At 69.4% G+C, this 54,093-nt stretch carries 65 protein-coding genes and 1 pseudogene (2 of these 66 cut by a window edge); 8 read left to right on the top strand and 58 right to left on the bottom strand.

Annotation, left to right across the window (positions count from 1 at the left end; translation table 11 throughout):
• Positions 1-679: the 5' portion of a polysaccharide deacetylase family protein gene (locus tag OG730_RS17060; RefSeq protein WP_327305064.1), read on the bottom strand. Its footprint begins 206 nt before the window's first position; only the first 679 of its 885 coding nucleotides appear in the window; it begins with the start codon at positions 677-679; its stop codon lies beyond the left edge, outside the window.
• Positions 680-769: 90 nt separating this feature from the next.
• On the opposite strand from OG730_RS17060, the pseudogene OG730_RS17065 reads away from it, so the two are divergent.
• A pseudogene (locus OG730_RS17065) lies at positions 770-2,000 on the top strand (RNA-guided endonuclease InsQ/TnpB family protein).
• Positions 2,001-2,063: 63 nt separating this feature from the next.
• Here the strand turns inward: OG730_RS17065 and OG730_RS17070 are convergent.
• Complete coding sequence (locus tag OG730_RS17070) at positions 2,064-3,029, bottom strand: polysaccharide deacetylase family protein (protein ID WP_442814942.1); 966 nt, start codon at positions 3,027-3,029, stop codon at positions 2,064-2,066.
• A gap of 100 nt (positions 3,030-3,129) precedes the next feature.
• On the opposite strand from OG730_RS17070, the gene OG730_RS17075 reads away from it, so the two are divergent.
• A complete protein-coding gene (locus OG730_RS17075; protein WP_327305066.1) occupies positions 3,130-4,308 on the top strand; it encodes a class I SAM-dependent methyltransferase in 1,179 nt (392 codons plus the stop codon).
• On the opposite strand, the gene OG730_RS17080 is transcribed toward OG730_RS17075, so the two are convergent.
• The 5 genes from OG730_RS17080 to tsaB are packed head-to-tail and all read right to left on the bottom strand — an operon-like array spanning position 4,288 to position 7,786.
• Positions 4,288-5,001 (bottom strand): hypothetical protein, encoded by a 714-nt coding sequence (locus OG730_RS17080; protein WP_327305067.1) that lies wholly within the window; start codon positions 4,999-5,001, stop codon positions 4,288-4,290. The genes OG730_RS17075 and OG730_RS17080 overlap by 21 nt on opposite strands.
• A gap of 53 nt (positions 5,002-5,054) precedes the next feature.
• Positions 5,055-5,318 carry a hypothetical protein gene (locus OG730_RS17085; protein WP_327309301.1) on the bottom strand — a complete coding sequence of 88 codons (264 nt, stop codon included), beginning with the start codon at positions 5,316-5,318 and terminating at the stop codon, positions 5,055-5,057.
• Between the two features lie 14 nt (positions 5,319-5,332).
• Positions 5,333-6,520, bottom strand: a complete 1,188-nt coding sequence (gene tsaD, locus OG730_RS17090) for a tRNA (adenosine(37)-N6)-threonylcarbamoyltransferase complex transferase subunit TsaD (protein ID WP_327305068.1) — start codon at positions 6,518-6,520, stop codon at positions 5,333-5,335.
• The gene (gene rimI, locus OG730_RS17095; RefSeq protein ID WP_327309302.1) at positions 6,513-7,079 is read right to left on the bottom strand and encodes a ribosomal protein S18-alanine N-acetyltransferase; all 567 of its coding nucleotides are present in this window, start codon (positions 7,077-7,079) and stop codon (positions 6,513-6,515) included. Before rimI ends, tsaD begins: the two co-directional genes overlap by 8 nt.
• A gap of 29 nt (positions 7,080-7,108) precedes the next feature.
• On the bottom strand, positions 7,109-7,786 hold the full coding sequence (gene tsaB, locus OG730_RS17100) for a tRNA (adenosine(37)-N6)-threonylcarbamoyltransferase complex dimerization subunit type 1 TsaB (RefSeq protein WP_327305069.1): 678 nt from the start codon (positions 7,784-7,786) through the stop codon (positions 7,109-7,111).
• 164 nt (positions 7,787-7,950) lie between these two features.
• Between tsaB and OG730_RS17105 the strand changes: the two genes are divergently transcribed.
• Positions 7,951-8,508 (top strand): hypothetical protein, encoded by a 558-nt coding sequence (locus OG730_RS17105; protein WP_327305070.1) that lies wholly within the window; start codon positions 7,951-7,953, stop codon positions 8,506-8,508.
• A 93-nt stretch (positions 8,509-8,601) separates the two neighbouring features.
• Here the strand turns inward: OG730_RS17105 and OG730_RS17110 are convergent, their stop codons facing one another.
• The 8 genes from OG730_RS17110 to OG730_RS17145 all read right to left on the bottom strand — a co-directional run bounded on the left by OG730_RS17110 (position 8,602) and on the right by OG730_RS17145 (position 16,568).
• Positions 8,602-8,841 carry a hypothetical protein gene (locus OG730_RS17110; protein ID WP_327305071.1) on the bottom strand — a complete coding sequence of 80 codons (240 nt, stop codon included), beginning with the start codon at positions 8,839-8,841 and terminating at the stop codon, positions 8,602-8,604.
• Positions 8,842-8,993: 152 nt separating this feature from the next.
• Positions 8,994-9,524, bottom strand: coding sequence for a tRNA (adenosine(37)-N6)-threonylcarbamoyltransferase complex ATPase subunit type 1 TsaE (gene tsaE / locus OG730_RS17115; protein WP_327305072.1), 531 nt, complete (start codon positions 9,522-9,524; stop codon positions 8,994-8,996).
• Positions 9,508-10,653, bottom strand: coding sequence for an alpha/beta fold hydrolase (locus tag OG730_RS17120; RefSeq protein WP_327305073.1), 1,146 nt, complete (start codon positions 10,651-10,653; stop codon positions 9,508-9,510). Before OG730_RS17120 ends, tsaE begins: the two co-directional genes overlap by 17 nt.
• An 18-nt stretch (positions 10,654-10,671) precedes the next feature.
• The gene (gene alr, locus OG730_RS17125) at positions 10,672-11,808 is read right to left on the bottom strand and encodes an alanine racemase (RefSeq protein ID WP_327305074.1); all 1,137 of its coding nucleotides are present in this window, start codon (positions 11,806-11,808) and stop codon (positions 10,672-10,674) included.
• A 182-nt stretch (positions 11,809-11,990) separates the two neighbouring features.
• Complete coding sequence (locus tag OG730_RS17130; protein ID WP_327305075.1) at positions 11,991-13,388, bottom strand: NAD(P)H-hydrate dehydratase; 1,398 nt, start codon at positions 13,386-13,388, stop codon at positions 11,991-11,993.
• A 26-nt stretch (positions 13,389-13,414) separates the two neighbouring features.
• Positions 13,415-13,783, bottom strand: coding sequence for a holo-ACP synthase (locus OG730_RS17135; RefSeq protein WP_327305076.1), 369 nt, complete (start codon positions 13,781-13,783; stop codon positions 13,415-13,417).
• Positions 13,784-13,861: 78 nt separating this feature from the next.
• Entirely contained in the window at positions 13,862-15,712 is a 1,851-nt protein-coding gene (gene glmS, locus OG730_RS17140; protein ID WP_327305077.1) for a glutamine--fructose-6-phosphate transaminase (isomerizing), read from the bottom strand.
• 112 nt (positions 15,713-15,824) lie between these two features.
• On the bottom strand, positions 15,825-16,568 hold the full coding sequence (locus OG730_RS17145; RefSeq protein ID WP_327305078.1) for a hypothetical protein: 744 nt from the start codon (positions 16,566-16,568) through the stop codon (positions 15,825-15,827).
• A 448-nt stretch (positions 16,569-17,016) separates the two neighbouring features.
• Here OG730_RS17145 and coaA point away from each other — a divergent pair, with 448 nt between their 5' ends.
• Together coaA and OG730_RS17155 are read left to right on the top strand one after the other, a co-directional pair.
• A complete protein-coding gene (gene coaA / locus OG730_RS17150) occupies positions 17,017-17,952 on the top strand; it encodes a type I pantothenate kinase (protein ID WP_327309303.1) in 936 nt (311 codons plus the stop codon).
• 43 nt (positions 17,953-17,995) lie between these two features.
• Positions 17,996-18,949 (top strand): DUF389 domain-containing protein, encoded by a 954-nt coding sequence (locus tag OG730_RS17155; protein WP_327305079.1) that lies wholly within the window; start codon positions 17,996-17,998, stop codon positions 18,947-18,949.
• Positions 18,950-19,031: 82 nt separating this feature from the next.
• Here the strand turns inward: OG730_RS17155 and glmM are convergent, their stop codons facing one another.
• From glmM to OG730_RS17340, 37 genes are all read right to left on the bottom strand, one after another.
• Positions 19,032-20,390: a phosphoglucosamine mutase gene (glmM, locus tag OG730_RS17160; RefSeq protein ID WP_327305080.1), complete on the bottom strand. Its 1,359-nt coding sequence runs from the start codon at positions 20,388-20,390 to the stop codon at positions 19,032-19,034.
• A gap of 132 nt (positions 20,391-20,522) precedes the next feature.
• A complete protein-coding gene (gene rpsI, locus OG730_RS17165) occupies positions 20,523-21,044 on the bottom strand; it encodes a 30S ribosomal protein S9 (protein ID WP_327305081.1) in 522 nt (173 codons plus the stop codon).
• Positions 21,045-21,090: 46 nt separating this feature from the next.
• Positions 21,091-21,534 (bottom strand): 50S ribosomal protein L13, encoded by a 444-nt coding sequence (gene rplM / locus OG730_RS17170; protein WP_112447734.1) that lies wholly within the window; start codon positions 21,532-21,534, stop codon positions 21,091-21,093.
• 234 nt (positions 21,535-21,768) lie between these two features.
• Positions 21,769-23,028, bottom strand: a complete 1,260-nt coding sequence (locus OG730_RS17175) for a glycosyltransferase family 87 protein (RefSeq protein ID WP_327305082.1) — start codon at positions 23,026-23,028, stop codon at positions 21,769-21,771.
• A gap of 66 nt (positions 23,029-23,094) precedes the next feature.
• Positions 23,095-24,714 carry an ABC-F family ATP-binding cassette domain-containing protein gene (locus tag OG730_RS17180; protein WP_327305083.1) on the bottom strand — a complete coding sequence of 540 codons (1,620 nt, stop codon included), beginning with the start codon at positions 24,712-24,714 and terminating at the stop codon, positions 23,095-23,097.
• 53 nt (positions 24,715-24,767) lie between these two features.
• The gene (gene truA / locus OG730_RS17185; RefSeq protein ID WP_327305084.1) at positions 24,768-25,619 is read right to left on the bottom strand and encodes a tRNA pseudouridine(38-40) synthase TruA; all 852 of its coding nucleotides are present in this window, start codon (positions 25,617-25,619) and stop codon (positions 24,768-24,770) included.
• A gap of 106 nt (positions 25,620-25,725) precedes the next feature.
• Positions 25,726-26,190, bottom strand: a complete 465-nt coding sequence (rplQ, locus tag OG730_RS17190) for a 50S ribosomal protein L17 (protein WP_281204238.1) — start codon at positions 26,188-26,190, stop codon at positions 25,726-25,728.
• Between the two features lie 90 nt (positions 26,191-26,280).
• Complete coding sequence (locus OG730_RS17195) at positions 26,281-27,303, bottom strand: DNA-directed RNA polymerase subunit alpha (protein ID WP_008739666.1); 1,023 nt, start codon at positions 27,301-27,303, stop codon at positions 26,281-26,283.
• 168 nt (positions 27,304-27,471) lie between these two features.
• Entirely contained in the window at positions 27,472-27,876 is a 405-nt protein-coding gene (rpsK, locus tag OG730_RS17200; RefSeq protein WP_006376016.1) for a 30S ribosomal protein S11, read from the bottom strand.
• Between the two features lie 54 nt (positions 27,877-27,930).
• Positions 27,931-28,311: a 30S ribosomal protein S13 gene (gene rpsM / locus OG730_RS17205; protein WP_053682609.1), complete on the bottom strand. Its 381-nt coding sequence runs from the start codon at positions 28,309-28,311 to the stop codon at positions 27,931-27,933.
• 200 nt (positions 28,312-28,511) lie between these two features.
• Positions 28,512-28,625, bottom strand: coding sequence for a 50S ribosomal protein L36 (gene rpmJ, locus OG730_RS17210; RefSeq protein WP_003956441.1), 114 nt, complete (start codon positions 28,623-28,625; stop codon positions 28,512-28,514).
• Between the two features lie 74 nt (positions 28,626-28,699).
• Positions 28,700-28,921 (bottom strand): translation initiation factor IF-1, encoded by a 222-nt coding sequence (infA, locus tag OG730_RS17215; RefSeq protein ID WP_003956442.1) that lies wholly within the window; start codon positions 28,919-28,921, stop codon positions 28,700-28,702.
• A gap of 180 nt (positions 28,922-29,101) precedes the next feature.
• Complete coding sequence (gene map / locus OG730_RS17220) at positions 29,102-29,953, bottom strand: type I methionyl aminopeptidase (protein ID WP_327305085.1); 852 nt, start codon at positions 29,951-29,953, stop codon at positions 29,102-29,104.
• Between the two features lie 101 nt (positions 29,954-30,054).
• Positions 30,055-30,702 carry an adenylate kinase gene (locus tag OG730_RS17225; protein WP_327305086.1) on the bottom strand — a complete coding sequence of 216 codons (648 nt, stop codon included), beginning with the start codon at positions 30,700-30,702 and terminating at the stop codon, positions 30,055-30,057.
• Positions 30,702-32,018, bottom strand: a complete 1,317-nt coding sequence (gene secY, locus OG730_RS17230; protein ID WP_327305087.1) for a preprotein translocase subunit SecY — start codon at positions 32,016-32,018, stop codon at positions 30,702-30,704. The genes OG730_RS17225 and secY overlap by 1 nt, the downstream gene beginning before the upstream one ends.
• Positions 32,019-32,203: 185 nt before the next feature.
• On the bottom strand, positions 32,204-32,659 hold the full coding sequence (gene rplO, locus OG730_RS17235; RefSeq protein ID WP_243333371.1) for a 50S ribosomal protein L15: 456 nt from the start codon (positions 32,657-32,659) through the stop codon (positions 32,204-32,206).
• Between the two features lies 1 nt (position 32,660).
• Positions 32,661-32,843 carry a 50S ribosomal protein L30 gene (gene rpmD / locus OG730_RS17240; protein ID WP_112447741.1) on the bottom strand — a complete coding sequence of 61 codons (183 nt, stop codon included), beginning with the start codon at positions 32,841-32,843 and terminating at the stop codon, positions 32,661-32,663.
• Positions 32,843-33,445, bottom strand: a complete 603-nt coding sequence (gene rpsE, locus OG730_RS17245) for a 30S ribosomal protein S5 (RefSeq protein WP_008739695.1) — start codon at positions 33,443-33,445, stop codon at positions 32,843-32,845. The genes rpmD and rpsE overlap by 1 nt, the downstream gene beginning before the upstream one ends.
• A gap of 46 nt (positions 33,446-33,491) precedes the next feature.
• Positions 33,492-33,875, bottom strand: a complete 384-nt coding sequence (gene rplR / locus OG730_RS17250; protein ID WP_008739696.1) for a 50S ribosomal protein L18 — start codon at positions 33,873-33,875, stop codon at positions 33,492-33,494.
• A gap of 2 nt (positions 33,876-33,877) precedes the next feature.
• Positions 33,878-34,417 carry a 50S ribosomal protein L6 gene (gene rplF / locus OG730_RS17255; RefSeq protein ID WP_243333369.1) on the bottom strand — a complete coding sequence of 180 codons (540 nt, stop codon included), beginning with the start codon at positions 34,415-34,417 and terminating at the stop codon, positions 33,878-33,880.
• A gap of 20 nt (positions 34,418-34,437) precedes the next feature.
• A complete protein-coding gene (gene rpsH / locus OG730_RS17260; protein WP_008739698.1) occupies positions 34,438-34,836 on the bottom strand; it encodes a 30S ribosomal protein S8 in 399 nt (132 codons plus the stop codon).
• Between the two features lie 223 nt (positions 34,837-35,059).
• A complete protein-coding gene (locus tag OG730_RS17265; RefSeq protein ID WP_003956452.1) occupies positions 35,060-35,245 on the bottom strand; it encodes a type Z 30S ribosomal protein S14 in 186 nt (61 codons plus the stop codon).
• Between the two features lie 5 nt (positions 35,246-35,250).
• Complete coding sequence (gene rplE / locus OG730_RS17270; protein WP_030388859.1) at positions 35,251-35,802, bottom strand: 50S ribosomal protein L5; 552 nt, start codon at positions 35,800-35,802, stop codon at positions 35,251-35,253.
• Positions 35,802-36,125: a 50S ribosomal protein L24 gene (gene rplX, locus OG730_RS17275; RefSeq protein ID WP_215023444.1), complete on the bottom strand. Its 324-nt coding sequence runs from the start codon at positions 36,123-36,125 to the stop codon at positions 35,802-35,804. The genes rplE and rplX overlap by 1 nt, the downstream gene beginning before the upstream one ends.
• A gap of 2 nt (positions 36,126-36,127) precedes the next feature.
• Entirely contained in the window at positions 36,128-36,496 is a 369-nt protein-coding gene (rplN, locus tag OG730_RS17280) for a 50S ribosomal protein L14 (RefSeq protein ID WP_003956455.1), read from the bottom strand.
• Between the two features lie 124 nt (positions 36,497-36,620).
• Positions 36,621-36,902, bottom strand: coding sequence for a 30S ribosomal protein S17 (rpsQ, locus tag OG730_RS17285; protein ID WP_243333368.1), 282 nt, complete (start codon positions 36,900-36,902; stop codon positions 36,621-36,623).
• Entirely contained in the window at positions 36,902-37,126 is a 225-nt protein-coding gene (rpmC, locus tag OG730_RS17290) for a 50S ribosomal protein L29 (protein WP_008739703.1), read from the bottom strand. Before rpmC ends, rpsQ begins: the two co-directional genes overlap by 1 nt.
• Positions 37,126-37,545: a 50S ribosomal protein L16 gene (rplP, locus tag OG730_RS17295; RefSeq protein WP_030026326.1), complete on the bottom strand. Its 420-nt coding sequence runs from the start codon at positions 37,543-37,545 to the stop codon at positions 37,126-37,128. The genes rpmC and rplP overlap by 1 nt, the downstream gene beginning before the upstream one ends.
• A 5-nt stretch (positions 37,546-37,550) precedes the next feature.
• Entirely contained in the window at positions 37,551-38,393 is an 843-nt protein-coding gene (rpsC, locus tag OG730_RS17300; protein WP_112447746.1) for a 30S ribosomal protein S3, read from the bottom strand.
• Positions 38,393-38,740 carry a 50S ribosomal protein L22 gene (gene rplV, locus OG730_RS17305; RefSeq protein WP_007265904.1) on the bottom strand — a complete coding sequence of 116 codons (348 nt, stop codon included), beginning with the start codon at positions 38,738-38,740 and terminating at the stop codon, positions 38,393-38,395. The genes rpsC and rplV overlap by 1 nt, the downstream gene beginning before the upstream one ends.
• A 43-nt stretch (positions 38,741-38,783) precedes the next feature.
• Positions 38,784-39,065, bottom strand: a complete 282-nt coding sequence (rpsS, locus tag OG730_RS17310) for a 30S ribosomal protein S19 (RefSeq protein ID WP_023539342.1) — start codon at positions 39,063-39,065, stop codon at positions 38,784-38,786.
• Positions 39,066-39,077: 12 nt separating this feature from the next.
• Complete coding sequence (gene rplB, locus OG730_RS17315) at positions 39,078-39,914, bottom strand: 50S ribosomal protein L2 (protein WP_254387362.1); 837 nt, start codon at positions 39,912-39,914, stop codon at positions 39,078-39,080.
• Positions 39,915-39,953: 39 nt separating this feature from the next.
• Entirely contained in the window at positions 39,954-40,277 is a 324-nt protein-coding gene (rplW, locus tag OG730_RS17320; RefSeq protein WP_266934873.1) for a 50S ribosomal protein L23, read from the bottom strand.
• Positions 40,277-40,927, bottom strand: coding sequence for a 50S ribosomal protein L4 (rplD, locus tag OG730_RS17325; protein ID WP_030008466.1), 651 nt, complete (start codon positions 40,925-40,927; stop codon positions 40,277-40,279). Before rplD ends, rplW begins: the two co-directional genes overlap by 1 nt.
• 4 nt (positions 40,928-40,931) lie before the next feature.
• Positions 40,932-41,576, bottom strand: coding sequence for a 50S ribosomal protein L3 (rplC, locus tag OG730_RS17330; protein ID WP_266880616.1), 645 nt, complete (start codon positions 41,574-41,576; stop codon positions 40,932-40,934).
• Positions 41,577-41,590: 14 nt separating this feature from the next.
• The gene (gene rpsJ / locus OG730_RS17335; RefSeq protein WP_003948644.1) at positions 41,591-41,899 is read right to left on the bottom strand and encodes a 30S ribosomal protein S10; all 309 of its coding nucleotides are present in this window, start codon (positions 41,897-41,899) and stop codon (positions 41,591-41,593) included.
• Between the two features lie 483 nt (positions 41,900-42,382).
• Complete coding sequence (locus OG730_RS17340; RefSeq protein WP_327305088.1) at positions 42,383-44,176, bottom strand: glycosyltransferase family protein; 1,794 nt, start codon at positions 44,174-44,176, stop codon at positions 42,383-42,385.
• 172 nt (positions 44,177-44,348) lie between these two features.
• Here OG730_RS17340 and OG730_RS17345 point away from each other — a divergent pair, with 172 nt between their 5' ends.
• Positions 44,349-46,010 carry a hypothetical protein gene (locus OG730_RS17345; protein ID WP_327305089.1) on the top strand — a complete coding sequence of 554 codons (1,662 nt, stop codon included), beginning with the start codon at positions 44,349-44,351 and terminating at the stop codon, positions 46,008-46,010.
• A gap of 74 nt (positions 46,011-46,084) precedes the next feature.
• On the opposite strand, the gene OG730_RS17350 is transcribed toward OG730_RS17345, so the two are convergent.
• From OG730_RS17350 to rfbD, 4 genes are all read right to left on the bottom strand, one after another.
• Entirely contained in the window at positions 46,085-46,984 is a 900-nt protein-coding gene (locus tag OG730_RS17350) for a glycosyltransferase family 2 protein (RefSeq protein ID WP_327305090.1), read from the bottom strand.
• 6 nt (positions 46,985-46,990) lie between these two features.
• Positions 46,991-47,422: a DUF2304 domain-containing protein gene (locus OG730_RS17355; protein ID WP_327305091.1), complete on the bottom strand. Its 432-nt coding sequence runs from the start codon at positions 47,420-47,422 to the stop codon at positions 46,991-46,993.
• Complete coding sequence (locus tag OG730_RS17360) at positions 47,419-48,108, bottom strand: glycosyltransferase family 2 protein (protein ID WP_327305092.1); 690 nt, start codon at positions 48,106-48,108, stop codon at positions 47,419-47,421. Before OG730_RS17360 ends, OG730_RS17355 begins: the two co-directional genes overlap by 4 nt.
• Positions 48,109-48,319: 211 nt before the next feature.
• Entirely contained in the window at positions 48,320-49,240 is a 921-nt protein-coding gene (rfbD, locus tag OG730_RS17365; RefSeq protein WP_442814944.1) for a dTDP-4-dehydrorhamnose reductase, read from the bottom strand.
• A 217-nt stretch (positions 49,241-49,457) separates the two neighbouring features.
• Between rfbD and rfbA the strand changes: the two genes are divergently transcribed.
• Together rfbA and rfbC are read left to right on the top strand one after the other, a co-directional pair.
• Entirely contained in the window at positions 49,458-50,333 is an 876-nt protein-coding gene (gene rfbA, locus OG730_RS17370; protein ID WP_327305093.1) for a glucose-1-phosphate thymidylyltransferase RfbA, read from the top strand.
• Positions 50,330-50,929, top strand: a complete 600-nt coding sequence (gene rfbC, locus OG730_RS17375; RefSeq protein WP_327305094.1) for a dTDP-4-dehydrorhamnose 3,5-epimerase — start codon at positions 50,330-50,332, stop codon at positions 50,927-50,929. The genes rfbA and rfbC overlap by 4 nt, the downstream gene beginning before the upstream one ends.
• 184 nt (positions 50,930-51,113) lie before the next feature.
• On the opposite strand, the gene tuf is transcribed toward rfbC, so the two are convergent.
• Positions 51,114-52,307 (bottom strand): elongation factor Tu, encoded by a 1,194-nt coding sequence (gene tuf / locus OG730_RS17380; RefSeq protein WP_327309305.1) that lies wholly within the window; start codon positions 52,305-52,307, stop codon positions 51,114-51,116.
• A gap of 149 nt (positions 52,308-52,456) precedes the next feature.
• Positions 52,457-54,093 carry the 3' portion of an elongation factor G gene (gene fusA / locus OG730_RS17385; RefSeq protein WP_327305095.1) on the bottom strand. The gene runs 493 nt beyond the window's last position, so 1,637 of the gene's 2,130 nt are visible here — the last part of the coding sequence; its start codon lies off the right edge, out of view; the stop codon is at positions 52,457-52,459.

Genomic DNA, 54,093 nt, shown 5'->3' on the forward strand with positions numbered 1-54,093 from the left:
GGGAGATCCCGCACTCGTGCGCGGCCCTGAGGGTGTCGTCGTTGTGGTTGCCGTACGGCGGCCGGAAGAGCGCCGGCCGCTTGCCGAAGCGCTTCTCCAGGCGTTCCTGCTGCCCGCATATCTCCTTCTTCTGCGCCTCGAAGGACAGGGTGCGCAGATTCGGGTGCGTCAGGGTGTGGTTGTTTATCGTGCTGCCGGAGCCGTTGTCGCGGAGCTTTTCGAAGTGGCCGTAATCCGACGAGGCGATGTTGTCCGTGAGGAACATGCTGATCGGCAGCTTCAGATCGGCGGCCATCGTCAGGAACTCGGGGTTCTTCTCCGCGCCGTCGTCGAACGTCAGGAAGACGACCTTGTCGTCCGCCGGGACGGGTATTCGGTCGATGACCTGGACCCGCCCCGCCTTGGCGGGTGCGATCTGCGGTTTGGCGGCCGGCTTGGGCGCGTACTGGAGGGGGCCGCTGAGGCCCCACTTCTTGTACGCCTCGTCCGCCGCGGCCGCCGTTCCGCGGCCCGCGGCGGAGGGGGAGGCCGCCCCCGAGGGCGACGGCGTCGCCCTGGCCTCCGTGGTCTTGCGCCCCAGTCTCTCGATGGGGTCCACGCTGTCCCCGCACCCCGTCAGGGACAGCGCGAGCGCGCCGGCCGCCAGCGTTCCGGCTACGAACCGGCGCGCGTACTTCACTTGTTTTCTCCCACGACGCCGGAGGTCGGTTCGCATCTGGTCTGGCCTGCTCTTTCGGTTGTTGTCAGTTGCCGAGGCTAGGTTGTCGGCATGGCGACGACAGCGTCGGCGGGGGATACCGGGCATGCCCGGTATGCCTTCCGCATGCGCGTGTCGTCCACCGCGCTCGCCGCTTTGACGGCGGAGTGGGACCGGTGCCGGTGGATCTGGAACGAGTGCTGCGCGAAGTCGAAGCAGACGCACCTGTGGAACAAGGACCGGCCCGGGGGGACGGGCAAGCGGACCTGCGGCCCGGCGCAGCTCGACAAGATGCTGACCGAAGCCCGCACCCGGAACGCCTGGCTGCGGGACGGGTCCTCGGTTGTGCAGCAGCAGGTGATCCGGGATTTTCGGAAAGTCCCGCGCCAAGGCGCAGAAGGACATCAACGACCGGCTGCCGGTGCGGCGGCGGGCCGGTATGCCGAGGTGGAAGAGGAAGCGGGAAGCGCTGCCGTCCCTCAACTACACCAAGCGCGGTTTCCGGTTGAAGGATGGCCGCCTGTACCTGGCGGGCGGGATCGCCCTGACGGTGGTGTGGTCGCGGAACCTTCCGGCCGATCCGTCCAGCGTGCGCGTGTATCAGGATGGTCTCGGGCACTGGTACTGCTCGTTCGTGGTCCCCGCCGAGGTCGAGCCGCTGCCTGAGACCGGTCGTGTGATCGGTATCGACTGGGGCGTGAAGGAGACCGCGACCACCACCAGTGACGACCACGACCTGCCGCATGCCGAGCACGGCAAGAAGGCCGCCACCGGCCTCGCGCGCTATCAGCGGATGATGGCCCGCCGGAAACCGGCGAAGGGCAAGCCCGGGTCGAAGGGGTATCAGCGGGCGAAGAAACTGACGGCGAAGCTGCACAAGAAGGTGGCCCGGCAACGCCAGGACACCGGCCGCAAGTGGGCCAAAGCTGTCGTCCGCGACCACGATGCTCTGGCCGTGGAGGATTTCCGCCCGAAGTTCCTCGCCAAGTCCACCATGGCCCGCAAGGCGGCTGATGCGGCGATCTCCGCGACGAAGGCGGCCCTTGTCCAGATGGGCCGCAAGCACGGCCGCGCCGTGTTCCTGGTCAACCCCGCGCACACCACCATGGACTGCGCGCGGTGCGGAGCGAGAACCAAGCACGCACTACCTCTCTCGGAACGAATTTACGCCTGCACCGCGTGCGGAGCCGTGTCCCCCAGGGACAAGAACTCCGCCCGCGTGATGCTGGTCCGGGCTGGTCTCAACCCGGCTGGCGCTGAGGGCACAAGACCACCCGGGGCGCTGCCTCAAGTGGCCGCCTGAGCCAGAAATCCCCGATCAGCCCTGGAGAGTGAGGGATCCCCTGCTCTCCAGGGAGGGGAGGAATCAAAAGTAATCCTCCAGGCGAGCCACGGCATAACCCTTGTCCGTGACGGTCTTCATGACGTGACGGATCATGTCAGTCATGCTTCCCTTCCAGTCTTCCTTGCCCCGGAAGTGGGTCAGGATGATGTCACCGGGGTGCAGGTCCTTGTCCCATTCCCGCCAGTCCATCCGGTTCGGGAAGGCCTCCTCGTTCCACAGTGGAACGGCCTTGATGCCACAGGACTTGGCCGCGCGCAGCGTGTCCTCGTTGTAGTTCCCGTACGGCGGGCGGAAGAGCGTGGGGCGCTTGCCGAACGTCTTCTCGATGGTGTCCTGCTGACCGCAGATCTCCTGGCGCTGCTTCTCGTACGAGAGCGCCGGCATGTAGCGGTGGTTGAGCGTGTGGTTGTTGAGCGTGACGCCCGCCGCCTGCATCTCCTTGAAGTACGGGTAGTTGTCCCGGACCAGGTAGTCGCTCAGGAAGGCGGTGTACGGGAGCTTCAGCTCCTGCATCATCTTCAGGAACTCGGGGTCCTTCTCGGCCCCGTCGTCGATCGTCAGGAAGACGACCTTCTCCTCCGTGGGGACGGTGGTGAAGACCGGGGGCAGCTCGTCCTGGCCCTCGACCTCGAAGCCCTCGCGGGTGGGGATCTCCGGCTTCTCCTTGGGCGCCTGCGGAGCGACGAGCGGGGGCTTGGCCAGCCCCCACTTCTTCGCGGCGACGATCCGCGCCTGCTGGAGGGCCTTCAGCTTCTCGGCGTAGTTGCCGAGCGCGCCGGCCGCGCCGGCCTGCTCGCCCGCGGCGCCCGCGGCGGCCTTCGCCTTCGCCGCCTTGTCCGGCGCGTCGGACCCGCCGGCCCCGCAACCCGTGCCGAGTGCGGCGAGGAGCAGTGCGGCCATCGCGGCCGTACCCAACCGGCCGCGCGCGACTGCCGCGATCCGGTGACCGTGTTGCGTCTTATGTTCCGTTTGTCGGACTAGCTGCATAGTTCGGGATCTTTACACCCTTCACGCACGCGTTCCGGGCGACACCGCGAGGGGAATCCGACCTTCCTCCGAGTGGCCCACCGTGGCCGACAATGGACCCGTGACCCCCGAAGACTTCGCCGCGCTCCTCGCCCCCGAGGGCCACGCCCTCCTCGACTCGCTCCGGGACTACGACCCCGCCCAGGAGCTCGCCGTCGCCACCCGGCTGCGCCGCGAACACCCCGCCCCGCTGGTGTCCGCCGCCCTCGGTCAGGCCCGGCTGCGGCAGCGCGCCGTGGCGAAGTTCGGGGCCGAGGACGCCCACCGGATGTACTTCACCCCCGGCGGCGGGGAGATGGCCACCCGCGCCTCCGTGGCCTCGTACCGGGCCGAGCGGCTCGCCGCCCTGGGCGTACGGAGCCTCGCGGACCTCTGCTGCGGGATCGGCGGCGACGCGCTGGCCCTGGCCCGGCTCGGCATCCGCGTCCTGGCGGTGGACCACGACCCGCTGACCGTCGCCGTGGCGCGCGCCAATGCCGAGGCGCTCGGGCTGGCGGACCTGATCGAGGTCAGGGAGGCCGACGTGACGGAGGTCGACACCGCGGGCTACGACGCCGTCTTCATCGACCCGGCCCGCCGCGGCGGACGCGGCAGGATCTTCGACCCCGAGTCCTACTCCCCTCCCCTGTCCTGGGCCATCGCCACCGCCCGCGCCGCCAAGGTCGCCGCCATCAAGATCGCCCCCGGGATCCCCCACGAGGCGGTGCCCGCCGAGGCCCAGGCCGAGTGGATCTCCGACCAGGGGGACGTGAAGGAGGCCGTGCTGTGGTTCGGGACCGCCCCGGGCGAGATCCGCGCCACCCTGCTGCCCGGCCCGCGCGCCCTGGCCACCGCCGATCCGCTGCCCGACCCCGAGGCCGGTCCCGTCGGGCGCTACCTCTACGAGCCCGACGGCGCCGTGATCCGCGCCCACCTCGTCGCCGAGGTCGCCGAGCGGCTGGGCGGCCGGCTGATCGACCCGACCATCGCGTACATCACCGCCGACGAGCTGCGCGAGACCCCGTACGCGACCTCGTACGAGATCACCGACGTCCTGCCGTTCGGGCTGAAGAAGCTCAAGGCGCTGCTGCGCGAGCGCGGGGTGGGCATCCTCACGGTGAAGAAGCGCGGCTCCGCGATCGAGCCCGAGGAGCTGCGCAGGAAGGTGAAGCCGCAGGGCCCGAACTCCGCGACGGTCTTCCTGACCCGCGTCGCCGGCGCCCCCTCCATGCTGATCGGCTCACCGACCGCCCGTCCCTGACGGCTCGCCGGATCCGCCGGCCGCTCCCCCCGCCGCTCCGCCGGCCGCTCCCCCCGCCGCTCCCCCCGCCGCTCCGCCGGCCGCTCCGCCGAAGACCCGCAGCGCCCAGCGGTAGTGCGCGCCCGCCTTGCCGAGGCCCAGCAGGGCGGTGATCCACAGGATCATGCCGAGGCCCATGGTGTAGGCGACCTCCCCGTAGGTGTCGCCTCCGGGGCGGGCCGCCGCCGCCGAGCCGAAGGTCACCCAGAGCCCGAGCCCGCCCAGGGCGAAGGAGGCCAGCAGCCAGACCAGGCTGCGCCCGGGCGCGCGTACGGCGGCGTCCACGGGCGGGTCCCGGTCCAGCTCCGCCCAGGCGCACAGCAGCCGGCGGACCTGCCGGTCCCGCTTCGCGCCCCAGGCGAACCAGAACCCGGCCGGTATCAGCACGCCCACGCCGAGCACGGCGAAGATCAGGCCGAAGAGGTACGCGAACGGGTCGTGCGTCTCGATGGCCATCAGGGCCATGCCGACGAAGGACCAGCCCAGGGCGAAGACCGCCGAGACCGCCCAGAGGAGCAGGAGCCGGCCGAAGCCCAGACTGCGCCGCCCGAGCTCCCCCAGGAACCGGGCGCGGTCGGCCCGTACGGCGCTCACGTCGAGCCAGGCGCGCAGGTGCGCGGGAGGGGGCGGCGGCGGCAGGTCACGGCGGGGCATGTGCATGACCATATCCGCACGCCGCGGGGTCCGGAGGGCCGCCGAGCGGAGGCTCAGCCTCCGCCGGTCCCCCCGACCTCCACCGATTCGAAGCGCCAGCGGTGGACCGCCCGCGTGATCAAATCGGCTGCGGGCTCCGGCAGTTCGGGCAGATCGGCACCGATCCCCTCGGTCGCCTCCCACCAGGTGATGACGAGCACCCGGTCCTGCGGGGCGCTGAACACCTCGCGCCGCACCGGGTCTTGGGCCAGGATCCGCGAACGGGCCCACTCCAGCAGCTCGTTGGCCCGACCGGGCACGGCCCGGGCCTCCCACATCAGCGCGACGGTGCTCACGAGTACAGGTTGTCCTTGCTCAGCTCGTGCACGTGGTCGTGATCGTGCGCGTGGCCGGTTCCGTGACTGTGACCGTGACCGTCATCGTGTCCGTGGCCGTCGCCGCCCCCGTCGCCGTCCCCGTGGGAATGGCCGTGGGAATGGCCGGGAACATGCGGGTCGGTCACCGGCAGCGAGGAGTCCGCCGACAGGTCCCAGTCCGAGGGGGCCCTGTTCCGCTTGACCATCTCCGCGCCCAGCGCCGCCACCATCGCGCCGTTGTCCGTGCACAGCCCCGGCCGCGGCACCCGCAGGATGATCCCCGCGGCGTCGCACCGCTCCTGGGCCAGCGAGCGCAGCCGGGAGTTGGCCGCGACGCCGCCGCCGATCATCAGGTGGTCGACGCCCTCGTCCTTGCACGCGCGGATGGCCTTGCGCGTCAGCACGTCCACCACGGCCTCCTGGAAGGAGGCCGCCACGTCGCGCACCGGCACGTCCTCGCCCGCCTTGCGCTTCGCCTCGATCCAGCGGGCGACCGAGGTCTTGAGCCCGGAGAAGGAGAAGTCGTACGGGGCGTCGCGCGGCCCCGTCAGCCCGCGCGGGAAGGCGATCGCCTTCGGGTCCCCCTCGCGTGCGAGCCGGTCGATGACCGGGCCGCCGGGGAAGCCCAGCTGCAGGACGCGGGCGATCTTGTCGAAGGCCTCGCCCGCCGCGTCGTCGATGGTCGCGCCGAGCGGCCGTACGTCGGAGGTGATGTCGGGGGCCAGCAGCAGCGAGGAGTGCCCGCCGGAGACCAGCAGCGCCATCGTCGGCTCGGGCAGCGGCCCGTGCTCCAGCTGGTCCACGCAGATGTGCGAGGCCAGGTGGTTCACCCCGTAGAGCGGCTTGCCCAGCGCGTACGCGTAGGCCTTCGCGGCGGAGACGCCCACCAGCAGGGCGCCGGCGAGGCCGGGACCGGCGGTGACGGCGATGCCGTCGAGGTCGCGGGCGCTGACCCCGGCCTCCTTCAGGGCGCGCTCGATGGTGGGGACCATCGCCTCCAGGTGCGCGCGGGAGGCCACCTCGGGCACGACCCCGCCGAAACGGGCGTGCTCGTCGACGCTCGACGCGATGGCGTCCGCGAGCAGCGTGGTGCCGCGGACGATGCCGACGCCGGTCTCGTCGCAGGAGGTCTCGATGCCGAGGACGAGCGGTTCGTCAGCCATGGGTCGTCTCACCTTGCAGGGGTACGGAGCGTGCGGAGTCGGGGAGTGCGGAGGCGGGGTCCGCGGGGTCGGCGGGATCTGTGTGGTCGGCGGGGTCTGTGTGGTCCACGGGAACCGCCGGATCGGACAAGCGCCGCATCACGAGGGCGTCCACGTTGCCGGGCTGGTAGTAACCGCGCCGGAAGCCGATCGGCTCGAAGCCGAAGCGCGCGTAGAGCTTCTGCGCGCGCACGTTGTCGACCCGCACCTCCAGCAGTACCTCGGCGCACTCGAAGTCGGTGGCGGCGCGCAGCAGCTCGGTCAGCAGCCGGGCGCCGAGCCCGGTGCCCCACTGGTCGCGGGCCGCGGCGATGGTCTGTACGTCGGCCAGGTCACCGGCGGCGGCCAGCCCGGCATAGCCGACCAGCCGGCCCGCCTCCTCCGCGACGAGGTAGCGGCGCGTGGCGCCGGGGCCGCGGGCGTGGGCGAGCTCGGACCAGAACATCCCGGCGGACCAGGCGTCCTCGGGGAACAGCTCGTGCTCCAGTTCCAGCACGGGCCCGATGTCCCACCAGCGCATCTCGCGCAGGACGACCGCTGAGGTGGCTGTCACTGCGGGGTGACCACCTTGTAGTTCTTGGGCACCTCGGCGTCGGGCCGGCGCAGGTAGAGCGGGGTCGGCGGCATGCCGTCGGCGTTCTCGAACGCCTCCCCCGCCGCCAGCCGCCGCGCGGCCAGGGCGGCCAGGGCGGCGGCGCTCTGGTGCTCGGGGGCCCGGGCGTCGGTGAAGACCTCGGGGTAGAGCCGCGCTCCCTGCCCGACGGCGGGCAGTCCGGCGACGCGCTCGGCGATATCGGCCGGCCGGTCCACCGAGGGCCCGCCGGCCCGGGTGCGGGGGTCCTCGTAGCGCGCCCAGTAGACCTCCTTGCGCCGGGCGTCGGTGGCCACGACGAAGGGGCCCTCGATCCCGGCCTCGCCGGCCGCGTGGGCCAGGCCGTCCAGGGTGCAGAGCCCGTGGACGGGCACGCCGAGGACGGAGGCGAAGGTGGAGGCGGTCACGAGGCCGACGCGCAGTCCCGTGTAGGGGCCGGGGCCGACGCCGACGACGATGCCGGTGACGGCTTCGAGCGTGACCCCCGCCTCGGCGAGGACCTTGTCGACGGAGGGCAGCAGGAGCTCCCCGTGGCGGCGGGCGTCGACCTGGTTCGACTCGGCGAGGACGGACTCGCCGTCGTGCAGGGCGACGGTGACGGCGGGCGTGGCGGTATCTACAGCGAGCAAGAGCACGCGAACAGCCTACGACTCCGGGGCCCCGGGCCCTTGCGGCCGGTCTGCGGGCACCCCGGCTGCTACCTTCGGACCAGGTGTCAGGGTGTGATCGTTCGACTGAACATTTCGACCGCCATTTCGACTGACCCCTATCGACTGACCATGCGGAGAGGTGGAGCAAGGTGGCACGCAGCAGCTCGGGAATCGTGGCCGGGCTCACCGTCGGGGCGCTCGCCGTCGTCGGTTTCCTCGGCTACCAGGCCTCCGCCTCCGCTCCCGCGCTCCCGCCGAAGGCCGTCGCGCAGAGCCCGGTGCCCGCTCCGAGCGACTCGGGACCGGCCAAGACCGACCCGGCGAAGCCGGTGGCCCTCCCGGCCGGCTCCGGTACCGGAGTGCGCGTGGTCTACTCGCTCGGCGCCAAGCGCGTGTGGCTGGTGGGACCCACCGGGGCGCCGAAGTCCTTCGCGGTCGTGCCGAGCACGGTGCACCCGGCGACCGGCAGTTACACGGTGGGCGGCCGCACGGGCAAGGTGACCGGCTCGGACGGGGTGCCGATCGAGCACGTCGTCCGGTTCGCCAGTCCGCAGGGGGTCACGGTCGGCTTCAGCGCCCGCGTGGACAACACCCTGCCGACGCCCGATCCGGCGAAGAAGACCGGCGGTGTCCGCATGCTGCGCGCGGACGGTGACGCGATGTGGGCCTTCGCGACGATCGGCTCGAAGGTCGTCGTCGTTCCCTGACCCGGCCGCGACGCGCCAAGTTCACTCGTAAGAGACCCCGCCGACAGCGCGACGGGTCTCCGCTTCAGGCAGCTACAGCAGCTACAGCCACCTTCAGGCCGCTTCGGACTCCGGAGCGGCCTGTGCGCTGCTGTCCGTACGCTCCGCGCCCTCCGCGCCTTCGGTGCCGCCCTCCGCCCCTTCCCGTACGGGGCAGGGGCTGGGACCGGGCTCCGGTGCGCGTTCGCGCGCGGGCGGCGTCGACACGGCGCTGGCGGCCGCGCCCGCGGCGAGCAGCGCCCCCATGGACACGGCGGACGGGCGGGGGACGCCCGCTGCTCCTCTTGCCGACATGGCTGCCTCCTGGCCGGGGCAAGCCCGTACTTAGGTACGCCTAACCAGCCCTCCGTACCATGTGACCACGCGCCCCACCGCCCGCGCAATATCTTCCCGACGACCTGTCGGAACGTTTCTCGCGGCGCGGCCCCGCGCCGCCCCGCGCCGCGCTACGCCTGCTCCGGCGACAGGACGCCCGCGAGGGTCTCCAGACCCGCCCCGGCCGACCAGCGGCGGCCGATCCCGCGGACGATGACCTCGCGCACGTCGTCGAGGACCTCCTCGTGGCCGACCGCACGGCGGATCAGCACGTGCAGCCGGTCGTCGGACAGCTCCTCGACCTTGCCGTCGCCCCACTCCACGACGACGACGGACTCGGGCAGCGAGACGTCGAGGTCCAGGTCCTCCATCTCGTCCAGGCCGCCGCCCAGCCGGTACGCGTCCACGTGCACCAGCGCCGGACCGCCGGTCAGCGAGGGGTGGACCCGGGCGATCACGAAGGTCGGCGAGGTCACGGCCCCGCGCACGCCCAGGCCCTCGCCGAGTCCGCGGGTCAGGGTGGTCTTCCCGGCGCCGAGCTCCCCCGTCAGCAGGACGAGGTCGCCGGGGCGCAGCAGGGCGGCGATCCGGCGCCCGAGGTCCTGCATGGCGTCGGGCGAGCCGACGGTGACGTGCGTTTCCGTGTCAGGTACTTCTTCCATGCCCGCCAACGTTAGCCGCTGCGGGCACCGTCCCGGTGCGCGCGAGGAGCTCGGTGAGCAGCCCGTTCACGGTGTCCGGCCGCTCCAGCATCATCAGGTGCCCGGCGCCCTCCAGGACGACCAGCTCCGCGGAGGGCAGCGCCTCCTTGATGGCCTCGCTGTGATCGGGCGGGGTGACCATGTCGCCGGCCCCGGCGATGATCGTGACGGGGATGTCCGCGAACCGCTGGAGCACGGCCGTCTTGTCGTGCGCCTGGAAGGCCGGGTAGAACTCGGCGACCACGTCGATGGGCGTGGCCTCGATGAGCCGCTCGGCGAAGCGGGAGACGGCCGGATCGACGTCGCGCGAGGCGAAGGAGTACATCTTGACCATGCCGGCGAACAGGTCGGCGGTGGCCCGTCGGCCCTTCTCCACCAGCTCCACCTGGGAGCCGAGCGCCTTGAGCACCCCGGGCAGCAGGCGCCGTACCGCCCCGAAGCCCAGGGCGGGCAGCCCGTAGGTGACCTGGTCCAGCCGGCCGCTGGAGGTGCCGACCAGCGCCACCCCGACCACGCGGTCCCGGATGAGGTCGGGGCACTCCTGGGCCAGTCCCATGATGGTCATCCCGCCCATCGAGTGACCGACCAGGACCAGCGGGCCCTCGGGGGCGGCGGCGTCGATGACGGCCTTCAGGTCGCGGCCGAGCTGTTCGAAGGTAACCGGCTCGCCCTCGGCCTGGGCCAGGCCGCGCGCGCTGCGGCCGTGGCTGCGCTGGTCCCAGTAGACGGCCCGGACCAGACCGCGCAGGGCCGCGCGCTGGAAGTGCCAGGAGTCCTGGGAGAGGCAGTAGCCGTGGCAGAACACCACGGTCGGACGGGGCGGGGCCTTGCGGCGCAGCCGGCGCCGCTTGCCCTCCTCGGGCAGCTCGTCGACCTCGTAGTACAGCGCGGTGCCGTCCTCGGCCCGCGCGGTGCCGGGGGCGCCGCGCAGGGCGCCGAAGTCCGCGGTCGCGTCGAGCGCGAGGCGTGCCTTCATGCGCATGCCCCGGCCGACGGTGATCCGTTCGACCGCGACCCCGGCCGCCGCTCCGGCGGCTATCACGCCGATCGCGGCGCCGGCCCAGCCCGCCTTGCGCCAGTTCTCACTCACGCCGCCGCCCCCGCTCACTCAGCCGCCCAGGTACACGCGGGGGACCCGTCCCCCGATACGGGTGACGATCTCATAGGCGATCGTATGCGCCGCTTGAGCCCAGTCCTCAGCGGTGGGTTCTCCGCGCTCGGCGTCCCCGAAGAGGACGGCCTCGTCGCCGGCGCGGGCCTCGTCCCCGTCCAGGTCGACCACGAACTGGTCCATGGCGACGCGTCCGGCGACGGTGCGGACGCGGCCGCCGACGAGCACCGGGCCGCGCCCGGAGGCCTGCCGCGGGAGCCCGTCGGCGTAGCCCGCCGGGATCAGCGCGAGGCTGGTCTCCCGCTCGGTGACGAAATGGTGCCCGTAGCTGACCCCGTGCCCGGCCGGGACGGTCTTGACCAGCGCGACGGTGGCCTTGAGCGCCATCGCGGGCCGCAGGCCGAGCTGGGCGGGGGTGCCGAGCTCGGGCGAGGGCGAGACCCCGTAGACGGCCAGGCCGCAGCGGACGAGGTCGAAGTGGGACTCCGGGAGGGTGAGCGTGGCCGGGGAGTTGGCGATGTGCCGGACCTCGGGCTCGACGCCCTCCTTCTCCGCGTACGCGAGCATCTCGCGGAAGGCGGACAGCTGGAGCTGGATGGAGGGGTGGCCGGGCTCGTCGGCGCAGGCGAAGTGCGACCAGACGCCGGTGACGCGTACGGTCCCCTCGGACTGGGCGGCGACGGCCGCGGTCACCAGGGCCTCCCAGTCGGCGGGCTGGCAGCCGTTGCGGCCCAGGCCCGTGTCGGCCTTGAGCTGGATCCGGGCGGTCGTTCCGGCGGCGCGGGCGGCGGCCCGTACCTCGTCGAGGGCCCACATCGCGCTGACGGCCACGTCGATGCCGGCCTCGACGGCCTCCCGCCAGGGTCCGCCGGGCGTCCACAGCCAGCACAGGACGGGGCCTTCGATCCCGGCGGCGCGCAGCGCGAGGGCCTCCTCGGGCGTGGCGGTCCCCAGCCAGCTCGCGCCGGCCTCCTGGGCGGCCTTGGCGCAGGCCACGGCCCCGTGCCCGTAGGCGTTCGCCTTGACGACGGCCATCAGGGCGGAGCGGGGCGCCCGCTCGCGCAGGGCCCGTACGTTCGCCCGGACGGCGTCAAGATCGATCTCGGCGTACACGCGCGCGGCTGTCTCGTTCATCCCCCACAGTCTCTCAGAGCCCCGCCCACCGGGCCGAACAGGCGGGGCCCGGTCCCGGATCCAGCCCCGCCGGCCGGGGAGGGGCGGGGTTCCGGGGGCCTGGGAGGCCCGGGAGGGCCGGGAGGGCCGGGGGGCCCGGGGGCCGGCCTTCGGGGACGGTGCCGCACACCCTGAGCCCCGACCTAGCGGCCGGCGACGTCCCGCCACGCCCGCGGCAGGGCCTCCGCCACCTGGTGGGCCAGGAGGGGGCCGCCGGTGAGGCGGGCCGCCAGGCCGTGGAGGTACGCCGCCACCGACCCCGCGTCCACGGCGGGCAGTCCGGCCGCCAGCAGGGACCCGGCCAGCCCGGACAGCACGTCCCCGCTCCCGGCGGTGGCCAGCCACGGGGTCCCGGTCGGATTCACCCGGACGGGGCCGGGCCCGGCCGGGGCGATCAGGGTCGTCGACCCCTTCAGCAGCGCCACCGCCCCGTACCGCTCCGCGAGCCCCCGCACGGCCTCCAGCCGCCCCGCCTCGACCGTCTCCCGCGCGAGCCCCAACAGCGCCGCCGCCTCCCCCGCGTGCGGGGTCAGCAGGGTCGGGGCCGCCCGGGCCCGCAGCTCCCCCGGGTCCAGCCCGCGCAGCCCGTCCGCGTCCACCAGGACCGGTACCGGCTGCGACAGCGCCTCCCGCACCTCCGGGCCGCCCTCGTCGCCCAGACCCGGCCCGACCACCCACGCCTGCACCCGGCCGTGCCCGATCAGCGTCTCCGGGTACCGGGCCAGTACGGCCTCCGCCACCGCCGGCGGCCCTACGTAGCGCACCGCGCCGGCGCCGCCCCGCAGCGCCCCCGCCACCGCGAGCACCGCCGCGCCGGGGTAGCGCGCGGACCCGGCGACGATCCCGAGCACGCCGCGCCGGTACTTGTCGCTCGACGCCGTCGGCTCCGGCAGCAGTCCCGCCACGTCGGCGTGTTGCAAGGCCTCCATCTCGGGGGGCCCGAAGGACAGCCCGATGTCCACCAGGTGCGAGGCGCCCGCCCGCGAGGCCCCCGGGTCGGTCAGCAGCCCGGGCTTGTACGCCCCGAAGGTCACCGTCACGTCCGCCGTGACGGCCGCTCCGGCCACCTCCCCGGTGTCCGCGTCCACCCCGCTCGGCAGGTCCACGGCGACCACCACCGCGCCCGCCGGGATCCGCGCCGCCAGAGCGGCCGCGGCCGGCCGCAGCGCACCCCGGCCGCCGATGCCGACCAGCCCGTCGAGCACCAGGTCGGCCCGCTCGGGCACGGCCCCGTCGAGGCGCCCGCCGGCGGCCCGCAGCGCGGCCAGTCCGCCCGCGTGCACCCGGTCCGGATCCATCGCGACGGCCGTCACCCCGGCCCCGCGCCGGGCCAGCTTCGCGCCCGCGTAGAGGGTGTCGCCGCCGTTGTCCCCCGGGCCGACCAGCAGCACCACGCGGGCCCCGTACACGCGGGGCAGCAACCGCACGCAGACGGCGGCCAGCCCGGCCGCCGCCCGCCCCATCAGGGTGCCTTCGGGCAGCCGGGCCATCAGCTCGCGCTCGGCGGCCCGTACGGTCTCCACGCTGTAAGCAGTACGCATGCCACCAGCCTGCCCCAAACAGGCCCCTACCCCTCGGCGATCACCACCGCGGAGGCGATCCCCGCGTCGTGGCTGAGGGAGATGTGCCAGGACCGCACGCCCAGCGCCTTCGCCCGCGCCTCGACCGTGCCCGACACCCGCAGCCGCGGCTGCCCGCTGGCCTCCACGTACACCTCGGCGTCGGTCCACAGCAGCCCGGCGGGCGCGCCGAGCGCCTTGGCGAGCGCCTCCTTGGCCGCGAACCGGGCGGCGAGCGAGGCGGTCCCGCGCCGCTCGCCGCCCGGCAGGGTCAGCTCCGCGTCGAGGAACAACCGCCCGGCGAGGCCCGGTGTGCGCTCCAGCGCCGCGCCGAACCGCTCGATCTCCGCCACATCGATCCCGACGCCGATAATCACAACCACAGCTCCAGCTACGCCACTACTCCACCGTCACGACCGTGCTCAATCGTCGGCGACCTGCTCCGTTCGCTGCGCTCACTCCACAGTCACCGACTTGGCGAGGTTACGCGGCTGGTCCACCTCGTTGCCGCGCGCCGTCGCCAGCTCGCACGCGAACACCTGCAGCGGCACGGTGGCCACGAGCGGCTGGAGCAGCGTCGGGGTGGCCGGGATGCGGATGAGGTGGTCGGCGTACGGGACCACCGCCTCGTCCCCCTCCTCGGCGATCACGATGGTCCGCGCCCCGCGCGCCCGGATCTCCTGGATGTTCGACACGATCTTGTCGTGCAGCACCGAGCGCCCGCGCGGCGACGGTACGACGACCACGACCGGCAGGTCCTTCTCGATGAGCGCGATCGGCCCGTGCTTGAGCTCGCCCGCCGCGAAGCCCTCGGCGTGCATGTACGCCAGCTCCTTGAGCTTGAGCGCGCCCTCCAGCGCCACCGGGTAGCCGACGTGCCGGCCCAGGAACAGCACGGTGTTCTTGTCCGCGAGCGAGCGCGCCAGCTCCCGTACCGGCTCCATGGTCTCCAGTACGGTGTCCACCGCCGCGGCGATGTCCGACAGCTCCCGGATCACGGACCGGATCTCGTCGCCCCACTTCGTGCCCCGGACCTGGCCGAGGTAGAGGGCGACCAGGTAGCAGGCCACGAGCTGCGTCAGGAACGCCTTCGTCGAGGCGACGGCCACCTCGGGCCCGGCGTGCGTGTACAGCACGGCGTCCGACTCGCGCGGGATCGTCGAGCCGTTCGTGTTGCAGATCGCCAGCACCTTGGCGCCCTGCTCGCGGGCGTGGCGCAGCGCCATCAGGGTGTCCATCGTCTCGCCGGACTGCGAGATCGCGATCACCAGCGTGCGCTGGTCCAGGATCGGGTCGCGGTAGCGGAACTCGCTGGCCAGCTCCGTCTCGCAGGGGATGCGCGTCCAGTGCTCGATGGCCAGCTTCGCGATCATGCCCGCGTGGTACGCCGTACCGCAGGCCACGATCACGACCTTGTCGACCTCGCGCAGCACCGAGTCGGGGATGCGCACCTCGTCGAGGGTGAGCAGGCCGTTCGCGTCGATCCGGCCCAGGAGGGTGTCGGCGACGGCCTTCGGCTGTTCGGCGATCTCCTTGAGCATGAAGTAGTCGTAGCCCCCCTTCTCGGCCGCGGAGGCGTCCCAGTCCACGTGGTACGCCCGCACGTCCGCGGCGGTGCCGTCGAAGTTGGTCACCGTGACCCCGTCGCGACGCAGCTCGACGACCTGGTCCTGCCCCAGCTCGATCGCGGACCGGGTGTGGGCGATGAAGGCGGCCACGTCGGAGGCCAGGAAGTTCTCGCCCTCCCCGACGCCGACCACGAGCGGCGAGTTGCGGCGCGCCCCGATCACCACGTCCGGCTGGTCCGCGTGCACGGCGACCAGGGTGAAGGCCCCGTCGAGCTGCCGGCACACCTGCCGCATCGCCTCCGCCAGGTCCCCGCCGGCGCCCTCGAACCGCTCGGCGAGCAGGTGCGCGACGACCTCGGTGTCCGTCTCGGACTCCAGCCGGTGTCCGCGCTCGGCGAGCTCGGCCCGCAGCGCGGCGAAGTTCTCGATGATCCCGTTGTGTACGACGGCCACGCGCCCCGAATTGTCGAGGTGCGGGTGGGCGTTGACGTCGGTGGGCCCCCCATGGGTGGCCCACCGGGTGTGTCCCAGCCCCGTGGAACCGGCCGGCAGCGGGTGCCCGACCAGCTCCTTCTCCAGATTGACCAGCTTGCCGGCCTTCTTGACGGCGGCGAGTTCCCCGTCGGCGAGCACGGCGACACCCGCCGAGTCGTAGCCGCGGTACTCCAGCCGCTTGAGTCCGGCAATGACCACATCGAGCGCCGACTGCGCTCCCACGTAACCCACGATTCCGCACATAAGCCGCAGGGTACGCCGTAGTTGGCTCCGCGCCCGGTACCCGAACCGGACGAAAAACCGCCCCGGCGCCTACGCCGGGGCGGGGTTGACGCACGCGCGACGAACGGATCCGTCAGCCGAGCTTCTTGACCTGTGCCGCAACGACGGCCGTCGGCTGCTCGGCGGTTCCCGAGATGCTCAGGGCCGAGAAGACGGCAAGAGTATTCGCCTTGCGCACGACCACCACCTGCGTGTTGAGCGTCTGCCCCCCATAGTCCAGTTCGATCGCGTAGGCGAGCGACTCGTCCCCGCCTTGCACGGGGGCGCCTGCAGCCACCTTGCGCACCTGGACCGTCCCACCTGCATGGGTGGCCGAGAAGCCCCCGGCGCAGGCCGTTCCCGCACCTTCGAAGGAAGCGAAGGCCTCCTCCGCACCCTTGCCGTTGTACGAGGTCAGGGTGACGGCAGTAGTGGTGGATCGAAGGACGCTCATCTTGGCTTTCAGCTTCTCCACCGCGCTCGCGCCGGCGGCCGGCTCCTTCGGTTTGTCGACGGTCTTGACCCTTGTGGTTCCGACGGGGGCGCCCACCTCCGCCATGGCCGGTGCCTTGACCAGTGGAACGCACTCGGGCCTGTCGCTGGTGGCGGTGGGAGCGGCCTCGACCTCCTCCGGCAAGGGGGGCTTGACGACGTGATCAGGCAGGTCCGCCTCGTTCACGAGCTCCGCACTGAGCTCGTCGGCCGTCTTCCCCTTGACCGCGGACGCGTCGGACTTCCCGTCCGCCGTGTCGGACGAGCCCCCACAGGCCGTGGCGAGCAGTGCCAGGGACACGGCCGAGGCGGACAGGACGATACGGCGGACGAGTGCGGTGCGCATGGTGGTGTTCCCCCCACAGGAAAGTTCTACGGCAAGGGCAGCACGCCCGAGCGCCCCGGCCCGGGGCCGGCGTCACGAGCTGCAGTGATCCACACCGTACGGGGCCCTACTGGCACACCGCGCCGGGGTTGCCCGCACCCGGCACGCATCGTGACCCTGCCGGTACTCCGGGGGCTCCCCATCGAGACCGCCGCCCGTACATCCCACCCACCCCGGGCCATAAGGCCCCGCTCCACGTGACCGACCACACCACCCACTGTGGCCCGCGACCCGTGACAATGGCCGTGTGATCTCTTCGCCGCCACGAAGCACGCCGGACCGCGCAACGGAGCGCCCCGACGGATCGGAGCCCCCTGCGCAGGCCCAGCAGGCCCCGCAGACCGAGCCCCGGCACCCCGAGCACGCCGCGCACCCCACGCGCCGCCGGGGCCACGAGGCCTCCCCCTACGTGGACCTCACCCGTGCGGAGTGGAGCGCCCTGCGCGAGCGCACCCCGCTCCCGCTGACGGCCGACGAGGTCGAGCGGCTGCGGGGACTGGGCGACGTCATCGACCTCGACGAGGTCCGCGACGTCTACCTGCCGCTGTCCCGCCTGCTGAACCTGTACGTCGGCGCCACCAGCAACCTGCGCGGCACCCTCAACACCTTCCTGGGCGACGCGGGCAACGGCCACGGCGCCCAGACGGGCACCCCCTTCGTCATAGGGGTCGCCGGTTCGGTCGCGGTGGGCAAGTCCACCGTGGCCCGTCTCCTCCAGGCGCTCCTGGCCCGCTGGCCGGAGCACCCGCGCGTGGAGCTGGTCACCACCGACGGCTTCCTCTACCCGATGAAGGAGCTCGAACGGCGCGGTCTGACCGCCCGCAAGGGCTTCCCCGAGTCCTACGACCGCCGCGCGCTGACCCGCTTCGTCGCCGACATCAAGGCGGGCAAGGACGAGGTCACGGCCCCGGTCTACTCCCACCTGATCTACGACATCGTCCCCGACGAGCGGCTCGTCGTGCGCCGTCCCGACATCCTGATCGTCGAGGGGCTCAACGTCCTGCAGCCGGCCATGCCCGGCAAGGACGGCCGCACCCGGGTCGGCCTCGCCGACTACTTCGACTTCAGCGTGTACGTGGACGCCCGCCCCGAGGACATCGAACGCTGGTACCTCAACCGGTTCCGCAAGCTGCGCGAGACGGCGTTCCAGAACCCCTTCTCCTACTTCCGCAAGTACACGCAGGTCTCCGAGGAGGAGGCGCTGGAGTACGCGCAGACGATGTGGCGGACCATCAACAAGCCCAACCTGCTGGAGAACGTGGCCCCGACCCGCGGCCGCGCCACCCTCGTGGTCCGCAAGGGCCCGGACCACAAGGTGCAGAAGCTGAGTCTGCGCAAGCTCTGAGCGCCATCTGATGGCGGGGGCCGGCGGAGGCTAGGGTGCGGCCATGCTGCATCTACGGATGATCATTCCGTCGGACCGCACCGATGCCGTGGTCAAGATCGTCGAGGGGACGGTCGGCACCACCCATCTGGCCGTGCTGCCCGGGGCCGCCCGCATCCCGGCGGGCGACATCGTGCTGTGCGACGTCGCGCGGGAGGCGGGCGACGAGCTCCTGAACGAGCTCCGGGAGCTCGGCATCGACAAGGACGGGTCGATCGCGGTCGAGAACATCGACCTGTCCCTCTCGGAGCGCGCCGACCGGGCCGAGGAGGAGGCGCCGGGCGAGGCCGCCGACGCCGTCCTGTGGGAGCAGCTGAGCGAGGCGACCCACGAGGAGTCCACCCTCAGCATCACCTACAGCGCCTTCATGATCGTCGCCACGATGATCGCGGCCTGCGGTGTGATCCTCGACAACGCCATCCTCATCGTGGGCGCGATGGCGGTCGGCCCGGAGTTCGGACCGCTCGCGGGCGTCTGCACCGCCCTGGTGCAGCGCGCCCCCAGGCTGGCCGCCCGCTCGCTGATCGCCCTGCTGGTGGGCTTCGCCTCCGCGATGGTCGCGACCACCCTCTTCACCCTGGTCATGGACGCCCTCGGGCTGTTCCACCACGAGATGCTGGACAAGCCCCGCCCCAACACCAGCTTCATCTGGCAGCCGGACCTGTTCTCCTTCGTGGTGGCGCTGCTCGCGGGCGTGGCCGGGGTGCTCTCCCTGACCTCGGCGAAGTCCGGGGCGCTGGTCGGCGTCGCGATCTCGGTCACCACGGTCCCGGCCGCCGCCAACGCGGCCGTGGCCCTCGGCTACGGGGAGTACGCCCAGATGTCGGGCTCCATCAAGCAGCTCCTGCTGAACCTCTTCGGCATCATGCTGGCCGGCGTCCTGACCCTGCTCTGCCAAAAGCTCCTGTGGCGCACCCAGCGGGGCCGCTGGCGGCGGCGGACGCCGGCCAAGGCCTGAGCCCCCGCCACGCCTCACGACAGCGGCCCCGCGCTACGAAGCTTCGTAGCGCGGGGCCGCTGTCGTGACGGGAAGGCGGGCTCTAGCCGAGCGCCGACTTCACGACGTCCGCGAGGCGGCCGGCGACCGCGCGGGCCTGCTCGATGTCGGCGGCCTCCACCATCACCCGTACGAGGGGCTCGGTGCCCGACGGGCGCAGCAGGACGCGCCCGGTCGTGCCGAGCTCCCGCTCCGCGTCGGCGACGGCCGCGGCCAGCTCGGCGGAGGTGGTGACCCGCGACCTGTCCACGTCGGGGACGTTGACCAGGACCTGCGGCAGCCGCGTCATGATCCCGGTCAGCTCGGCCAGGGGCGTGCCGGTGGCCGCGATCCGGGCCGCCAGCATCAGGCCGGTCAGGGTGCCGTCGCCGGTGGTGGCGTGGTCGAGGATGATCACGTGGCCGGACTGCTCGCCGCCCAGCGCGTACCCGTGCTCCTTCATCGACTCCAGGACGTACCGGTCGCCGACGCCCGTCTGCACGACGTTGATGCCCTCGGACTCCATGGCCAGCTTGAAGCCCAGGTTCGACATCACGGTGGCGACGACGGTGTCCTCGCGCAGGTGCCCGGCCTCGCGCATCGCCAGCGCGAGCACCGCGAGGATCTGGTCCCCGTCGACCTCCTCGCCGTTGCCGTCCACGGCGAGGCAGCGGTCGGCGTCACCGTCGTGCGCGATGCCGAGGTCGGCCCCGTGCTCGACGACGGCCTGCTTCAGCAGACCGAGGTGGGTGGAGCCGCAGCCGTCGTTGATGTTCAGGCCGTCGGGCTCGGCACCGATGGTGACGATCTCCGCGCCGGCCCGGGTGAAGGCCTCGGGCGAGACGAAGGCGGCCGCGCCGTGCGCCTCGTCGAGGACCACCTTGAGGCCGTCGAGGCGGTTGGGCAGGACACCCATGAGGTGGGCGACGTACTTGTCGAAGCCCTCGGTGTAGTCGGAGACGCGGCCGACACCGGCGCCCGTCGGACGGTCCCAGGGAGCACCCGTGCGGTGGTCGTCGTAGACCGACTCGATCCGGTCCTCCAGCTCGTCGGCGAGCTTGTGGCCGCCGCGCGCGAAGAACTTGATGCCGTTGTCGGGCATGGCGTTGTGGCTGGCCGAGAGCATGACGCCGAGGTCGGCGCCCAGCGCACCGGTGAGATACGCCACCGCCGGGGTGGGCAGCACACCGACGCGCAGGACGTCCACGCCCGCGCTCGCGAGGCCCGCGACGACTGCGGCCTCCAGGAACTCGCCCGAGGCCCGGGGATCCCGGCCGACCACGGCCGTGGCCCGGTGGCCCTCGAAGGTGCCCGCCTCGGCCAGTACGTGCGCGGCCGCCACGGAGAGACCGAGCGCCAGCTCGGCCGTCAGATCCGCGTTGGCGACGCCTCGTACACCGTCCGTCCCGAAGAGTCGTCCCACTGTTGTCCTCCCGAGTTCACACTTCGCTGTGAGCAGTTGTGCCAATTATTTGCCGCTTTTGGCGGTAAACGAACCGCCCCGGCAGCACACAGAGTGCTGCCGGGGCGGATTCGTGCTGAACAGCGGGCGTGATTAACGCTTGCTGTACTGCGGAGCCTTACGGGCCTTCTTGAGACCGGCCTTCTTGCGCTCGACCGCACGGTCGTCGCGGGAGAGGAAGCCGGCCTTCTTCAGCGCCGGGCGGTTGTTGTCCTGGTCCGCCTCGTTCAGCGCACGGGCCACACCGAGGCGCAGGGCGCCGGCCTGGCCGGAGATGCCGCCACCCGAGATGCGGGCGATGACGTCGTAGCGGTTGTCCAGCTCAAGGAGCTTGAACGGGTCGTTGACTTCCTGCTGGTGCACCTTGTTGGGGAAGTAGTCCTCAAGGGTGCGACCGTTGATCTTCCACTTGCCGGTGCCCGGAACGATCCGGACGCGGGCGATGGCGTTCTTGCGACGGCCCAGGCCGGCGGCCGGCTGGGGGTCACCGAAGCGACCGGCAAGGGACTCGGACGTGTAGTCACCCTCGACTACGTCCGCGGTCTCGGTGGTGTACTCCTCGACGTTGCCCTCGAACTCTTCGACGGGGGTCGTCTCGGCGGTGGTCTCGGCCACGATGCTCCTCAGAAGTTTCTTGTCTTAGGGGGTGTGGTGGCCGGAACTACTGCGCGACCTGGGTGATCTCGAACGGCACCGGCTGCTGAGCAGCGTGGGGGTGCACATCGCCCGAGTAGACCTTCAGCTTCGAGAGCATCTGACGGCCCAGGGTGTTCTTGGGGATCATGCCCTTGATGGCCTTCTCGACGGCCTTCTCCGGGTTGTTCGCCAGGAGGTCGTCGTAGCGGACCGAACGCAGGCCGCCCGGGAACCCGGAGTGGCGGTACGCCATCTTCTGGGTCGCCTTGTTGCCGGACAGGTGGACCTTGTCGGCGTTGATGATGATGACAAAGTCGCCCATGTCCATGTGGGGGGCGTAAGTCGGCTTGTGCTTACCCCGCAGGAGGGTAGCGGCCTGGGTCGCCAGACGGCCGAGGACAACGTCCTGGGCGTCGATGACGTGCCACTGGCGCGAGATGTCGCCGGGCTTGGGGCTGAACGTACGCACGCGTATGCCTTCGCTTCTTCAGTGGTGGGTCATCCCCGGGGGGTGAGCCCGAGGGACGGGTCCTGACATGGGTCACCACGGACGATCACGACAGCCCTGGTTCACATCGGAGACGCAACCCGTGTGTACCGCTGGTCATCGGCCCGGTGGACCGGCGTAAGGCAGATTCACGTGAGAATGAGAAAGCCAATACGCATAACGAACCAGCAGGGTACCCCTGAAGACCTGGAAGGGTCAAAACGCGGTCCGCGATCCCGTTTGCACGGGGCTCGCGGCGCACTCCGGTTCGGTCCTGGGTGGGGACCCCGTAGTTCGTACAAGCTCCAGAGTACCCCGGCGCGACCGCAGTGCTTGACGCGCCAGCAGTCCGGCGAGTGCGCACAGGGTCACCATGTCCCGGAACGCCCTCCTCTTGGCCTCGAACTCCGAGGGCCACGGGATGCCCGCCGTCTGCGGCAGCAGAGCCACCCAGAACCAGGGCGAGCGCGGCATCGAGCCCTCCCGCACCCCCGACGCCAGCAGCAGCGGGAGCACCACGATGAGGTAGTGGTCGAAGGAGGGCCGCGACACCAGGAACGCGGCGAGCATCACCATGCAGGCGGTCTCCACCAGCCTCAGCTCACCGCCGTCGCCGTCCACCTCGACCGGCCGCCGCCACCGGCGCCAGGTCGCCCACAGTCCGCAGCCGGCCCCCGCGAAGGCCAGCAGCACCGCCAGCGGCCCGGGCACCCCCAGCCGCGGCAGCGCGGCGATCGGCGAGGCGTCCCAGGGCAGCGCGTAGGAATCCTGGCCCTGGAGCAGGAAGGGCAGGGTCTTGGTGAAGAAGAGCATCGGGTGCGGCATCATCAGCGCCCCCGCCAGCGAGAGCCCCACCGGCACGCCCACCGCCAGCGCCAGCCCCCGCCACTGCCGGGCCAGCAGGAAGAGCAGCCCGATCGGCACCAGCATCGGCTTGCAGGCGATAGCGAGGCCCACCACCAGCCCGGCCGCGGCCCAGTGCTTTCGGTGTGCCAGCAGCAGCGCCACCGGCAGGGCGGCGGCCGAGATGGCCGTCCAGTTCGCGATCAGCACGAGGTTGATGTACGGCTTGTACGCCAGCGCGAACAGCGCGAAACCGCCGACCGCGAGCCGCGAGCGCACCGGTACCGAGAACAAGCGCAGCGAGGCCCACCAGCCGAGGCCGACGAGCCCGGTCATCCCCAGCGGGAGCACCACGCGCAGCAGCGGCTCCGGCAGCAGGGCCTCGGGAATCGCCATGATCACGGCGCTGGGCAGGTAGAGGAACCGCTTGTCCTCGTACGGGGAGACCCCGGCGAGCAGGGCGTCGGCCGCCTTGACCACGAAGGCGTTGTCCGAGCCCCAGTTCACCCGCAGGCTCGCCGCGACCGACACCGACAGCAGGATCACCAGGCCCACGAACCGCCAGGACCGGGGGGCCGGCTTCAGCAGCCAGGCCACCCCCCGGTCCCAGGACGACGGGCTGTCCCATTTCATGACCCAGACACTCGGCCGCAGCCCCACTACGAAGTCCCCTCGACCCAAGCCGGGGGTGGTCTCCCCCTAGCGCTTCCGCTCGACCCTACGTTCGTCCCAGACGGGCTCCGTAGTCTCCCGCACAACACCGTCTGAACCGAAGACCAGGTAACGGTCAAATGTGCGCGCGAACCACCGGTCGTGCGTGACGCACAGCACAGTGCCGTCGTACGCCTCCAGCCCGTCCTGCAGCGCCTCCGCCGATTCCAGGTCGAGGTTGTCCGTGGGCTCGTCCAGGAGCAGCGCGGTCGTACCGGCCAGCTCCAGCAGCAGGATCTGGAAACGCGCCTGCTGGCCGCCCGAGAGCCTCTCGAAGGGCTGCTCGCCCTGGCGCTCCAGCTCGTAGCGGCGCAGGGCGCCCATCGCCTGGCCGAGCGGCTTCGCCGCCTCCGTCCACAGGATGTCCACGAGCGTGCGGCCGAACAGCTCGGGGTGGGCGTGGGTCTGCGCGAAGTGGCCGGGCACCACGCGGGCGCCGAGCTTCCACGTACCCGTGTGCTTGACGTCCTCCCCCGCCATCAGGCGCAGGAAGTGCGACTTCCCGGAGCCGTTCGAGCCCAGGACCGCGACCCGCTCCCCGTAGAAGACCTCCAGGGAGAAGGGCTTCATCAGCCCGGTGAGCTCCAGGTTCTCCACCGTGAGCGCGCGCACGCCCGTACGGCCGCCCTTGAGCCGCATCTTGATGTCCTGCTCGCGCGGCGGCTCGGGCGGCGGCCCGGCCTCCTCGAACTTCTTGAAGCGGGTCTGCATCGCGTGGTACCGCGAGGCCATGTCCGGGCTGATCGCGGCCTGGCCGCGCAGGCGCAGCACCAGGGCCTTCAGCCGGGCGTGCTCCTCGTCCCAGCGCCGCTTGAGCTCCTCGAAGCGCGCGAAGCGCTCCTTGCGGGCGTCGTGGAAGGTGGCGAAGCCCGCACCGTGCACCCAGACGTCCGAGCCGTTCGGGCTCGCCTCCAGGCTGATGATCTTCTCGGCGGACTGGGTCAGCAGCTCCCGGTCGTGGCTGACGAAGAGCACCGTCTTGCGGGTGGCCTTGAGCTGCTCCTCCAGCCACCGCTTGCCCGGGACGTCCAGGTAGTTGTCCGGCTCGTCGAGCAGCAGCACCTCGTCCGGCCCGCGCAGCAGCGCCTCCAGGACCAGCCGCTTCTGCTCACCGCCCGAGAGCGTGCGCACCTCGCGGAACTGCGCCGAGTCGTACGGGATCGCCAGCGCGGCCATCGTGCAGACGTCCCACAGCGTCTCCGCCTCGTACCCCTGCACGTCGGCCCAGTCGCTCAGCGCCTGGGCGTAGGCCATCTGGGCGGGCTCGTCGTCCACCGTGAGGATCAGCTGCTCGGCGCGGTCCACGGCCTTGGCCGCCTCCCGGATCCGCGGCTGGGACACCGAGACCAGCAGGTCCCGTACGGTCGTCTCGTCGCGGACCGAGCCCACGAACTGCGACATCACGCCCAGCCCGCCGCTGACGGTCACGCCGCCGCCGTGCGGCTGGAGCTCGCCGGAGATCATCTTCAGCAGCGTGGTCTTGCCGGCCCCGTTCGCCCCGACCAGGGCGACGACCGACCCCTCCCCCACCCGGAAGGAGACGTCGGGGAGCAGGACCCGCCCGTCAGGAAGGTAGTACTCCAGGTGGCTGGCTTCGAGATGTCCCATGCGGGGCATTGTCCAGGTCCGGCGCCGATCCGCCCAAACGGATTAGGCGGGCACTAGCAGCAGCCGGCCGCGGGCAGCGTCCGCAGGTTCCGCGCTTCCTTGCTGCGGGCGGCCAGCAGCTCGTCGGCGGGGTAGCCGACCTCCTCCAGCGTCAGCCCGTGCGGCTTGACCACGTGCACCGAGGAATCCCGTACGGCCGCGGCCAGCACCTTCCCGGGCCAGTCGGTGCTCCGGTGGCCGTCGCCGACGTGCAGCAGGGCGCCGACCAGGGAGCGGACCATGTTGTGACAGAAGGCGTCGGCGCGGACGGTCGCGGTGATGATCCCCTCCACGTCCCGCTCCCAGCTGAGCTGCTGGAGGGTGCGGATGGTCGTGGCCCCCTCGCGCTTCTTGCAGTACGCGGCGAAGTCGTGCTCCCCGACCAGTGCGGCGGCGGCCTCGTTCATGGCGTCCACGTCGAGCGGCCACTGGTACCAGAGCACGTGCCCGCGGCGCAGCGGGTCCACGCCGGCCTGGTGGTCGCCCACGCGGTAGGCGTAGCGGCGCCAGATCGCGGAGAACCGCGCGTTGAAGCCGGCCGGGGCCTCGGCGGCCTTCCACACCCGTACGTCGTGCGGCAGCCGCCCGGCGAGGCGGCGCAGCAGCTTGTCCTGGTGCTCGGCCCACACCTCGTCCCGTACGTCGAACTGCGCGACCTGCCCGCGTGCGTGCACGCCCGCGTCGGTCCGGCCGGCCACGGTCAGCTCCACCGGGTCGGGCAGCCGCATCACGGTCTGCAGGGCCGACTCCAGCTCCCCCTGGACGGTCCGCAGCACGCGCTGCTTCGCCCAGCCGGAGAAGTCCTTGCCGTCGTAGCTCAGGTCCAGCCGCACCCGGACGTGCCCGGGCTCCACCTCGTCACTCACGTGACAGATCCTCTCTCGGCCGCGTCTTCGGCACGAATGCAGAACGGGCCCGCCCCGGTAAGGGGGCGGACCCGTTCAGAGCCATTCAGCGTGATCCCGGAAGGGATCAGGCCTCCTTGGTCTCCTCGGCGGCGGGAGCCTCGGTGGCCTCCGCCTCCTTCACGGCGCGCTTGGTGGCGGCCTCGGCCTCACCAGTGGCCTGCTGGGCGACCGTAAGGGCCTCGACCAGCTCGATCACGGCCATCGGGGCGTTGTCGCCACGACGGTTGCCGATCTTGGTGATGCGCGTGTAACCACCGGGGCGGTTCTCGTAGCGCGGGGCGATCTCGGTGAACAGCGTGTGCACGATGCTCTTGTCCGTGATCGTCTGCAGCACCAGGCGACGGTTGTGGATGTCGCCCTTCTTGGCCTTGGTCACCAGACGCTCGGCGTAGGGACGCAGGCGACGGGCCTTGGCCTCGGTGGTGGTGATGCGGCCGTGCTCGAAGAGCGACTTCGCGAGGTTCGCGAGGAGGTGCTTCTCGTGCGCGGCGCTGCCGCCCAGACGGGCACCCTTTGCGGGACGCGGCATGGTCATACTCCTTCATATCTGCACCGGCCGTGTCAGGTACCGGTGACAGTTCCCCCGAGGCGGATGCCGCGGGAAAGTTTCTGGTGGTGCTTAGTACTGCTCGGTCTCGACGAAACCGGCGTCCGCGTCGTCGTCGGCGCCGAAGGCGTCAGCCGCGGCGGTCGGGTCGAATCCGGGCGGGCTGTCCTTGAGGGCCAGGCCCATGCCGGCCAGCTTCGCCTTGACCTCGTCGATCGACTTCGCACCGAAGTTGCGGATGTCGAGCAGGTCGGCCTCGGAGCGGGCGACGAGCTCACCCACGGAGTGGATGCCCTCGCGCTTGAGGCAGTTGTACGACCGAACGGTGAGCTCGAGCTCCTCGATCGGCAGGGCGAGATCAGCGGCCAGGGCCGCGTCCGTCGGCGAGGGGCCCATGTCGATGCCCTCGGCGTCGATGTTGAGCTCGCGGGCCAGACCGAACAGCTCGACCAGGGTCTTACCGGCGGACGCCATGGCGTCGCGCGGGCGCATGGCCTGCTTGGTCTCGACGTCGACGATCAGCTTGTCGAAGTCGGTGCGCTGCTCGACTCGGGTCGCCTCGACCTTGTAGGTGACCTTGAGGACCGGGCTGTAGATGGAGTCGATCGGGATGCGACCGATCTCCTGGCCCAGCTGCTTGTTCTGGACGGCGGAGACGTAGCCGCGACCGCGCTCGACGGTCAGCTCCATCTCCAGCTTGCCCTTGCCGTTGAGCGTGGCGAGGACCAGGTCCGGGTTGTGCACCTCGACACCGGCCGGGGGCGCGATGTCGGCAGCGGTGACCAGGCCGGGACCCTGCTTGCGCAGGTACATCACGACCGGCTCGTCGTGCTCCGAGGAGACGACCAGCTGCTTGATGTTGAGGATGATGTCGGTGACGTCTTCCTTGACACCCGGCACGGTGGTGAACTCGTGCAGGACGCCGTCCACGCGGATGCTGGTGACAGCGGCACCCGGGATCGAGGACAGGAGCGTGCGGCGGAGCGAGTTGCCGAGGGTGTAGCCGAAGCCCGGCTCGAGCGGCTCGATCACGAACCGCGAGCGGTACTCGTCTACGACCTCTTCGGTCAGCGAGGGGCGCTGAGCGATAAGCATGTGGATTCCTTCATTCGTGGACGCCCACTATTTGACGCCCGACGGATGCGGCCCCGATGTGTGCACGGGTCCGCGGACTACAAGGGTACGGGCGGTACGTCCCCCGCGAGGGGTTCGTACCGCCCGGACACTCAAAGACGCACAGGCGCGAAGCCCGGCGTCGCCGAATCAGACGCGGCGACGCTTGGGCGGACGGCAGCCGTTGTGCGGGGTGGGGGTGACGTCCTGGATCGAGCCGACCTCGAGGCCAGTGGCCTGGAGGGAGCGGATCGCGGTCTCACGGCCGGAGCCGGGACCCTTGACGAAGACGTCGACCTTGCGCATGCCGTGCTCCTGCGCGCGACGGGCGGCCGACTCAGCGGCCATCTGCGCGGCGAAGGGGGTGGACTTGCGCGAGCCCTTGAAGCCGACGTGGCCGGCGGAGGCCCAGGAGATCACGTTGCCCGCGGGGTCCGTGATCGAGACGATGGTGTTGTTGAACGTGCTCTTGATGTGGGCGTGCCCATGAGCGACGTTCTTCTTTTCCTTGCGGCGCACCTTCTTGGCAGCGCCCTGACGACCCTTGGGGGGCATCTAAATCTCCTACGGGAGGTGGTCGGTCCTACAGCGCAAGACCGCTGAACAGGACTACTTCTTGCCCGGCTTCTTCTTACCGGCGATCGCGCGACGCGGACCCTTGCGGGTACGGGCGTTCGTGCTGGTGCGCTGACCGTGCACGGGCAGGCCACGACGGTGGCGAACACCCTGGTAGCACTGGATCTCGACCTTGCGACGGATGTCGGCCTGGATCTCGCGGCGGAGGTCACCCTCGGTGCGGAGGTTGGCGTCCACGTACTCGCGGATCTTGACCAGGTCCTCTTCGGCCAGGTCACGAACGCGGGTGTCGGGGTTCACACCGGTGGCCGCAAGGATTTCCTTGGACCGGGTGCGACCGACACCGAAGACGTAGGTAAGTGCGATCTCCACACGCTTTTCGCGCGGGATGTCAACACCGGAAACGCGTGCCATTCAATGGCTCCTGTGTGTTCGGGGGTCTTCCGCAGAACCGAACCCCGACCGCCGACCACACCTGATGGGTGGTGGTACGCCCGGGTCCCCGGCCCCCGCCGGAGGTGCCGCCGGTCCTGGTCAGGACTGGGCGGGTTCTGCGTATGTACGTTTTCTTACGTCGCGCGAAGAACTGCGTAGTGCAGGTCGGTCGGCGTGCGTCAGCCCTGGCGCTGCTTGTGGCGCAGGTTGTCGCAGATGACCATGACCCGACCGTGACGGCGGATCACCTTGCACTTGTCGCAGATCTTCTTGACGCTCGGCTTGACCTTCATGTTGGTGAGGTTCTCCGGGTCAGTGCCACCACCCGCGTCGGGACAAGACGTCCGAACGGGAGTGAAGACAAGATCTACTTGTATCGGTAGACGATCCGGCCACGCGTGAGGTCGTACGGAGAGAGCTCCACGACAACCCGGTCATCAGGGAGGATGCGGATGTAGTGCATGCGCATCTTGCCGCTGATGTGCGCGAGGACCTTGTGACCGTTCTGGAGTTCCACCTTGAACATCGCGTTCGGGAGGGACTCGATCACGGTGCCCTCGATTTCGATGGCACCTTGCTTCTTGGCCACGCTTCGCCTTTCGAATCGGCTACCTTGATCAGCTCCCCGCCTTCGCATGCGGACATGCGGGTGCAAAGGAGCCGACGAGTCAGTCTACGTCAGGGCCTTCCGAAAGACGAATCCGGAAAGTGTGCCCCACAGGATAGATCATCAATCCTGCCCATACCGGTCGGCCCACCGGCTTGTGCGTCAGCCCAGCGGGTCCGGCGCCGTGCTCACGCCGTACTCCGCCAGCTTCGCCTTGCCGCAGTCCGGGGAGGTCAGCACGATCGGCCCCTCCTCGGTCAGGGCGATGGAGTGCTCCCAGTGCGAGGACCAGGTGCCGTCCGTGGTGATGACCGTCCAGTCGTCCGCCAGGACCTCCGTCTGGGCGGTGCCCAGGGAGACCATCGGCTCGATCGCCAGGCACAGGCCCGGGACGAGCTTGATGCCCTTGCCCCGCTTGCGCGAGACGTAGTTCAGCAGGTGCGGGTCCATGTGCATCTCGGAACCGATGCCGTGGCCGCCGTAGTCCTCGATGATCCCGAACCTGCCGAGGCTGTGCTCACCCGTGGTGGGACGCGGCTGCCGCTTGATGTACGTCTCGATCGCCTTGGAGATGTCCACGAGGCGGTTGCCGAGCTTCATGGCGGCAATGCCGGCCCACATGGACTCCTCGGTCACCCGGGAGAGCTCCACGAGCTCAGGGGCGTGCCCGGAGCCCACGAAAGCGGTGTACGCGGCGTCGCCGTGCCAGCCGTCGACGATCGCGCCGGCGTCGATCGAGATGATGTCGCCGTCCTTGAGGACCGTCTTGTCGTCGGGGATGCCGTGGACCACGACCTCGTTCACCGAGGTGCAGATGGTCGCGGGGAACCCGCCGTACCCGAGGAAGTTCGACTTGGCACCGGCGTCCGCGATGACCTTGCGGGCCACCATGTCCAGATCCCGCGTCGTGGCGCCCGGCACGGCCGCCTCACGGGTCGCCGCGTGGATCGCAGCGACGACAAGCCCCGCCTCACGCATCTTCGCGATCTGCTCGGGGGTCTTGATCTGGACCATGACGTACCTGCCACCTTCGGATTCGGGTCTTTCAACAGTACGGCCGCGGCGTCCTGGGGACACCGCGGCCGGGGCTGCACTACAGGTGAGACTACTGCTCGCTACTTCTTGAGGGCGTCCAGCGCGCGCTGCGTGACGTCCTTGACCTCACCCAGGGCCGGGATCGTCGACACGAGGCCCTGGGCCTTGTAGTAGTCGATGATCGGCTCGGTCTGGGTGTGGTAGACCTCCAGCCGGTTGCGCACGGCGTCCTCGGTCTGGTCCTCGCGCACGTACAGCTCGCCGCCGTCGATGTCGCAGACACCCTCGACCTTCGACGGCCGGTAGTCCACGTGGTAGATGTGCGAGCTGTCCTTGCGGCAGGTGCGCCGCCCGGCGAGGCGCTTGACGACCTCGTCCTCCTCGACCTCCAGGTCGAGGACGGCGTCGAGGTTCATGGCGCCGGCCTTCAGCATCACGTCGAGGGCTTCCGCCTGGGACACGTTGCGCGGGAAACCGTCGAGCAGGAAACCGCCGGCGGCGTCCTCCTGCTCCATGCGGTCCTTGGCCATGCCGATGGTGATCTCGTCCGGGACGAGGTCACCCGCGTCCATGAACGCCTTCGCACGCCGGCCGAGCTCGGTGCCCTGGCTGATGTTGGCCCGGAACAGGTCGCCCGTGGAGATGTGGGGGATCGACAAGGTCTCGGCAAGCACAGTCGCCTGCGTTCCCTTGCCCGCGCCCGGCGGGCCGACGAGGACGATTCGCATCAGCGGAGGAACCCTTCGTAATTACGCTGCTGGAGCTGGCTCTCGATCTGCTTCACGGTTTCCAGACCCACACCCACGATGATCAGGATGCTCGTCCCGCCGAACGGGAAGTTCTGGTTCGCTCCGAAGCCGGCCAACGCCATCGTCGGCACAAGAGCGATCAGACCCAGGTACAGCGACCCCGGCCAGGTGATCCGGTTGAGTACGTAGCTCAGGTACTCGGCGGTAGGCCGACCGGCGCGGATGCCCGGAATGAACCCACCATACTTCTTCATGTTGTCTGCAACTTCCTCGGGGTTGAACGAGATCGCCACGTAGAAGAACGCGAAGAAGACGATCAGGAGGAAGTAGGTAGCGATGTAGTACGGGTGGTCGCCCTTGACGAAGTGCTTGCTGATCCAGGTCGCCCAGCCGGCCTGAGAGCCACTGAACTGGACGATCAGCGCCGGGATGTACAGCAGCGACGAGGCGAAGATGACCGGGATGACACCGGCCTGGTTCACCTTGAGGGGGATGTACGTCGAGGTGCCGCCGTACGCGCGCCGGCCGATCATGCGCTTCGCGTACTGGACCGGGATCCGCCGCTGCGCCTGCTCGACGAAGACCACCAGGGCCACCATCGCGAGGCCGACCAGGATGACCACGCCGAACTCGACCCAGCCGCCCGCGATCTTGCCCTGCTCCTTGATGGCCCACAGGGAGCCGACGAAGCCCGCGGCGATCGAGATGAACATAAGGATCGACATGCCGTTGCCGATGCCCCGGTCGGTGATGAGCTCACCGAGCCACATGACGAGGCAGGTGCCGGCGGTCATGGTGAGCACCATGACGACGGTCGTGAAGATCGAACGGTCGGGGACGATCTGGTCCTTGACCATGCAGCCCTGGAAGAGGGCGCCGCTGCGGGCGGTGGCGACGAGGCCGGTGCCCTGCAGGATCGCGAGCGCGACCGTCAGATAGCGCGTGTACTGAGTGATCTTCGCCGTGCCGGACTGACCCTCTTTTTTGAGGTTCTCCAGCTTCGGGATGACCACGGTCAGCAGCTGCAGGATGATGCTCGCCGTGATGTACGGCATGATGCCGAGCGCAAAGATCGTGATCTGGAGCAGCGCGCCACCGCTGAACATGTTGACGAGACCGAAGAGGCTGTTGTTGCCCGCCCCCATCTGGTCCACACAGATCTGAACGTTCTTGTAGCTCACACCGGGTACCGGCACGTGGGAACCGAGTCGGTACAGCGCGATGATGGCGAGCGTGAAAAGCAGCTTCTTGCGCAGGTCGGGCGTCTTGAACGCCCGGGCGAACGCGGTGAGCACGGTGCCTCCTGCGACCCCCGCGCTACTGCGTCAGAGGTGACGGTCTGAGGGATCGACGAATGTTTACAAGCAAAGGTGCAGCCACCTTACCGGCGTCTGCACCTCCCATGGAACGACCAACCGGGGATGCCCCATATGTGAGGCATCCCCGGTCGGGTTTCTAGCTATTTGTCACTGAGTTCGTCTTAGACGAGCTCGGTCACAGAGCCACCAGCGGCGGCAATCTTCTCCTTGGCGGAGCCGGAAACGGCGTCAACCGAAACCTGCAGCGCCACGGAGATCTCGCCCTGGCCCAGGACCTTGACGAGGCTGTTCTTGCGAACCGCGCCCTTGGCGACCAGGTCGGCCACCGTGACCTCTCCACCCTCGGGGTAGAGAGCGCCGAGCTTGTCCAGGTTCACGACCTGGAACTCGGTGCGGAACGGGTTCTTGAAGCCCTTGAGCTTCGGCAGACGCATGTGGAGGGGCATCTGCCCACCCTCGAAGCGCTGCGGGATCTGGTAGCGGGCCTTCTGGCCCTTCGTACCACGACCGGCCGTCTTACCCTTCGACGCCTCACCACGACCGACACGGGTCTTCGCGGTCTTGGCGCCGGGGGCGGGACGGAGGTTGTGGGCCTTCAGCGGGCTGCTCTCAGCCATGTTAGTCAACCTCCTCAACCGTCACGAGGTGGCGGACGGTGTGAACCATTCCGCGGAACTCGGGGCGGTCCTCCTTGACGACGACGTCGTTCAGGCGCTTGAGCCCGAGCGAACGCAGCGTGTCGCGGTGGTTCTGCTTGCTGCCGATGTACGACTTGATCTGCGTGACCTTGAGGCGAGCCATTACGCACCCGCCCCAGCACGTGCACGAAGCAGAGCCGCGGGAGCGACGTCCTCGAGGGGCAGACCACGGCGAGCCGCGATCTCCTCGGGACGCTGCAGGCCCTTGAGGGCCGCCACGGTCGCGTGCACGATGTTGATCGCGTTGGAAGAGCCGAGCGACTTCGACAGGATGTCGTGAACGCCGGCGCACTCCAGAACGGCGCGCACCGGGCCACCGGCGATAACACCGGTACCAGGGGCGGCCGGCTTCAGCAGCACGACGCCCGCGGCGCGCTCGCCCGTGATCGGGTGAGGAATGGTGCCCTGGATGCGCGGAACCTTGAAGAAGGACTTCTTGGCTTCCTCGACACCCTTGGCGATGGCCGCGGGAACTTCCTTGGCCTTGCCGTAACCGACACCTACAGTGCCGTCACCGTCGCCCACCACGACCAGCGCGGTGAAGCTGAAGCGGCGACCACCCTTGACAACCTTGGCGACGCGGTTGATCGCGACAACGCGCTCAACGTAAGCGGTCTTCTCGGCGGCAGGGCCACCGTCGCGACCCTTCCGGTCCCGCCGCTCGCCGCCACCGGCACCGCTTCCGCGGCGCTGGGGTCCAGCCATTGGATTACCTCTCTCTGTTACGTCCGTGAGTCCCGGAAAACGGGGCTTAGAACTTCAGCCCGGCTTCGCGGGCGGCGTCAGCCAGAGCGGCAATGCGCCCGGCGTATCGGTTGCCACCGCGGTCGAACACGACGGTCTCGACACCCGCGGCCTTGGCACGCTCGGCGACGAGTGCGCCGACGGCCTGGGCCTGGGCGCTCTTGTCGCCTTCGCCACCGCGGATCGAGGTGTCCAGGGTCGACGCGGACGCCAGGGTGTGACCCTGGAGGTCGTCGATGACCTGAGCAACGATGTTGCGGTTGGAACGCGTCACGACGAGGCGCGGACGCTCCGCCGTACCCGAGACGTTCTTGCGGATGCGGATGTGGCGGCGGGCCTTGGCGGCACGCTTGTACGCGTCGCCCTTGGCGATCTTTACACCGTATGCCATGGCTACTTACCAGCCTTTCCGACCTTGCGGCGGATGACTTCGCCGGCGTACTTGACACCCTTGGCCTTGTACGGGTCGGGCTTCCGCAGCTTGCGGATGTTGGCGGCGACCTCGCCGACCTTCTGCTTGTCGATGCCCTCGACCGAGAACTTGGTGGGCGACTCGACCTTGAAGGAGATGCCCTCGGGCGCCTCGATCAGGATCGGGTGGCTGTAACCAAGCTGGAACTCCAGGTTGGAGCCCTTCGCGGCGACGCGGTAACCGACACCGCTGATCTCAAGAGCCTTGACGTAACCCGTGGTCACGCCGGTGATCATGTTCGCCACCAGCGTGCGGGACAGGCCGTGCAGGGCCTTGTTCTGACGCTCGTCGTTGGGGCGGGTGACGTTCAGAACGCCGTCCTCACCCTTGACGATCTCGATCGGCGCCTTGACGGTGAGCGCGAGGGAACCCTTGGGGCCCTTCACAGCCACAGCCTGGCCGTCGATGGTGACGTCCACACCGGCGGGAACCTGGATGGGGAGCTTGCCGATTCGCGACATTGCTTTTCCTCCGTTCCCGACTACCAGACGTAGGCGAGGACTTCCCCACCTACGCCCTTCTTGCCTGCCTGCTGGCCGGTGAGCAGACCGTGGGACGTGGAGATGATCGCCACGCCCAGGCCGCCGAGCACCTTCGGCAGGTTGGTGGACTTTGCGTACACACGCAGACCGGGCTTCGAGATCCGCTTGATGCCCGCAATGGAGCGCTCGCGGTTCGGGCCGAACTTCAGCTCGAGGACGAGGTTCTTGCCGACCTCGGCGTCCTCGACCTTCCAGCCGGTGATGAAACCCTCCTGCTTGAGGATTTCTGCGATGTGCGACTTGATCTTGCTGTGCGGCATCACGACGGAGTCGTGGTACGCCGAGTTAGCGTTACGCAGACGCGTGAGCATGTCTGCGATCGGGTCAGTCATGGTCATGAAGTGGCCTTCGGCCTCTCTCGCCGGGGTTTCCTGTATGCGCCATCCCTCTCCCCGCTCAGTGGCGGGACGGGTGCGGTGCGGGGACCTACGGCGTAGTAAGTCGTTATGGGCGGCGGACGCCCAACCACACAAGCCTAAGGCATGCGCGGCCGGGCATCCGCCGTCCAGATGCTTACCGAGAGTGCCTGGTACTCCTCAAGTCCTCGCGGACGAGAGGGAATTACCAGGAGCTCTTGGTCACGCCCGGCAGCTCGCCACGGTGAGCCATCTCACGAAGGCACACGCGGCACAGGCCGAACTTGCGGTACACGGAGTGGGGGCGACCGCAGCGCTGGCAGCGGGTGTACGCACGCACACCGAACTTGGGCTTACGGGCAGCCTTCGCGATGAGAGCCTTCTTCGCCATCTCGCTTACGCCTCCTTGAAGGGGAAGCCGAGGTGACGAAGGAGGGCGCGGCCCTCGTCGTCGTTGGTCGCCGTGGTGACCACGGTGATGTCCATACCCCGGGTACGGTCGATCTTGTCCTGGTCGATCTCGTGGAACATGACCTGCTCCGTGAGACCGAAGGTGTAGTTGCCACGGCCGTCGAACTGCTTCGGCGACAGACCACGGAAGTCACGGATACGCGGCAGCGCGAGCGACAGCGTACGGTCCAGGAACTCCCACATGCGGTCACCACGGAGGGTGACGTGGCAGCCGATCGGCTGACCCTCGCGCAGCTTGAACTGCGCGATGGACTTGCGGGCCTTCGTGACGGCCGGCTTCTGACCGGTGATCGTCGTCAGGTCCTTGATGGCGCCGTCGATCAGCTTGGAGTCGCGGGCGGCGTCGCCCACACCCATGTTGACCACGATCTTCACGAGGCCGGGAATCTGCATGACGTTCTCGTAGGAGAACTCTTCACGCAGCTTGCCCGCGATGTCCTCGCGGTACTTCGTCTTGAGACGCGGAGTGGTAGCCATCAGATGTCCTCACCCGTCCGCTTGGCAACGCGGATCTTGTTGCCCTCGTCATCGAAGCGGAAACCGACGCGGGTAACGACCTTCTGGCCGTCCTTCTCCACAACCAGCTGAACGTTGCTGACGTGGATCGGCGCCTCGGTGATCACGATGCCACCGGTCTGCGAGCCACCAGCGGTCTGGCCGGCCTTGGTGTGCTTCTTGACCCGGTTGACACCCTCGACCAGGACGCGGTTCTCAGTAGGGATGGCCAGAATGACCTTGCCCTGCTTGCCCTTGTCCTTACCGGTGATGACCTGAACCAGGTCGCCCTTCTTGATCTTCATGCTTACAGCACCTCCGGCGCGAGCGAGATGATCTTCATGAACTTCTTCTCGCGCAGCTCACGGCCCACCGGGCCGAAGATACGGGTGCCGCGAGGGTCGCCGTCGTTCTTCAGAATGACGGCGGCGTTCTCGTCGAAGCGGATGTACGAGCCGTCCTGGCGGCGGCGTTCCTTCACGGTGCGAACGATGACCGCCTTGACGACGTCACCCTTCTTCACGTTGCCACCGGGGATCGCGTCCTTGACGGTGGCAACGATGACGTCACCGATGCCCGCGTAGCGGCGACCGGAACCACCGAGAACACGGATGCAAAGGATCTCCTTGGCACCAGTGTTGTCGGCGACACGCAGTCGCGACTCCTGCTGGATCACGTCTATCTCCTGTTTGTCTGCCGGTTCCCGGCGGGGGCATCACTCCGAAGAGCTACCGCCCCCACCGAGCCTGGCGGAACGAACCTGAGGGGCCCCTGGGCGTGATGCCCAGGGCCTCAGATAATTACTTGGCCTTCTCGAGGATCTCGACGATGCGCCAGCGCTTGCTCGCCGACAGCGGACGCGTCTCCATGATGAGGACGCGGTCGCCGACGCCGGCAGCGTTCTGCTCGTCGTGCGCCTTGAGCTTGTTCGTACGGCGGATGACCTTGCCGTACAGAGCGTGCTTCACGCGGTCCTCGACAGCGACGACGACGGTCTTGTCCATCTTGTCGCTGACGACAAGACCCTCACGGGTCTTGCGGAAGCCGCGGTCAGTCGTCTCAGTCACGTTCTTCTCGCTCATCAGGCGCTCTCCACCGTCTCGATACCGAGCTCACGCTCGTGCATCAGGGTGTAGATGCGAGCGATGTCCTTACGGACGGACTTGAGCCGGCCGTTGTTCTCCAGCTGGCCCGTGGCCGCCTGGAAGCGCAGCTTGAACAGCTCTTCCTTGGCCTCGCGCAGCTTGCCAACGAGCTCCTCGTTACCGAGCTCACGCAGCTCGGACGCCTTGGTTCCCGTCGCCATCACGACTCACCTGCCTCGCGCCGAACAATCCGGCACTTCATCGGAAGCTTGTGAGCAGCGCGGGTGAGCGCCTCACGAGCAATCTTCTCGTTCGGGTAGGACAGCTCGAACATGACCCGGCCCGGGTGCACGTTCGCGATCCACCACTCGGGAGAACCCTTACCGGAACCCATGCGGGTCTCGGCAGGCTTCTTCGTCAGGGGGCGGTCCGGGTAGATGTTGATCCAGACCTTGCCGCCACGCTTGATGTGGCGGGTCATCGCGATACGAGCCGCCTCGATCTGGCGGTTCGTCACGTAGGCGGGGGTAAGCGCCTGGATGCCGTACTCGCCGAACGAGACCTCAGTACCGCCCTTGGCCATACCGCGGCGCTTCGGGTGGTGCTGCTTGCGGTGCTTGACCCTACGAGGGATCAGCATGTCGGTCAGGCCTCCGTTCCGGTGCTCTCAGCCGGAGCGGCGGCGGGAGCGTCGGCCTTGGGGGCCTCGGCACCAGCAGCCTGCTGCGGCTTGCGGCCACCACGGCCGCCGCGCTCGCCACCACGGCCACCACGGCCGGCGGGACGGTCGCCAGCGCCGGCGGCACCACGGGCCGGGCGGTTACCCGCACGGGCCGCAGCGTTCTCGGCGCGAACCTCGGCGATGTTCTTGACGTCGCCCTTGTAGATCCAGACCTTCACACCGATACGGCCGAAGGTGGTCTTGGCCTCGAAGAAGCCGTAGTCCACGTTCGCGCGGAGGGTGTGCAGCGGCACACGGCCTTCGCGGTAGAACTCGGAGCGGGACATCTCGGCGCCGCCGAGGCGACCGCCGCACTGGATCTTGATGCCCTTGGCGCCGGCCTTCATCGTGCCCTGCATGCTCTTACGCATGGCGCGACGGAAGGAGACGCGGGAGGAGAGCTGCTCGGCAACGGCCTGCGCGACGAGCTGAGCGTCGACCTCGGGGTTCTTGACCTCGAGGATGTTCAGCTGCACCTGCTTGCCCGTGAGCTTCTCGAGGTCACCGCGGATGCGGTCGGCCTCGGCGCCACGGCGACCGATGACGATGCCCGGACGAGCGGTGTGGATGTCCACACGCACGCGGTCACGGGTGCGCTCGATCTCAACCTTCGAGATGCCGGCGCGCTCCATGCCGGACGTCATCATCCTGCGGATGGCGACGTCTTCCTTGACGTAGTCCTTGTACAGCTTGTCGGCGTACCAACGCGACTTGAAGTCGGTGGTGATGCCGAGCCGGAACCCGTGCGGGTTTACCTTCTGGCCCATTACCGGGAACCTTCCTTGCTGCTGACGACCACGGTGATGTGGCTGGTCCGCTTGCGGATCCGGTAGGCACGGCCCTGCGCACGCGGACGGAACCGCTTCAGGGTCGGGCCCTCGTCCACGTACGCCTCGCTGATGACCAGCGTGGAGGCGTCCGGGTGGTTGTAGTTGTGTGCGGCGTTGGCGATGGCGCTGTCGAGCACCTTGCCAACCGGCACGCTCGCGGCCTGCGGGGCGAAACGCAGGACCGCCTGAGCCTCCGTGGCATCCATGCCACGGATAAGGTCCACCACTCGGCGGGCCTTCATGGGCGTGACGCGGATGTACCGCGCCTGGGCCCTGGCTTCCATGGTTGTCCCTTCGGTGTAAGTCATAGTCGTAACCACCCCGCCTTTAGCGGCGCTTCGACTTCCGGTCGTCCTTGACGTGGCCGCGGAAGGTGCGAGTCGGCGAGAACTCGCCGAGCTTGTGGCCGACCATCGACTCGGTGACGAACACCGGGACGTGGATCTTGCCGTTGTGCACCGCGATGGTGTGACCCAGCATGGCCGGGATGATCATCGAGCGACGGGACCAGGTCTTGATGACGTTCTTGGTACCGGCTTCGTTCTGTACGTCCACCTTCTTGATGAGGTGTCCGTCGACGAAGGGTCCCTTCTTGAGACTGCGCGGCATCTAAACCCGCTCCTAGCGCTTCTTGTTCGTCTTGCGGCGGCGGACGATGTACTTGCTCGAAGCCTTCTTCGGCGAGCGAGTACGACCCTCCTTCTGACCCCACGGGGAGACCGGGTGACGACCACCGGAGGTCTTACCCTCACCACCACCGTGCGGGTGGTCGACCGGGTTCATCGCGACACCGCGGACGGAGGGGCGAACGCCCTTCCAGCGCATGCGGCCGGCCTTGCCCCAGTTGATGTTCGACTGCTCGGCGTTGCCGACCTCACCGACGGTGGCGCGGCAGCGCGCGTCGACGAGACGGATCTCACCGGACGGCATGCGGAGGTGGGCCATGACGCCCTCCTTCGCGAGCAGCTGCACGGAGGCACCAGCGGAGCGGGCGAACTTGGCGCCGCCACCGGGACGGAGCTCGATCGCGTGGATCGTGGTACCGACCGGGATGTTGCGGAGCGCCAGGTTGTTACCGGGCTTGATGTCGGCCGTGGGGCCGTTCTCAATCCGGTCGCCCTGCTTCAGGTTCTTCGGCGCAATGATGTAGCGCTTCTCACCGTCGGCGTAGTGCAGGAGCGCGATGCGCGCGGTGCGGTTGGGGTCGTACTCGATGTGCGCGACCTTGGCCGGCACGCCGTCCTTGTCGTGACGACGGAAGTCGATCACACGGTAGGCGCGCTTGTGGCCGCCACCCTGGTGTCGAACCGTGATCCGACCGGTGTTGTTACGGCCGCCCTTGCTGTGCAGGGGGCGGACCAGCGACTTCTCCGGCGTGGACCGCGTGATCTCGACAAAGTCGGCGACGCTGGAGCCACGACGGCCCGGGGTCGTCGGCTTGTACTTGCGGATACCCATTTCTCAGTCCTCGTCCGATTCCGGACGACTAGACCTCCGTTAGGAGGCCTGGCCGCCGAAGATGTCGATTCGGTCGCCCTCAGCGAGGGTCACGATGGCGCGCTTGGTGTCAGCGCGCTTGCCAAAACCGGTCTTGGTGCGCTTGCGCTTACCCTGACGGTTGATCGTGTTGACCCCGGTGACCTTGACCCCGAAGACCGCCTCGACGGCCTGCTTGATCTGAGTCTTGTTGGAGCCGGGCGCGACGATGAACGTGTACTTGTTCTCGTCCAGCAGCGCGTAGCTCTTCTCCGAGACAACCGGCTTGATCAGCAGGTCGCGCGGGTCATTGAAGGTCTTGCTGGTAACGGTCGCCTCAGACATCAGGCGTCGCTCCCTTCGGTCTCATCGGCCTTGGGGCCAGACACGAAGGACTCGAAAGCGGCCTGAGTGAAGACCACGTCGTCAGAGACGATCACGTCGTACGTGTTCAGCTGGCCCGGCTCCAGGATGTGCACCTGGGGCAGGTTGCGGGCGGACAGCCACGCAGCCTCGTCGGCGCGCTCGACGACCAGGAGCAGGTTCTTGCGCTCCGAGATCTTGCCGAACAGCGTCTTGGCGGCCTTCGTGGAGGCGGCACCCTCGACCACGCCGGTGACGACGTGGATGCGGGAGTGACGCGCACGGTCCGAGAGGGCACCGCGGAGGGCGGCGGCCTTCATCTTCTTCGGGGTCCGCTGCGAGTAGTCACGCGGCTGCGGGCCGTGGACGACGCCACCGCCAACGAACTGCGGAGCGCGGGTGGAACCCTGGCGAGCGCGGCCGGTGCCCTTCTGGCGGTACGGCTTGCGGCCACCACCACGGACTTCGCCACGACGCTTGGTCTTGTGCGTGCCCTGACGGGCAGCGGCCAGCTGAGCGACGACGACCTGGTGGATCAGCGGAACGCTGGTCTTCGCGTCGAAGATCTCCGCGGGGAGCTCGACGGTACCGGCCTTGTCGCCTGCCGGCGAAAGGATGTCAATGGTGCTCATTAACTCAAGCCCCCTTAACCGCGGTACGGACCAGGACGAGGCCGCCGTTCGGACCGGGGACTGCACCCTTGATGAGGAGCAGACCCTTCTCCGCGTCAACCGCGTGGATGGTCAGGTTCTGGGTGGTGACGCGCTCGTTGCCCATGCGACCGGCCATGCGCATGCCCTTGAAGACACGCCCAGGGGTGGCGCAGCCACCGATCGAACCGGGGGAGCGGTGCTTGCGCTGGACGCCGTGGCCGGCGCCGAGGCCCTTGAAGTTGTGACGCTTCATGACACCGGCGAAGCCCTTGCCCTTGCTGTTGCCCGTGACGTCAACCTTGACGCCGGACTCGAACACGGCAGCCGTGATCTCCTGGCCGAGCGTGTACTCGCTGGCGTCGGAGGTACGGAGCTCCACCAGGTGGCGGCGGGGGGTGACGTCAGCCTTGGCGAAGTGACCCTTGAGGGGCTTGTTCACCTTGCGCGGGTCGATCTCGCCGAAGGCGATCTGGACCGACTCGTAGCCGTCGACGTCGTTCGTACGGACCTGGGTAACAACGCAGGGCCCGGCCTTGACCACGGTCACCGGGACGACACGGTTGTTCTCGTCCCAGACCTGGGTCATGCCGAGCTTCTCGCCCAGGACGCCCTTGATCTGCTTTGCCATCTTCTCCGTGCCTCTCAGAGCTTGATCTCGATGTCAACGCCGGCCGGAAGGTCCAGGCGCATCAGCGAGTCAACGGTCTTGGGCGTCGGGTCGAGGATGTCGATCAGGCGCTTGTGAGTGCGCATCTCGAAGTGCTCGCGCGAGTCCTTGTACTTGTGCGGCGACTTGATGACGCAGTACACGTTCTTCTCAGTGGGCAGCGGCACCGGGCCCGCGACCGACGCACCAGTGCGCGTCACCGTCTCGACGATCTTCTTCGCCGACGAATCGATGACCTCGTGGTCGTAGGCCTTGAGCCGGATGCGGATCTTCTGTCCCGCCATGGCTACTCCGTAGTCCTGTCTGTTGTGGAAACGCTCTGGTTCTCGGCCGGCTGCGGATCGCTCCGCCGCTCTCCTCCGACCCACGCGGTCGGGCGTGTCGCGCTCCCTCTACAGAAAATTCCCATACGGAAATTCCCTCGTCCAAGGGGGCGCGGTCCCAAGACCGCAGATCGGGGGCAAACACCCACCGAGTACCTGGCAGGCACCGTGCTGACGCTTCCCAGAAGATTCCCGTACGTCCGCCCCATTGCTGCCCCGAGAGGCAGGTAAGGCGACGAGTACTGTGGGACTCGCTTCCGGTCCTCCCGGCGGGAGGCGCGCAGCATCGGCACACGGCCGAGCAACTTGAGTAGTCTGCCATACGAGACACGTACCTGGCCAATCGGGCGGAAGAGAATACCTCGCCACGCTGCGTGGTCAAGCCGCACCACGCAGCAGGGGGTCTCGCGGGGTCCGGCGGGGCCCCTCTTCGGACCGGCGGCGTCAGTGGTGACGCCAGAGCACCCAGCCGTGCTTCCTGCTCGCCCCGGCCACGTACCAGCCCGCGGGCGCCTGCGCCCAGGTGTCCTCCGGCCTGGTGTCCTTCCAGGTCAGCCTCAGTACGGCGGCGTCCGCGCCGGCCGGCGGCAGCTCGCCGCGCTTGAGGTCCCTGGTCCAGACCCGCCCGTCGTACACCTCGTACCCCTGGGCCATCCGCAGTTCCCAGTTCGTGCTCGGGTCCATCACCAGGTTCTCCCCCGGCTCCAGCCCCGCCGCCCCGGTGAAGCCCAGGGCGTCGCACTCGTGCTGCTGGGCGCGCGGGACCGCCACGTGCGAGGTCACCGCCACCGTCGCGTACGCGGCGAACACGGCCAGCGCCGCCGCCACGGCCCAGACCGCCCGGCGCCCGACGGCGATCCGCAGGACCACGCAGACGGCGAACACCAGCAGGGCTCCGGCCGTGGTCCGCCCCATGTGCAGCTTCGTCCACTCCGCGGCCAGGAACAGCGCGTCCGGCATCGCCCACGGGATGATGGCCACCTTGTGGAGGCGTTCGCCCACCACCTGGACGACGACCCCGCCCGTCACCACGGCGAACAGCACGGCGCCCGCCACCAGCCGCAGCAGCGCACCGGTCCGGGCCCGCCGCAGCGTCGCGACGCCGACCACGAAGAACGCCGGCAGCAGCGGGGCCAGGTAGCGGGCGTAGATCCAGTTGTCGACCCGGCGGTCCCCCGGCAGTCCCGCGGCGGAGGCGAGCGCGATCCCGCACAGCAGGGCGACCATCACGAAGGAGACCACCCGCGAGGCCCGGGTGAAGCGGGAGCTGAACACCGCGAACACGCACAGGACGATGGCGAGCGCGCCGAAGCCCCAGGACGAGACCGAGAAGTACCAGAACTGGCCGATCATGCGCGTCACCGTGCGGCGCAGCAGTTCGGGGTCGACGAGGGCGTCCAGGACCTTCGTGCCCACCGAGCTCGGCGGCTGGTCCTTGAACTGAGCTTCCAGCCAGACGGCCAGCAGCCGGGCGCCCACCACGGAGACCGCGAGCCCGCCCCAGGCCGCGAGCGCGGCCCGCCGCGGCGCCCACCGCCGGACGAGCGCGCCGAGGAAGACCGCCGCCGTGAGGGCCACCACGACCCCGCCCCGGTCGTGCACCGCCATGGCGTAGCCGGCCAGCAGGCCGGCCCCCGCCCCGTGCCACGCCCGGCGCCGGGCGTCGCCCTCGGTCAGCCAGCCGTGCAGCGTGATCAGCCAGCCGAGCAGGACCACGGGGAACACCGTGTCCGACATGGCGAACTCGGCATAGAAGACCACGGGCGGCATCAGCGCGGCCGCCGTGGCGGTCGTGAAGGAGAGCCCCCTGGACAGGTCGAGCCTGCGCAGGGCGGCGTAGGCCAGCAGGAAGACGAGCGCGTTCAGCAGCGTGTTGATGCCCAGGACCAGCTGGTACGCGGTGACCGGGTCGTCCGCGATCCGCAGGGCCGGGGAGATGAGGAGCGGATAGCCGCCGGGGATGACCGATCCGACCGGCATCTCCGTGGTCGGCCGCCCCGCGAGCACCCGGGCCAGGACGAGGTACGAGGACTCGTCCGCCTGGACCGACGGGTGCGTGCCGCCCCACACCAGCCAGAGGCGGAACAGCACCTGCGCCACGTATCCGGCGAGGAGCGCCGCCGGCCAGAACCACCGCCGGCCGAGGAGGGACGTCCGCAGTGCGAGGAGCCGTCCGGAGCCGGTCGAAGGCCCGGAACTCCGGGGATCCGACACCTCGTTGGCTCCCGCTTCGCCCATCGTTTCCGTTCCCGACCGCACCCCTGGCACTTCCCGTTCACTTGAGACCGCGTCCGCGCACGCGAGTGCGGTGGCGGCAGTCGCAACGGTACCAACGGGGCCGAACGGGGGACCTCGAAGAGGGCGGCCCGAGGTCATGGCGGGCGGCCTCGTGACGGTAAAGTCAACGGACATGACTGTCACCGCTCCCGCGCCCGCCCCGGTAGCCGAGCACCGGGCCCCGAGCGGCTCCAGTGGTCGGATATCCCGCGCTTTCGCCCTCACGGCCGCCGAGGCGGCCGTGTCCGTTTCCGCGGCGATCCTCCTGGTCCTGCTGAGCATGCGCCTCGACGTGAACCCCATGCGGCGGATCGGGCAGGTCAGCGGCCTGGCCGGCATCCAGCTGCGGCTCCTGGTGCTGCTGGCCGCGACCGTGGTGCTCTACCTGGTCCTGACCCGGTGGATGCCGAGTGCGGCGGTGCGGATCAGCGCGGCGGCCGTGGCCGGCCTGGCCACCGGTGTGACCGCGAGCGGCAGCGTGGTGGCCCTGCGGGGCACCTCCTGGACGTTCAACGCGTACGGCGGCGACGTCGGCAACCTGCAGCAGTGGGCGTACCACGTCATGGACGGGGTGCCGCTGCTGCCCGAGTACCCGCCGGGCTTCCCGTACCTGCTGGCGTGGGTCTCCCAGCTGTTCTTCGACGGCAACGCCTCGGTCGCCGTCAAGTGGGTCATGATCGGCTTCCTGGCGATCTCCGGACCGGCCGCCTACCTGGCCTGGCGCATGCTGCTGCCGCCGCTGTGGGCCCTCGGCATCGGCGTCACGGCCTCCCTGCCGCTGATGGAGCCGTACAAGCCGTACTCCCCCGTCGTCCTGATCATCGTCATCCCCGTGCTGGCCAAGCTCGCGCAGGTGGTGATGGAGTCCGCGAAGTACGGGCGCAAGCTCTCGCTCGCGATCGGTGCGGGTCTCGGAGCACTGCTCGCCGCGCTGTTCCTGCTGTACGCGGGCTGGTTCGTGTGGTCCGCGGTCGGCGTGATCGTGCTCTTCGCCGTGATCCTGACCGGCCGCGCCCGCTCGGGCGGGGTGCGCGGGCTGGTGGACGCGGTGCTGCCGCTGGCGGCGACCAGCGTCGTCTTCCTCGCGCTGGCGGGGCCGTACATGATCCGCCTGCTCCGTGCGAGCGGATCGACCAAGGACACCTACTTCTACTTCGACTCCGCCAGCGACCCGGCCTACTTCGCCATGCAGGGCTCGGCCTTCCCCGGCCCGCTGCGCTCCCTCGGGTGGCCGCTGCCGGGCGAACTCGGCGGCGTCGGCCTCTTCACCATCCTGCTGGTGGTCGGCCTGGGCGCGGTCATCGCCCTCGGCCTGCGCCAGCCGCTGGTGCTGACCCTGCTGGCCTGCACCGGCAGCGCCTTCCTGCTGCGCTACTGGTACGCCTCGCACATGTCGGCCGAGGGCGCGGTGCAGCTGTACCCGCGCACCAGCCTGCAGATCGTCTACTGCATGCTCGCGCTGTGTGGCCTGGCCGTGTACCTCGGCGCGCAGCGGATCGCGGCGTGGACCCGGGCCAACGAGGGGCGGATCCCCGGCCGGGACGCCCTGCGGGCGGCCGGGCGCAGGCCCCGGGCCGCGGTGATCGGGGTGCTGGTCTCGCTCGGGCTCCTCTTCGGCTCGGCCGGCTCGGCCACGGCCGACGCCTACATGCCGAGGAAGCCTTCCGAGAACACCCTCGGCACCCTCGCCTGGACCTCGCACGTGACGGGCAACCCCAACGGCAAGTGCTCGAAGTACGCCCCGCGCGGCAAGTGCTCGACGTACACCCCGCTGCAGCGCACGAAGAAGAACTGACGCGCGCGGGGCACGCAGCGGCAAGAACGGCCCGCCTCCGGTCCTCGGACCGGAGGTGGGCCGTTCTCCGTTCCTCAGCCCCGCCCGGCCGTGAAGGCGTGCCGGGCCAGCGTGCGGGCGCCCGCCCGGTGGCCGCGGCCCAGGGCGCCGGGCAGCATGCGCAGGGCGTGCAGGCGGGAGCCGTAGCGAAGCCGGGCGGCGCGGGCGGCCCTGGGCCAGCCGCGGGCCTCCATCCGCTCGGCGACGGCCGAGAAGTAGCGCTCGGACTCGGTGAAGCGGGTACCGGAGACGGCCTGGACGGAGGATTCGCTGTCCGCGTGGCGGCGGTACTGGAACACCGTGGTGGACGCGTCGATCACCATCCGCTCGCCGGCTTCGAGCAGGTCGACGACGAGGGCCAGGTCCAGGAGCACCGAGTAGCCGTCCCGGAAGTTCACCCGGCGCAGTGCCGGACCGCGCCAGGTGATCGACGGGAAGTAGAGCCAGTTCCCGCGCAGGACGCTGGCGGCCAGCTCCTCACCGGACATCACGGCCCGGCCCTTGACCCGGGGGGCGAACATCCACTGCTTGGCCGCGTCGGGCAGGCCCCGCGCGACCCGTCCCGAGCCGTCGATCACCTCGACGCCGGGCTGGACCATGCCGATCCCCGGGTGGGCGTCGAGGATTCCGCGCACGGTCGCCAGGTAGTGGGGGTGCAGCAGGTCGTCGCAGCCCATGATGACGACGTGGTCGGCCTCGGAGAGCTCGACGCACTTCTGGAAGTTCTTCGTGATGCCGAGGTTGCGCTCGTTGCGCAGGTACCGCACCCGCGCGTCGCCCAGCCCCTCGAACCAGCCGGGCACCTCCGGTTCCCCGCCGTCGTCGATCACGACGAGCCGGAAGTCCCGGTCGGTCTGGGCCAGGACGCTGCGGACCGCGTCCTGCATCTGCCCCACGTCCCCGTAGTACGGGAGCATGAAGTCGAAGGACCCCATGGGGCGTCAGACCTTCACGGAGTCCGTGCCGGTGGAGGACTCGGTGGACGACTCGGCGGCGGCCGCGGGGGCGTGGTCGTTCGCGCCGAGCCGGACGTCGTTGTGCCGCAGGCCTTCGTTGATGGCGACGGTGCGGGCGAGGTCGGTGATCTTCTTCTCCAGCGACCGGAAGCGCAGGAAGGTGTTGAGGGTGAGGAAGCCCATCGCAAGGACCATCACGTAGAGCACCAGGTCGGTGCCGCGGCCGACGCCGAGGTGCTGGGCGACCCAGGTGACGTCGGTCGGGCGGAGCACCGCGTACACGTTGACGACGACGAAGGCCGAGAAGGCTATGCGCTTCCAGGCCCGGTTCTGGGCCTGGCTCCAGGTCCGGATGAACATCAGTGCCATGGACACCGAACCCGCGATCAGCAGCAGCTGAATCCAGAAGTACTTCATCGACGCCCACGCTCCCGCAGTGAAATGTCAAAAACGATGTTGACGCCGTTGATCAGGGACTGGCCCTTGGCGCGCGAGTAGTCGGTGTAGAGGATGTCGACCGGAACCTCGGTGACCCGCAGGTCGGAGCCGGCGAGGAAACCGACGAGCTCGGAGGCGTGGGCCATGCCGTTCATCGTGATGTTCAGCCGCTCGGCGGCCTCACGGCCCAGCACGCGCAGGCCGTTGTGCGCGTCGGTGAGCTTGAGCTTGCGCGCGGTGGGGCTGACCGCGGCGGCCGTGCGCAGGACGACCTGCTTGATCCACGGCACCTGGCCGTTCTGTTCGATGAACCGGGAGCCGAGCACCACGTCGGCGTCACCGGCCCGCAGGATCGCGACCATCGTCTCGACGTCCTTGGTCTGGTGCTGACCGTCCGCGTCGAAGGTGGCGAAGTACCGTGCGCCGGGCTGGGCGAGTGCGTACATGAGGCCGGTCTGCAGGGCCGCGCCCTGACCGAGGTTGACCGGATGCCGCACCAGGTGGGCTCCGGTGGTCGCAATGTGCTCGGCCGAATCGTCCGTGCTGCCGTCGTCGACGACGACTATGTTCCGAAAGGTCTTACGGGCCGCCTCGACTACGCCGGCGATCACTTGGCCCTCGTTGTAGGCGGGTATGACCAGCCAGACATCGTCGTATTCGGACACGGTAGCTCCAACGGAACGAGGCACGTACGAGTGCTCAGTGATCGGTGTGAGGTCGCGATTCGGCATTGCCGTCTTCGAGCTCACTCAAGTCCGGGCCGTTCACGTCGGCCGTGTGTCGGGGCCCCAGGCCTTCTAGCATAGCGAGTTCGGGCACCCCGAAACTGGCCCGCAGGCAACGATCACACACACGGAGCGTTGTCCAGTGGCGTCCTCAGAGCGCCCGGCCGTCCCGGGCCCGCCGGGCCGGAGCGGCGAAACCGGGGGTGGCCAGGGCGTCGGCCAGTTGCTCCCGCCAGTCGCTCATCGGGGCCAGGCCCACCCGGGCCCAGCGGGCGTGTCCCAGGACGCTGAAGGCGGGGCGGACCGCGGGCCGCACGAAGGACTCGGACGTGGTCGGGCGGATCCGCTCGGGGTCCAGGCCGGACAGCCGGTAGACCTCGCGCGCGAGCCCGAACCAGGTGGTCGCACCGCTCGCGGTGCCGTGGTAGATGCCCGCGGGGGCCCGGCCGTCCAGCGCGGCGTGTCCGAGCTCGACGAGCCGCCGGGCCAGGGCGACGGACCAGGTGGGCTGGCCCTGCTGGTCGTCGACCACGTCCAGGGTGTCCCGCTGCGCGGCCAGCTTGAGCATCGTGGCGACGAAGTTCGGGCCGTGCTCCCCGTACAGCCAGGCGGTGCGGACCACGTAGCCGTCCTGCGGCAGGAGTTCGGCCACGGCCTGCTCGCCGATCAGCTTGGAACGGCCGTACGCGTTCACGGGCCCGGTGGCCGCGTCCTCGGCGTAGGGCTCCGAGGCGTCCCCGGGAAGCACGTAGTCGGTGGAGATCTGCAGCAGCCGCGCACCGCTCGCGGCGCAGGCCCGGGCGAGGATCCGTACGCCGGCGCCGTTGACGGCGGCGGCGGCCTCCTCGGCCGTCTCGGCGCCGTCCACATCGGTCCAGCCCGCGCAGTTGACGACCATCCCGGCGCCCTCGACGGCGGACCGGACGGCCGCCGGATCCGTGATGTCGAGCTCCGCACGGCTGAGGCCGACGGTCTCGATCGCGTGGCTCCGCAGTTCGGCCAGTACGTCCCGGCCCAGCATCCCGGCCGCGCCCGTAACGAGCCAGCGGCCTTTCCCCCCGTCACCGGTCACTTCTGCGGCGCCGCCTTCTGCTCGGCCCGCGGGGCACATCCATGGCCGGCTTCCCCATTGCCGTACCGCGAAATGCCCTTGTCCGATAACTCGTCGTTCCGTCTGGGCCAGAATCCGCCCCTCACCAGGATGCGCATGATCCGAACAGTAGCCGTGTGGTGCGTTCGGCACGGTCCGAATCGAAAACTGCCCCGCCCTCTCGCATAGGGTTGTCGCCATGCGTGGAATTCTCTTGGCCGGCGGCACCGGATCCCGACTCTGGCCGCTGACGCGGGCCGTGTCGAAGCAGCTGCTGCCCGTCTTCGACAAGCCGATGATCTACTACCCGCTCTCTACGCTCGTCATGGCCGGGATCAGCGAAATCCTCGTCATCACGACCCCGGAAGACCGCGACCAGTTCGAGCGTCTGCTCGGCGACGGCTCGCAGTTCGGCATCCGGCTGGAGTACGCCGTCCAGGAACGCCCCGAAGGCATCGCCCAGGCCTTCGTGCTCGGCGCCGAATTCATCGGCGACGAATCCGTCGCACTGATCCTCGGCGACAACATCTTCCACGGCAGCGGCCTCGGCACGCGCCTGGCGCAGCACACCGACTCCAAGGGCGGCCGGGTCTTCGCGTACCCGGTCGCGGACCCCTCCGCGTACGGCGTGGTGGAGTTCGACGCGGACGGCCAGGCCATCTCCATCGAGGAGAAGCCCGAGAAGCCGAAGTCCCGCTATGCCGTGCCCGGTCTGTACTTCTACGACAACCGCGTCGTGGAGATAGCCCGCGCCCTGAAGCCCAGCGCCCGCGGGGAGCTGGAGATCACCGCCGTCAACGACGCGTACCTCCAGGCCGGCGAGCTGAACGTCACCATCCTCGACCGCGGTACGGCCTGGCTGGACACCGGCACCTTCGTCTCGATGGTGCAGGCCTCCGAGTTCGTGCGCGTCATCGAGGAGCGCCAGGGGTTCAAGATCGGCTGCATCGAGGAGGCCGCCTGGCGGGCGGGCCTCATCGACTCCGCGCAGCTGCGCGCACTGGCCGAGCCGCTCACCAAGAGCGGTTACGGCGACTACCTGATCGGTCTGCTCGAAGAGGAAGCCGCACGATGAAGTTCCGCGAACTCTCCATAGAGGGAGTCTTCGAGATCACGCCCCAGCAGCACGGTGACCCGCGCGGCATGTTCATGGAGTGGTACCGCTTCGACCACCTCGCCGAGGTCGTCGGGCACCCGCTGAACCTGGCGCAGGCCAACATGTCGGTCTCCCAGCGCGGCGTGGTCCGCGGCATCCACTTCGCCGACGTCCCGCGCGGCCAGGCCAAGTACGTCACCTGCGTGCGCGGCGCCGTCCTCGACATCATCGTGGACATCCGGGTCGGCTCCCCGACCTTCGGCCGCTGGGAAGGCGTCCGGCTGGACGACGTGGACCGCCGCGCCGTCTACATCCCGGAGGGCATGGGCCACGGCTTCTGCGCGCTGACGGACGACGCCACGCTGTCCTACATCTGCTCGGAGACGTACAACCCGACGGCCGAGCACTCGGTCCACCCGCTCGACCCCGACCTGGGCATCGACTGGCCGGCGGACGTGCCGCTGCTGTCCGCCCGCGACGACGCGGCCCCCTCGCTGGCCGACGCCGTCGCGTCGGGCCTGCTGCCGGACTACGCCGCCTGCGTCGAGTTCACGGAGTCGCTGCGGGTGAAGTGACCGCCGCGCACGCCGAGTTACGTACGAAGAGGGCCGCACCCCGGGGGTGCGGCCCTCTTCGCGCGCCCTCGGCACGCGGCCCCGTACGACGAAGGGCCCCCGCTCCGTCGCGTGAACGACGGGGCAGGGGCCCTCCTGTCAAACATGGTGCCCGCGTCAGCGAGCTACCAGGTCAGAACACGAATTACTTCGTGATCTTGATGACCTGGCCGGCGCCCACGGTACGACCACCCTCACGGATGGCGAACTTGAGGCCCTCCTCCATGGCGACCGGCTGGATCAGCGCGACCGTCATCTCGGTGTTGTCGCCCGGCATGACCATCTCCGTGCCGGCCGGCAGGGTGACAACACCCGTGACGTCGGTGGTACGGAAGTAGAACTGCGGACGGTAGTTGTTGAAGAAGGGGGTGTGACGGCCACCCTCGTCCTTCGACAGGATGTAGGCCTGGGCCTCGAACTCGGTGTGCGGGGTGACCGAACCGGGCTTGATGATGACCTGGCCGCGCTCGACGTCCTCGCGCTTGATGCCACGGAGGAGCAGACCGACGTTCTCGCCCGCCTGGCCCTCGTCGAGCAGCTTGCGGAACATCTCGATACCGGTGACCGTGGTGGTGGTCTTGGTCTCCTTGATACCGATGATGTCAACGGTCTCGTTGACCTTCAGGATACCGCGCTCGATACGGCCGGTGACGACGGTACCGCGACCGGTGATCGTGAAGACGTCCTCGACGGGCATGAGGAACGGCAGCTCGGTGTCACGCGGGGGCGTCGGGATGAAGTCGTCGACGGCGGACATGAGGCCGAGAAGCTTCTCGCCCCACTCCTTGTCGCCCTCGAGCGCCTTCAGCGCGGAGACGCGGACGACCGGAAGGTCGTCGCCCGGGAAGTCGTAGTCGGAGAGGAGCTCACGAACCTCGAGCTCGACGAGCTCCAGGATCTCCTCGTCGTCCACCATGTCGGCCTTGTTCAGGGCGACGACGATGGAGGGGACGCCGACCTGGCGGGCCAGGAGCACGTGCTCCTTGGTCTGCGGCATCGGGCCGTCGGTGGCGGCGACCACGAGGATCGCGCCGTCCATCTGCGCGGCACCGGTGATCATGTTCTTGATGTAGTCCGCGTGACCGGGGCAGTCGACGTGGGCGTAGTGACGCGCCTCGGTCTGGTACTCGACGTGCGCGATGGAGATGGTGATACCGCGCTGGCGCTCTTCGGGAGCCTTGTCGATCTGGTCGAAGGCCGAGGCCTCGTTCAGGTCCGGGTACGCGTCGTGCAGCACCTTGGTAATGGCGGCCGTAAGGGTCGTCTTACCGTGGTCAATGTGACCGATGGTGCCGATGTTGACGTGCGGCTTAGTCCGCTCGAACTTCGCCTTCGCCACGGGGTCCTCCTGGAGAGTGGTTCTGTACGCCTTGCTCATCGGCGCCAGGTGATCTTTGCTGGATAGCCGGTTCCCCCGGGGCAACGGGAGGGTTACTCCTGTTGCCCCAGAGGCTCCGGTGACAAGCCTAAAGCGTGTACTCGGAAGAGTTACTCGCCCTTGGCCTTCGCGATGATCTCCTCAGCGACGTTCCGGGGAACCTCGGCGTAGGAGTCGAACTGCATCGAGTAGCTGGCGCGACCCGAGGTCTTGCTGCGGAGGTCTCCGACGTAGCCGAACATCTCCGAGAGGGGCACGAGGCCCTTCACGAGGCGAGCGCCGTGACGCTCCTCCATGGCCTGGATCTGGCCACGGCGGGAGTTGATGTCACCGATGACGTCACCCATGGACTCCTCCGGCGTGGTGACCTCGACGGCCATCATCGGCTCGAGGAGCACGGGAGAAGCCTTGCGCGCGGCCTCCTTGAAGGCCTGCGAACCGGCGATCTTGAAGGCGAGCTCGGAGGAGTCGACCTCGTGGTAGCCACCGTCGAGAAGGATGACGCGGACGCCAGTCATCTCGTAGCCGGCGAGGATGCCGAACTTCATGGCTTCCTGCGCACCCGCGTCGACCGAGGGGATGTACTCCCTCGGGATGCGGCCACCGGTGACCTTGTTCACGAACTCGTACGCCGGACCGTCGGCCTCGAGGATCGGCTCGATCGCGATCTGCACCTTGGCGAACTGACCGGTACCACCGGTCTGCTTCTTGTGGGTGTAGTCGTGACGCTCCACCGTCTGGCGGATCGTCTCGCGGTAAGCGACCTGCGGCTTGCCGACGTTGGCCTCGACCTTGAACTCGCGCTTCATACGGTCGACCAGCACCTCGAGGTGCAGCTCGCCCATACCGCCGAGGATGGTCTGGCCGGTCTCTTCGTCCGAGTGAACGTGGAAGGAGGGGTCCTCCTCCGCGAGAGACTGGATGGCGACACCCAGCTTCTCCTGGTCACCCTTGGACTTGGGCTCGATGGCGACCTGAATGACCGGGGCCGGGAAGTCCATGGACTCCAGGATGACCGGGTTCTTGTCGTCACACAGCGTCTCACCGGTGGTGGTCTGCTTCAGGCCCATGACGGCGACGATGTCACCGGCGCCCACCGCTTCGATCTCTTCACGCTTGTTCGCGTGCATGCGGTAGATCTTGCCGATGCGCTCCTTCTTGCCCTTGACGGAGTTCAGCACCGCGGTGCCGGCCTCCAGGCGGCCCGAGTAAACCCGGACGAAGGTGAGCTTGCCGAGGTGCGGGTCGCGCATGATCTTGAACGCGAGCGCCGCGAGGGGCTCCTCGTCAGACGGCTTGCGCTTCACGACGACCTCGGCGTCCCGGACGTCGTGGCCTTCGATGGCCTCGATGTCCAGGGGCGACGGGAGGTAGCGGACGACGGCGTCGAGCAGGGGCTGAACGCCCTTGTTCTTGAACGCCGTGCCACAGAACACCGCGGTGACGGTGGCACCCTTGTCGCCCTTGGAGCCGATGATGATGCGGCGCACAGCGGCGTGCAGCTGCTCGACGGTGGGCTCGACGCCCTCGAGGAACAGCTCCATGATCGCGTCGTCGTTCTCGGCGACGGTCTCGACCAGCTTGGCGTGCCACTCTTCAGCGGCTTCCTTGTGGGTGTCCGGGATGTCGACGATGTCGTACATCTCGCCCTTGGTCGCCTCGGCGGACCAAACGAACGCCTTCATGGTGACCAGGTCGACAACGCCCTGGAAGTCCATCTCGGCGCCGATGGGGAGCTGCATGACGA

Source organism: Streptomyces sp. NBC_01298 (assembly GCF_035978755.1).
Classification (GTDB): Bacteria; Actinomycetota; Actinomycetes; order Streptomycetales; family Streptomycetaceae; genus Streptomyces.

What these genes read in the sequence shown, in the direction of transcription:
- OG730_RS17070 (WP_442814942.1), bottom strand. Translation starts at nt 3,029, where the DNA reads ATGCAGCTAGTCCGACAAACGGAACATAAGACGCAACACGGTCACCGG.
- OG730_RS17080 (WP_327305067.1), bottom strand. Translation starts at nt 5,001, where the DNA reads ATGCCCCGCCGTGACCTGCCGCCGCCGCCCCCTCCCGCGCACCTGCGC.
- OG730_RS17085 (WP_327309301.1), bottom strand. Translation starts at nt 5,318, where the DNA reads ATGTGGGAGGCCCGGGCCGTGCCCGGTCGGGCCAACGAGCTGCTGGAG.
- tsaD (WP_327305068.1), bottom strand. Translation starts at nt 6,520, where the DNA reads ATGGCTGACGAACCGCTCGTCCTCGGCATCGAGACCTCCTGCGACGAG.
- rimI (WP_327309302.1), bottom strand. Translation starts at nt 7,079, where the DNA reads ATGCGCTGGTGGGACATCGGGCCCGTGCTGGAACTGGAGCACGAGCTG.
- OG730_RS17110 (WP_327305071.1), bottom strand. Translation starts at nt 8,841, where the DNA reads ATGTCGGCAAGAGGAGCAGCGGGCGTCCCCCGCCCGTCCGCCGTGTCC.
- tsaE (WP_327305072.1), bottom strand. Translation starts at nt 9,524, where the DNA reads ATGGAAGAAGTACCTGACACGGAAACGCACGTCACCGTCGGCTCGCCC.
- alr (WP_327305074.1), bottom strand. Translation starts at nt 11,808, where the DNA reads ATGAACGAGACAGCCGCGCGCGTGTACGCCGAGATCGATCTTGACGCC.
- OG730_RS17130 (WP_327305075.1), bottom strand. Translation starts at nt 13,388, where the DNA reads ATGCGTACTGCTTACAGCGTGGAGACCGTACGGGCCGCCGAGCGCGAG.
- glmS (WP_327305077.1), bottom strand. Translation starts at nt 15,712, where the DNA reads ATGTGCGGAATCGTGGGTTACGTGGGAGCGCAGTCGGCGCTCGATGTG.
- OG730_RS17145 (WP_327305078.1), bottom strand. Translation starts at nt 16,568, where the DNA reads ATGCGCACCGCACTCGTCCGCCGTATCGTCCTGTCCGCCTCGGCCGTG.
- OG730_RS17155 (WP_327305079.1), top strand. Translation starts at nt 17,996, where the DNA reads ATGCTGCATCTACGGATGATCATTCCGTCGGACCGCACCGATGCCGTG.
- OG730_RS17175 (WP_327305082.1), bottom strand. Translation starts at nt 23,028, where the DNA reads ATGAAATGGGACAGCCCGTCGTCCTGGGACCGGGGGGTGGCCTGGCTG.
- OG730_RS17180 (WP_327305083.1), bottom strand. Translation starts at nt 24,714, where the DNA reads ATGGGACATCTCGAAGCCAGCCACCTGGAGTACTACCTTCCTGACGGG.
- rplQ (WP_281204238.1), bottom strand. Translation starts at nt 26,190, where the DNA reads ATGCCGCGTCCCGCAAAGGGTGCCCGTCTGGGCGGCAGCGCCGCGCAC.
- OG730_RS17195 (WP_008739666.1), bottom strand. Translation starts at nt 27,303, where the DNA reads ATGCTTATCGCTCAGCGCCCCTCGCTGACCGAAGAGGTCGTAGACGAG.
- rpsK (WP_006376016.1), bottom strand. Translation starts at nt 27,876, where the DNA reads ATGCCCCCCAAGGGTCGTCAGGGCGCTGCCAAGAAGGTGCGCCGCAAG.
- rpsM (WP_053682609.1), bottom strand. Translation starts at nt 28,311, where the DNA reads ATGGCACGCGTTTCCGGTGTTGACATCCCGCGCGAAAAGCGTGTGGAG.
- rpmJ (WP_003956441.1), bottom strand. Translation starts at nt 28,625, where the DNA reads ATGAAGGTCAAGCCGAGCGTCAAGAAGATCTGCGACAAGTGCAAGGTG.
- map (WP_327305085.1), bottom strand. Translation starts at nt 29,953, where the DNA reads ATGGTCCAGATCAAGACCCCCGAGCAGATCGCGAAGATGCGTGAGGCG.
- OG730_RS17225 (WP_327305086.1), bottom strand. Translation starts at nt 30,702, where the DNA reads ATGCGAATCGTCCTCGTCGGCCCGCCGGGCGCGGGCAAGGGAACGCAG.
- rplO (WP_243333371.1), bottom strand. Translation starts at nt 32,659, where the DNA reads ATGGCTGAGAGCAGCCCGCTGAAGGCCCACAACCTCCGTCCCGCCCCC.
- rpmD (WP_112447741.1), bottom strand. Translation starts at nt 32,843, where the DNA reads ATGGCTCGCCTCAAGGTCACGCAGATCAAGTCGTACATCGGCAGCAAG.
- rpsE (WP_008739695.1), bottom strand. Translation starts at nt 33,445, where the DNA reads ATGGCTGGACCCCAGCGCCGCGGAAGCGGTGCCGGTGGCGGCGAGCGG.
- rplR (WP_008739696.1), bottom strand. Translation starts at nt 33,875, where the DNA reads ATGGCATACGGTGTAAAGATCGCCAAGGGCGACGCGTACAAGCGTGCC.
- rplF (WP_243333369.1), bottom strand. Translation starts at nt 34,417, where the DNA reads ATGTCGCGAATCGGCAAGCTCCCCATCCAGGTTCCCGCCGGTGTGGAC.
- rpsH (WP_008739698.1), bottom strand. Translation starts at nt 34,836, where the DNA reads ATGACCATGACTGACCCGATCGCAGACATGCTCACGCGTCTGCGTAAC.
- OG730_RS17265 (WP_003956452.1), bottom strand. Translation starts at nt 35,245, where the DNA reads ATGGCGAAGAAGGCTCTCATCGCGAAGGCTGCCCGTAAGCCCAAGTTC.
- rplE (WP_030388859.1), bottom strand. Translation starts at nt 35,802, where the DNA reads ATGGCTACCACTCCGCGTCTCAAGACGAAGTACCGCGAGGACATCGCG.
- rplX (WP_215023444.1), bottom strand. Translation starts at nt 36,125, where the DNA reads ATGAAGATCAAGAAGGGCGACCTGGTTCAGGTCATCACCGGTAAGGAC.
- rpsQ (WP_243333368.1), bottom strand. Translation starts at nt 36,902, where the DNA reads ATGAGCGAGAAGAACGTGACTGAGACGACTGACCGCGGCTTCCGCAAG.
- rpmC (WP_008739703.1), bottom strand. Translation starts at nt 37,126, where the DNA reads ATGGCGACGGGAACCAAGGCGTCCGAGCTGCGTGAGCTCGGTAACGAG.
- rplP (WP_030026326.1), bottom strand. Translation starts at nt 37,545, where the DNA reads ATGCTGATCCCTCGTAGGGTCAAGCACCGCAAGCAGCACCACCCGAAG.
- rpsC (WP_112447746.1), bottom strand. Translation starts at nt 38,393, where the DNA reads ATGGGCCAGAAGGTAAACCCGCACGGGTTCCGGCTCGGCATCACCACC.
- rplV (WP_007265904.1), bottom strand. Translation starts at nt 38,740, where the DNA reads ATGGAAGCCAGGGCCCAGGCGCGGTACATCCGCGTCACGCCCATGAAG.
- rpsS (WP_023539342.1), bottom strand. Translation starts at nt 39,065, where the DNA reads ATGCCGCGCAGTCTCAAGAAGGGACCCTTCGTCGACGGACACCTCATC.
- rplB (WP_254387362.1), bottom strand. Translation starts at nt 39,914, where the DNA reads ATGGGTATCCGCAAGTACAAGCCGACGACCCCGGGCCGTCGTGGCTCC.
- rplW (WP_266934873.1), bottom strand. Translation starts at nt 40,277, where the DNA reads ATGTCTGAGGCGACCGTTACCAGCAAGACCTTCAATGACCCGCGCGAC.
- rplD (WP_030008466.1), bottom strand. Translation starts at nt 40,927, where the DNA reads ATGAGCACCATTGACATCCTTTCGCCGGCAGGCGACAAGGCCGGTACC.
- rplC (WP_266880616.1), bottom strand. Translation starts at nt 41,576, where the DNA reads ATGGCAAAGCAGATCAAGGGCGTCCTGGGCGAGAAGCTCGGCATGACC.
- rpsJ (WP_003948644.1), bottom strand. Translation starts at nt 41,899, where the DNA reads ATGGCGGGACAGAAGATCCGCATCCGGCTCAAGGCCTACGACCACGAG.
- OG730_RS17340 (WP_327305088.1), bottom strand. Translation starts at nt 44,176, where the DNA reads ATGGGCGAAGCGGGAGCCAACGAGGTGTCGGATCCCCGGAGTTCCGGG.
- OG730_RS17345 (WP_327305089.1), top strand. Translation starts at nt 44,349, where the DNA reads ATGACTGTCACCGCTCCCGCGCCCGCCCCGGTAGCCGAGCACCGGGCC.
- OG730_RS17350 (WP_327305090.1), bottom strand. Translation starts at nt 46,984, where the DNA reads ATGGGGTCCTTCGACTTCATGCTCCCGTACTACGGGGACGTGGGGCAG.
- OG730_RS17355 (WP_327305091.1), bottom strand. Translation starts at nt 47,422, where the DNA reads ATGAAGTACTTCTGGATTCAGCTGCTGCTGATCGCGGGTTCGGTGTCC.
- rfbA (WP_327305093.1), top strand. Translation starts at nt 49,458, where the DNA reads ATGCGTGGAATTCTCTTGGCCGGCGGCACCGGATCCCGACTCTGGCCG.
- rfbC (WP_327305094.1), top strand. Translation starts at nt 50,330, where the DNA reads ATGAAGTTCCGCGAACTCTCCATAGAGGGAGTCTTCGAGATCACGCCC.